Source organism: Amaricoccus tamworthensis (genome assembly GCF_049800875.1).
Lineage (GTDB): Bacteria > Pseudomonadota > Alphaproteobacteria > Rhodobacterales > Rhodobacteraceae > Amaricoccus > Amaricoccus tamworthensis.
The window spans coordinates 1-52,843 of sequence record NZ_JBNAFV010000003.1; the positions used below are offsets into that span (position 1 = coordinate 1).

The 52,843-nt window shown below is 67.2% G+C and carries 62 protein-coding genes and 1 pseudogene (1 of these 63 cut by a window edge); 17 read left to right on the forward strand and 46 right to left on the reverse strand.

Features of this window, described 5'->3' with window-relative positions; all coding sequences use genetic code 11:
- Positions 1 to 272: 272 nt before the first annotated feature.
- The 5 genes from ACP15P_RS07205 to ACP15P_RS07225 all read right to left on the reverse strand — a co-directional run bounded on the left by ACP15P_RS07205 (position 273) and on the right by ACP15P_RS07225 (position 4,365).
- On the reverse strand, positions 273 to 1,301 hold the full coding sequence (locus ACP15P_RS07205; protein ID WP_028720250.1) for an IS110 family RNA-guided transposase: 1,029 nt from the start codon (positions 1,299 to 1,301) through the stop codon (positions 273 to 275).
- Positions 1,302 to 1,473: 172 nt separating this feature from the next.
- Complete coding sequence (locus ACP15P_RS07210; protein ID WP_090735052.1) at positions 1,474 to 2,403, reverse strand: cation diffusion facilitator family transporter; 930 nt, start codon at positions 2,401 to 2,403, stop codon at positions 1,474 to 1,476.
- Positions 2,393 to 3,163: a transglutaminase-like domain-containing protein gene (locus ACP15P_RS07215; RefSeq protein WP_119001079.1), complete on the reverse strand. Its 771-nt coding sequence runs from the start codon at positions 3,161 to 3,163 to the stop codon at positions 2,393 to 2,395. The genes ACP15P_RS07210 and ACP15P_RS07215 overlap by 11 nt, the downstream gene beginning before the upstream one ends.
- Positions 3,164 to 3,251: 88 nt before the next feature.
- Positions 3,252 to 3,854, reverse strand: a complete 603-nt coding sequence (locus ACP15P_RS07220) for a cation efflux transmembrane domain-containing protein (protein WP_090735048.1) — start codon at positions 3,852 to 3,854, stop codon at positions 3,252 to 3,254.
- Between the two features lie 82 nt (positions 3,855 to 3,936).
- Positions 3,937 to 4,365, reverse strand: coding sequence for a MerR family transcriptional regulator (locus tag ACP15P_RS07225; protein WP_007426244.1), 429 nt, complete (start codon positions 4,363 to 4,365; stop codon positions 3,937 to 3,939).
- A gap of 173 nt (positions 4,366 to 4,538) precedes the next feature.
- Between ACP15P_RS07225 and ACP15P_RS07230 the strand changes: the two genes are divergently transcribed.
- The 10 genes from ACP15P_RS07230 to lnt are packed head-to-tail and all read left to right on the forward strand — an operon-like array spanning position 4,539 to position 12,018.
- Positions 4,539 to 5,141 (forward strand): SCO family protein, encoded by a 603-nt coding sequence (locus tag ACP15P_RS07230; RefSeq protein ID WP_255330492.1) that lies wholly within the window; start codon positions 4,539 to 4,541, stop codon positions 5,139 to 5,141.
- A gap of 5 nt (positions 5,142 to 5,146) precedes the next feature.
- Complete coding sequence (locus ACP15P_RS07235) at positions 5,147 to 5,569, forward strand: disulfide bond formation protein B (protein ID WP_119001078.1); 423 nt, start codon at positions 5,147 to 5,149, stop codon at positions 5,567 to 5,569.
- The gene (locus ACP15P_RS07240; RefSeq protein ID WP_119001077.1) at positions 5,566 to 6,225 is read left to right on the forward strand and encodes a DsbA family protein; all 660 of its coding nucleotides are present in this window, start codon (positions 5,566 to 5,568) and stop codon (positions 6,223 to 6,225) included. The genes ACP15P_RS07235 and ACP15P_RS07240 overlap by 4 nt, the downstream gene beginning before the upstream one ends.
- A 23-nt stretch (positions 6,226 to 6,248) precedes the next feature.
- Entirely contained in the window at positions 6,249 to 6,716 is a 468-nt protein-coding gene (locus tag ACP15P_RS07245; RefSeq protein WP_119001076.1) for a copper chaperone PCu(A)C, read from the forward strand.
- Entirely contained in the window at positions 6,716 to 7,342 is a 627-nt protein-coding gene (locus ACP15P_RS07250; protein ID WP_119001075.1) for an SCO family protein, read from the forward strand. The genes ACP15P_RS07245 and ACP15P_RS07250 overlap by 1 nt, the downstream gene beginning before the upstream one ends.
- Entirely contained in the window at positions 7,339 to 8,712 is a 1,374-nt protein-coding gene (locus ACP15P_RS07255) for a M23 family metallopeptidase (protein ID WP_119001074.1), read from the forward strand. Before ACP15P_RS07250 ends, ACP15P_RS07255 begins: the two co-directional genes overlap by 4 nt.
- A 3-nt stretch (positions 8,713 to 8,715) precedes the next feature.
- Positions 8,716 to 9,171, forward strand: coding sequence for a DUF411 domain-containing protein (locus ACP15P_RS07260; RefSeq protein ID WP_119001073.1), 456 nt, complete (start codon positions 8,716 to 8,718; stop codon positions 9,169 to 9,171).
- 12 nt (positions 9,172 to 9,183) lie between these two features.
- The gene (locus ACP15P_RS07265; RefSeq protein WP_101498978.1) at positions 9,184 to 9,966 is read left to right on the forward strand and encodes a ZIP family metal transporter; all 783 of its coding nucleotides are present in this window, start codon (positions 9,184 to 9,186) and stop codon (positions 9,964 to 9,966) included.
- A gap of 19 nt (positions 9,967 to 9,985) precedes the next feature.
- Complete coding sequence (gene lspA / locus ACP15P_RS07270) at positions 9,986 to 10,444, forward strand: signal peptidase II (protein ID WP_090735086.1); 459 nt, start codon at positions 9,986 to 9,988, stop codon at positions 10,442 to 10,444.
- On the forward strand, positions 10,411 to 12,018 hold the full coding sequence (lnt, locus tag ACP15P_RS07275) for an apolipoprotein N-acyltransferase (RefSeq protein ID WP_119001072.1): 1,608 nt from the start codon (positions 10,411 to 10,413) through the stop codon (positions 12,016 to 12,018). Before lspA ends, lnt begins: the two co-directional genes overlap by 34 nt.
- Here the strand turns inward: lnt and ACP15P_RS07280 are convergent.
- Complete coding sequence (locus ACP15P_RS07280) at positions 11,999 to 12,511, reverse strand: L,D-transpeptidase family protein (protein ID WP_040611036.1); 513 nt, start codon at positions 12,509 to 12,511, stop codon at positions 11,999 to 12,001. The two genes, lnt and ACP15P_RS07280, sit on opposite strands and share 20 nt — an antisense overlap.
- Before the next feature lie 62 nt (positions 12,512 to 12,573).
- Positions 12,574 to 14,928 carry a heavy metal translocating P-type ATPase gene (locus tag ACP15P_RS07285; RefSeq protein ID WP_119001071.1) on the reverse strand — a complete coding sequence of 785 codons (2,355 nt, stop codon included), beginning with the start codon at positions 14,926 to 14,928 and terminating at the stop codon, positions 12,574 to 12,576.
- A gap of 181 nt (positions 14,929 to 15,109) precedes the next feature.
- Between ACP15P_RS07285 and ACP15P_RS07290 the strand changes: the two genes are divergently transcribed.
- A complete protein-coding gene (locus ACP15P_RS07290) occupies positions 15,110 to 15,394 on the forward strand; it encodes a hypothetical protein (RefSeq protein ID WP_040610620.1) in 285 nt (94 codons plus the stop codon).
- A 36-nt stretch (positions 15,395 to 15,430) separates the two neighbouring features.
- On the opposite strand, the gene ACP15P_RS07295 is transcribed toward ACP15P_RS07290, so the two are convergent.
- The 12 genes from ACP15P_RS07295 to ACP15P_RS07350 all read right to left on the reverse strand — a co-directional run bounded on the left by ACP15P_RS07295 (position 15,431) and on the right by ACP15P_RS07350 (position 28,168).
- A complete protein-coding gene (locus ACP15P_RS07295; protein ID WP_090735029.1) occupies positions 15,431 to 16,111 on the reverse strand; it encodes a L,D-transpeptidase in 681 nt (226 codons plus the stop codon).
- A 157-nt stretch (positions 16,112 to 16,268) separates the two neighbouring features.
- Positions 16,269 to 17,345 carry a DUF2793 domain-containing protein gene (locus ACP15P_RS07300; protein ID WP_255330494.1) on the reverse strand — a complete coding sequence of 359 codons (1,077 nt, stop codon included), beginning with the start codon at positions 17,343 to 17,345 and terminating at the stop codon, positions 16,269 to 16,271.
- A gap of 10 nt (positions 17,346 to 17,355) precedes the next feature.
- Positions 17,356 to 21,321 carry a baseplate multidomain protein megatron gene (locus ACP15P_RS07305; protein ID WP_424927841.1) on the reverse strand — a complete coding sequence of 1,322 codons (3,966 nt, stop codon included), beginning with the start codon at positions 21,319 to 21,321 and terminating at the stop codon, positions 17,356 to 17,358.
- A gap of 9 nt (positions 21,322 to 21,330) precedes the next feature.
- On the reverse strand, positions 21,331 to 21,765 hold the full coding sequence (locus ACP15P_RS07310) for an NlpC/P60 family protein (RefSeq protein WP_090735024.1): 435 nt from the start codon (positions 21,763 to 21,765) through the stop codon (positions 21,331 to 21,333).
- Positions 21,762 to 22,646, reverse strand: coding sequence for a DUF2163 domain-containing protein (locus tag ACP15P_RS07315; protein ID WP_424927842.1), 885 nt, complete (start codon positions 22,644 to 22,646; stop codon positions 21,762 to 21,764). The genes ACP15P_RS07310 and ACP15P_RS07315 overlap by 4 nt, the downstream gene beginning before the upstream one ends.
- A complete protein-coding gene (locus ACP15P_RS07320; protein ID WP_160786248.1) occupies positions 22,643 to 23,269 on the reverse strand; it encodes a DUF2460 domain-containing protein in 627 nt (208 codons plus the stop codon). Before ACP15P_RS07320 ends, ACP15P_RS07315 begins: the two co-directional genes overlap by 4 nt.
- Complete coding sequence (locus tag ACP15P_RS07325; protein ID WP_424927843.1) at positions 23,269 to 25,686, reverse strand: phage tail tape measure C-terminal domain-containing protein; 2,418 nt, start codon at positions 25,684 to 25,686, stop codon at positions 23,269 to 23,271. Before ACP15P_RS07325 ends, ACP15P_RS07320 begins: the two co-directional genes overlap by 1 nt.
- Entirely contained in the window at positions 25,667 to 25,807 is a 141-nt protein-coding gene (locus ACP15P_RS07330; RefSeq protein WP_023851451.1) for a DUF7697 family protein, read from the reverse strand. The genes ACP15P_RS07325 and ACP15P_RS07330 overlap by 20 nt, the downstream gene beginning before the upstream one ends.
- Positions 25,808 to 25,905: 98 nt before the next feature.
- Entirely contained in the window at positions 25,906 to 26,361 is a 456-nt protein-coding gene (locus ACP15P_RS07335) for a hypothetical protein (RefSeq protein WP_424927844.1), read from the reverse strand.
- Positions 26,362 to 26,363: 2 nt separating this feature from the next.
- A complete protein-coding gene (locus ACP15P_RS07340; protein WP_160786245.1) occupies positions 26,364 to 27,305 on the reverse strand; it encodes a phage tail tube protein in 942 nt (313 codons plus the stop codon).
- 24 nt (positions 27,306 to 27,329) lie between these two features.
- Complete coding sequence (locus ACP15P_RS07345) at positions 27,330 to 27,746, reverse strand: acyl-CoA transferase (protein ID WP_160786244.1); 417 nt, start codon at positions 27,744 to 27,746, stop codon at positions 27,330 to 27,332.
- Complete coding sequence (locus ACP15P_RS07350) at positions 27,743 to 28,168, reverse strand: MerR family transcriptional regulator (RefSeq protein WP_160786243.1); 426 nt, start codon at positions 28,166 to 28,168, stop codon at positions 27,743 to 27,745. Before ACP15P_RS07350 ends, ACP15P_RS07345 begins: the two co-directional genes overlap by 4 nt.
- On the opposite strand from ACP15P_RS07350, the gene ACP15P_RS07355 reads away from it, so the two are divergent.
- The 4 genes from ACP15P_RS07355 to merA are packed head-to-tail and all read left to right on the forward strand — an operon-like array spanning position 28,167 to position 30,625.
- Entirely contained in the window at positions 28,167 to 28,634 is a 468-nt protein-coding gene (locus ACP15P_RS07355; protein WP_424927845.1) for a mercuric transporter MerT family protein, read from the forward strand. The genes ACP15P_RS07350 and ACP15P_RS07355 overlap by 2 nt on opposite strands.
- Positions 28,635 to 28,652: 18 nt before the next feature.
- Positions 28,653 to 28,958, forward strand: a complete 306-nt coding sequence (locus ACP15P_RS07360) for a heavy-metal-associated domain-containing protein (protein ID WP_424927846.1) — start codon at positions 28,653 to 28,655, stop codon at positions 28,956 to 28,958.
- A gap of 4 nt (positions 28,959 to 28,962) precedes the next feature.
- Complete coding sequence (merF, locus tag ACP15P_RS07365) at positions 28,963 to 29,196, forward strand: mercury resistance system transport protein MerF (protein WP_160786240.1); 234 nt, start codon at positions 28,963 to 28,965, stop codon at positions 29,194 to 29,196.
- The gene (gene merA, locus ACP15P_RS07370; RefSeq protein ID WP_424927847.1) at positions 29,189 to 30,625 is read left to right on the forward strand and encodes a mercury(II) reductase; all 1,437 of its coding nucleotides are present in this window, start codon (positions 29,189 to 29,191) and stop codon (positions 30,623 to 30,625) included. Before merF ends, merA begins: the two co-directional genes overlap by 8 nt.
- Positions 30,626 to 30,675: 50 nt before the next feature.
- Here the strand turns inward: merA and ACP15P_RS07375 are convergent, their stop codons facing one another.
- From ACP15P_RS07375 to ACP15P_RS07410, 8 genes are all read right to left on the reverse strand, one after another.
- Entirely contained in the window at positions 30,676 to 31,305 is a 630-nt protein-coding gene (locus ACP15P_RS07375; protein ID WP_424928126.1) for a DUF6441 family protein, read from the reverse strand.
- Between the two features lie 5 nt (positions 31,306 to 31,310).
- Complete coding sequence (locus ACP15P_RS07380) at positions 31,311 to 31,622, reverse strand: head-tail joining protein (RefSeq protein ID WP_424927848.1); 312 nt, start codon at positions 31,620 to 31,622, stop codon at positions 31,311 to 31,313.
- A complete protein-coding gene (locus tag ACP15P_RS07385) occupies positions 31,622 to 31,957 on the reverse strand; it encodes a DUF2190 family protein (protein ID WP_424927849.1) in 336 nt (111 codons plus the stop codon). Before ACP15P_RS07385 ends, ACP15P_RS07380 begins: the two co-directional genes overlap by 1 nt.
- A gap of 74 nt (positions 31,958 to 32,031) precedes the next feature.
- On the reverse strand, positions 32,032 to 34,089 hold the full coding sequence (locus ACP15P_RS07390; RefSeq protein ID WP_424927850.1) for a prohead protease/major capsid protein fusion protein: 2,058 nt from the start codon (positions 34,087 to 34,089) through the stop codon (positions 32,032 to 32,034).
- Positions 34,090 to 34,093: 4 nt separating this feature from the next.
- Complete coding sequence (locus tag ACP15P_RS07395; RefSeq protein WP_424927851.1) at positions 34,094 to 35,650, reverse strand: phage portal protein; 1,557 nt, start codon at positions 35,648 to 35,650, stop codon at positions 34,094 to 34,096.
- On the reverse strand, positions 35,650 to 35,871 hold the full coding sequence (locus ACP15P_RS07400; protein ID WP_374293204.1) for a phage head-tail joining protein: 222 nt from the start codon (positions 35,869 to 35,871) through the stop codon (positions 35,650 to 35,652). Before ACP15P_RS07400 ends, ACP15P_RS07395 begins: the two co-directional genes overlap by 1 nt.
- On the reverse strand, positions 35,862 to 37,865 hold the full coding sequence (locus ACP15P_RS07405) for a phage terminase large subunit family protein (RefSeq protein ID WP_160786234.1): 2,004 nt from the start codon (positions 37,863 to 37,865) through the stop codon (positions 35,862 to 35,864). The genes ACP15P_RS07400 and ACP15P_RS07405 overlap by 10 nt, the downstream gene beginning before the upstream one ends.
- The gene (locus tag ACP15P_RS07410; protein WP_424927852.1) at positions 37,813 to 38,409 is read right to left on the reverse strand and encodes a hypothetical protein; all 597 of its coding nucleotides are present in this window, start codon (positions 38,407 to 38,409) and stop codon (positions 37,813 to 37,815) included. Before ACP15P_RS07410 ends, ACP15P_RS07405 begins: the two co-directional genes overlap by 53 nt.
- 112 nt (positions 38,410 to 38,521) lie before the next feature.
- Between ACP15P_RS07410 and ACP15P_RS07415 the strand changes: the two genes are divergently transcribed.
- Both ACP15P_RS07415 and ACP15P_RS07420 read left to right on the forward strand, forming a co-directional pair.
- Positions 38,522 to 38,794 carry a hypothetical protein gene (locus ACP15P_RS07415; RefSeq protein ID WP_160786232.1) on the forward strand — a complete coding sequence of 91 codons (273 nt, stop codon included), beginning with the start codon at positions 38,522 to 38,524 and terminating at the stop codon, positions 38,792 to 38,794.
- A gap of 95 nt (positions 38,795 to 38,889) precedes the next feature.
- Positions 38,890 to 39,462, forward strand: coding sequence for a DUF3489 domain-containing protein (locus tag ACP15P_RS07420; RefSeq protein WP_160786231.1), 573 nt, complete (start codon positions 38,890 to 38,892; stop codon positions 39,460 to 39,462).
- A gap of 48 nt (positions 39,463 to 39,510) precedes the next feature.
- Here ACP15P_RS07420 and ACP15P_RS07425 read toward each other — a convergent pair whose 3' ends face one another.
- The 19 genes and pseudogenes from ACP15P_RS07425 to ACP15P_RS07515 all read right to left on the reverse strand — a co-directional run.
- Positions 39,511 to 39,708, reverse strand: coding sequence for a hypothetical protein (locus ACP15P_RS07425; protein ID WP_160786230.1), 198 nt, complete (start codon positions 39,706 to 39,708; stop codon positions 39,511 to 39,513).
- Positions 39,709 to 39,752: 44 nt separating this feature from the next.
- Positions 39,753 to 39,968: a DUF7220 family protein gene (locus ACP15P_RS07430; RefSeq protein WP_160786229.1), complete on the reverse strand. Its 216-nt coding sequence runs from the start codon at positions 39,966 to 39,968 to the stop codon at positions 39,753 to 39,755.
- Complete coding sequence (locus ACP15P_RS07435) at positions 39,965 to 40,447, reverse strand: hypothetical protein (protein ID WP_424928130.1); 483 nt, start codon at positions 40,445 to 40,447, stop codon at positions 39,965 to 39,967. Before ACP15P_RS07435 ends, ACP15P_RS07430 begins: the two co-directional genes overlap by 4 nt.
- Before the next feature lie 202 nt (positions 40,448 to 40,649).
- Positions 40,650 to 41,237 (reverse strand): annotated as a pseudogene (locus tag ACP15P_RS07440) (DNA cytosine methyltransferase); the annotation flags it as partial.
- Entirely contained in the window at positions 41,161 to 42,537 is a 1,377-nt protein-coding gene (locus tag ACP15P_RS07445; RefSeq protein WP_160786227.1) for a site-specific DNA-methyltransferase, read from the reverse strand. The pseudogene ACP15P_RS07440 and the gene ACP15P_RS07445, both read right to left, overlap by 77 nt.
- 416 nt (positions 42,538 to 42,953) lie before the next feature.
- Positions 42,954 to 43,334: a DUF6362 family protein gene (locus tag ACP15P_RS07450; protein ID WP_160786226.1), complete on the reverse strand. Its 381-nt coding sequence runs from the start codon at positions 43,332 to 43,334 to the stop codon at positions 42,954 to 42,956.
- Entirely contained in the window at positions 43,327 to 43,527 is a 201-nt protein-coding gene (locus ACP15P_RS07455) for a hypothetical protein (protein WP_028720215.1), read from the reverse strand. Before ACP15P_RS07455 ends, ACP15P_RS07450 begins: the two co-directional genes overlap by 8 nt.
- Positions 43,524 to 44,063, reverse strand: a complete 540-nt coding sequence (locus ACP15P_RS07460; RefSeq protein ID WP_229341962.1) for a hypothetical protein — start codon at positions 44,061 to 44,063, stop codon at positions 43,524 to 43,526. Before ACP15P_RS07460 ends, ACP15P_RS07455 begins: the two co-directional genes overlap by 4 nt.
- Before the next feature lie 340 nt (positions 44,064 to 44,403).
- Positions 44,404 to 46,722: an AAA family ATPase gene (locus ACP15P_RS07465; protein ID WP_424927853.1), complete on the reverse strand. Its 2,319-nt coding sequence runs from the start codon at positions 46,720 to 46,722 to the stop codon at positions 44,404 to 44,406.
- Complete coding sequence (locus ACP15P_RS07470) at positions 46,719 to 47,486, reverse strand: PD-(D/E)XK nuclease family protein (RefSeq protein ID WP_160786224.1); 768 nt, start codon at positions 47,484 to 47,486, stop codon at positions 46,719 to 46,721. The genes ACP15P_RS07465 and ACP15P_RS07470 overlap by 4 nt, the downstream gene beginning before the upstream one ends.
- Entirely contained in the window at positions 47,473 to 47,874 is a 402-nt protein-coding gene (locus ACP15P_RS07475) for a hypothetical protein (protein WP_139206505.1), read from the reverse strand. The genes ACP15P_RS07470 and ACP15P_RS07475 overlap by 14 nt, the downstream gene beginning before the upstream one ends.
- Entirely contained in the window at positions 47,871 to 48,077 is a 207-nt protein-coding gene (locus ACP15P_RS07480; protein ID WP_045683641.1) for a DUF6511 domain-containing protein, read from the reverse strand. Before ACP15P_RS07480 ends, ACP15P_RS07475 begins: the two co-directional genes overlap by 4 nt.
- Positions 48,070 to 48,288, reverse strand: a complete 219-nt coding sequence (locus ACP15P_RS07485) for a hypothetical protein (RefSeq protein ID WP_424927854.1) — start codon at positions 48,286 to 48,288, stop codon at positions 48,070 to 48,072. The genes ACP15P_RS07480 and ACP15P_RS07485 overlap by 8 nt, the downstream gene beginning before the upstream one ends.
- On the reverse strand, positions 48,285 to 49,973 hold the full coding sequence (locus tag ACP15P_RS07490) for a DEAD/DEAH box helicase (protein WP_160786223.1): 1,689 nt from the start codon (positions 49,971 to 49,973) through the stop codon (positions 48,285 to 48,287). The genes ACP15P_RS07485 and ACP15P_RS07490 overlap by 4 nt, the downstream gene beginning before the upstream one ends.
- Positions 49,974 to 49,987: 14 nt before the next feature.
- Positions 49,988 to 50,611, reverse strand: a complete 624-nt coding sequence (locus ACP15P_RS07495) for a hypothetical protein (RefSeq protein ID WP_160786222.1) — start codon at positions 50,609 to 50,611, stop codon at positions 49,988 to 49,990.
- Between the two features lie 101 nt (positions 50,612 to 50,712).
- A complete protein-coding gene (locus ACP15P_RS07500; RefSeq protein ID WP_160786221.1) occupies positions 50,713 to 51,588 on the reverse strand; it encodes an ATP-binding protein in 876 nt (291 codons plus the stop codon).
- A complete protein-coding gene (locus ACP15P_RS07505; RefSeq protein WP_160786220.1) occupies positions 51,588 to 51,884 on the reverse strand; it encodes a hypothetical protein in 297 nt (98 codons plus the stop codon). Before ACP15P_RS07505 ends, ACP15P_RS07500 begins: the two co-directional genes overlap by 1 nt.
- 38 nt (positions 51,885 to 51,922) lie before the next feature.
- Positions 51,923 to 52,117, reverse strand: a complete 195-nt coding sequence (locus ACP15P_RS07510) for a hypothetical protein (protein WP_018303655.1) — start codon at positions 52,115 to 52,117, stop codon at positions 51,923 to 51,925.
- A gap of 84 nt (positions 52,118 to 52,201) precedes the next feature.
- Positions 52,202 to 52,843 carry the 3' portion of an RNA polymerase sigma factor gene (locus ACP15P_RS07515; RefSeq protein WP_160786219.1) on the reverse strand. The gene runs 81 nt beyond the window's last position, so 642 of the gene's 723 nt are visible here — the last part of the coding sequence; the start codon falls outside the window, past its right edge; it ends in the stop codon at positions 52,202 to 52,204.

Genomic DNA, 52,843 nt, shown 5'->3' on the forward strand with positions numbered 1-52,843 from the left:
AACCTTCTCTTGTGGATGCCGCCCTCATTTGCAAGGAATTTCTGAACATTAGACATGTGATCGAGTGCGGACTCTTGTCAGGCCTGTTAGTGCGGCCCGATAGATGCCGCTGGCCGGGATGGTGATGCGCGGACCGGGGCCAAATCTCCAACAGCGAGCTCGAAGCTCTGAGAAGGTTCCTGGTTTGCCCAACCCGGATCATGTCGATCATTTGCCCATTCGGATCATGCCTTCCTCACAACTCTGCGTTCCGTTCCTGCCGACGCGCCCGATCAGGCGGTGGCCATCACCGGATCGCGATAGTCCTCGCCGCGCGTCAGCATCGCCCAAATGCCGCGCGCCATCTTGTTGGCCAGCGCGAAGGCTGCGACCATCGGTGGCTTGCGTTCCAGCATGCGCTCAAGCCAGGGATTTTGCGGTGCGCCACGGCGCAGCGCCCAGCGGACCACCGCCATCGCGCCGGTGACAAGCAGTCGCCGGATGTCCCGCTGCCCCATCTTCGATGTTTTCCCCAGCCTCTGTTTTCCGCCAGAAGAATGTTGCCGCGGCACCAACCCGAGCCAAGCTGCAAAATCGCGGCCACGCCGGAACTGGTCCATCGGCGGCGCGAAGGTTTCGACTGCGAGCGCAGTGATCGGTCCGACACCCGGCATGGTCTGTAACTGCCGGGGCATGGCGGCCGCCCTGGACGCGGCGGCGAGCTTTGCCGAGACTGCGGTAAGGCGGGACGTCAACAGTTCGATCTGCTCCAGAACCATGCGGCAGATGTCTCGCGCCAGGTCAGGCAGGCCCGAACCAGGATCCTCGACCACCTTCGCCAGCCGCGGGATATATCCGACCCCTTCCGGCGCCACATGCCCGAATTCATAGAGGTGCGCGCGAAGGGCGTTGATCGCTTCGGTCCGCTGCTTCACGATCTGCTCGCGGGCGCGAAACGCCACCGCCCGGGCCTGTTGGGCTTCGGTCTTGGGTTCGACGAACCGCATGGTCGGACGCATCGCTGCCTCAACGATTGCTTCCGCGTCGGCGGCGTCGTTTTTCTGGCGCTTGATGAACGGTTTGACGTAATGCGGCGCAATGAGCCGGACGCTGTGCCCGTAGGCGGACAATTCCCGCGCCCAATGGTGCGCGCTGGGACACGCCTCCATCGCCACGTCGCATGCGGGATGGTCCGTCATGAATCGCGCAAACTGCAGTCGCGACAGCTTCTTGCGGAAAACAACCACCCCATCCGCTGCCGCCCCGTGCAGCTGGAACACGTTCTTTGCCAGATCGACCCCGATAATGCTAACTTCTTCCATGGATGCCCTCTCCTTCAGCTTGTGCTTCGACACCACGAGTATGGCACATCGCGATGCCGTCAGGGTGAGAGCGGCATCCACCCCATCTCCACCAAGCTGACACTGCCCGCCCTGCGCTTAAGTGTATGAAGGTGCGAGATAATATCGTTCTTCCGTCAATTCGTGCTCCTGATCATTCATGGCCATTACTACCGTGACCGTAGAGGTTGGCGTTGGTGTGGGCGTTCCTTTCATTCTCGAATTCGAGGCTGGAATGAGCGATGCCGAAGCGCTCGCTCAGTCGTGCTTTGATCTCGCCCTTGATGGCCTCAATTCTTGTCCATCCATCTTCGGCGACGACCACGTGGCAGTCGAGCGCCGCCTCGTGTTCCTGCATCTGCCATAGATGCACGTGGTGGACATCCGTAACGCCGTCCACGTCCCGCATCGCGGCAATCACGGCCGAGTTGTCGATATCCGGCGGGCTGCCCAGCATCAGTGTCCGGATCGGGCCGCCGATCTCGGTCAGTGCGAGATACAGTATATACAGCGCGATACCGATGGTGATTGCGGGATCGACCCAGCGCAGGTCGTAGAGAATGATCAGCGTGCCGCCGACGATCACGGCGACCGAGGCGAGCGCATCCGAGAGGTTGTGCAGGAAGAGCGCGCGGATGTTCACGCTGCCCTTCTGCATGGACCAGGTGAGCGCCGCAGTCAGAGCGTCGACCACGAGCGCCACGCCGCCGAGGATCACGACGGTCCAACCCTGAACCTCGGGCGGATCGATCATGCGCATACCGCCCTCGTAGATCAGGTAAACGCCGACGAGGATGAGTGTCGTGTAGTTGATCAGTGCAGCGACAATCTCGATCCGGCCGTATCCGAAGGTCATGCGTTCGTCGGCGGGCCGCCGCGCGATCTTGCGCGCCGCGAAAGCGATCACCAGCGACGCCATGTCCGAGAAGTTGTGCAGCGCATCCGCGATCAGCGCGAGACTGCCCGAAACGACGCCGCCCGCGATCTGTGCGACGGTCAGAAGGGCGTTCGCCCAGATCGCGATGGACACGCGCCGGTCACCGGATGCGGGATCGATGTGGGCATGGCCGTGATCATGCGGCACGGTGCGTCTCCTCATGAAGATGGTTCGGGCGAGCGAGGCCGGGGATTTGCGGCACCTTGCCCCGCCTAATTGCGCGCACGCGTCTGTTCATCCAGTGGCGGATGACGTGGCGATAGAGCCAGTCGCGCAAGGCGCCGAAGTCCTGGCGATGCCCCCGGTAGAACTCGTCTGGTATAGCGTATGTTGCGAGATCGCGGGCGATGCCGGTCTTCTGGATATATGTGTCGTCGCCGGTCCACTCGACCGGTGGGCCGCTCAAGCAGTCGGTGCTGGCCCCGTAGCCGCAAAGGCTTTCCATCTCGATGAACGCCCGTTGCAGCGATTTCAGAAAGGGCGTGTCCAGGATGAACCCTTCGAGATTGATCCATCCATTCTCGGTCTCGACCTCTACCCAGGAGTGGAGGATTTCCGCGGGGGCCAGCGGATAAACCCACTCGGGCACGACACCGCGCTGGAGCGCCTTGTGGATGGTGAAGCCATGCAGGCGACACCGAATGCCAAGGCAACGTAGCAACGCCATGAGCAGCGTGCCCTTGGTGTTGCACTGGCCGTAGCCGTCCGACAGCACTTCTGAGGGCGGGATGTCGTCGGCACGATTGTAGCCGAAAGCGATCTCGTTTCGGACGAAATCATAGGCGGCACCGATCCGGTCATGCTCGCCAAAAGCCTGCCAGCCGCGGCCCGCGACCAGATCCGCAATAGGAGCGGCTTCGAAATCCAGCAGCCGCGTGGCTGTCAGCAAGGGGTCAATGGCGGGCAAGATGCATCTCCTCGAGTCTGGCGAGGATCTACATAAATGCTCCAGCGACTGTAGCTTCAAGTCCTTTTTCTCAGAAGGCGATCAATCGCTACCGGTCGTCGGCATGAACGGCTTTGTGGTGTTCGCCGTGTGCATCGCGCAGGATGTCGATACCGCCCCACGCCGCGATCCCGGCCACGACCACACCCACGACCAGGTCCGGCCAGTTCGTTCCCAGCCAGGCGACGAGACCGCCAGCCACGACGATCCCGAGGTTCGCGGCGAAGTCGTTCCAGCTGAAGGTGTTCGCCGCGCGGATGTTGACGTCCGGTTCGCGGAGTCGGGCGAGCAACCAGACGCAGACCGCGTTGATCGCCGCGGCGATCAGGGCCATGGCGATCATGATCGTCCCGAGCGGATCTGACCCGCCGATGTAGCGGCGCCATGCATCGTAGAGGATGCCTGCAGCGAACAGGATCAGCAGCCCACCGGAGATGTTCGCCGCTCCGCGTTTCCATTTGCCGGACCGGGACAGCGCAAACAGGCTGATAGCGTAGACGAAGCTGTCGGAAAGGTTGTCGAGGCCGTTGGCGATCAAGGCGCTGGAATCGCCGAACGCACCGGTTGCAAAAAAAGCCACGGCCAGACCGATATTGAGCGCCAGAACGATCCAGAGCGTGCGTCTCTCTTTTGAATCTTGTTCTGCGGCCATTTCTCGTTTTCGGCTCGTGGTTTACGATCGAAGAACTCCTGCGGCTGGTCTAAGTTCCTGCCGCGACATTGGCATGGTCCAATCAGGCCCCAATCTCGTCGTGCTCGGTCAGACATTCAGAATGGTCCCGCAATACCTCCAGCACCCGGCAATCCGCTGTCCGCCCGCCGCTGCACTCGTGGACCATGCGTTTCAGTTCCGTGCGCAGCGCCTTCAGGCGGGCCATGCGCTGCTCCACCCGTTTGAGCTGGCGACGCGCGATGGCATCAGCTTCATCACAGGGCCGATTGGGATGGTCGCTGAGGTCGAGCAGCTCGCGGATCGCATCGAGCGAGAAGCCGAGTTGCCGCGAGTGGCGGATGAAGGACAGGCGATCGAGTTGTGAACCGTCGTAGCGCCTCTGTCCGCCCTCGGTCCGGCCAGGTTCGGGCATGAGCCCGATCTGCTCGTAGTACCGGATGGTCTGCACCTTCGTGCCGGTCTTCTTTGACAGAGTGCCGATCGTGAGCATTCTCACCTCCAGAAAAAGTATACAGTCCTTGTAGGTTTTGCGGTGTGAGCGGGCAAGTGCGGGATTCACAGGCGCGTGATGTCGCATCAAGGCGCCATCTTCATGCTTGAACCTTCAGTGGCTAGAGGATGTAGACGCGCAGACACACAAGGATCAATGGCAGGCGAACAGGATTGTCTCTTACATCGGCACAGAAGTTTCTTTGGGTTTTGGCAGGCGTGGCAGCGCTTGCCTTCGTATGGCTTTTACTCTGGTCCGACTATCGTGCCGACAGCGCCCGAACTGACGCCGAGCCGCCTTTCTTCGCTGAGTTCGAACTGACGGACCACCAGGGTATGGTTCGAACCGAGAAGGACTTTGCGGGGCGCTGGATGCTTGTTTTTTTCGGCTTTACCAACTGCCCCGACGTCTGCCCGACGACCCTATCTGAGGTCGCGGCGGTGATGGACGGTCTGGGCGACGATGCCGCCAAGGTCCAGCCGATTTTCATCACCATCGACCCCGAACGGGACACGCCCGCCGCACTCGCCGAATACGTCCCGCTGTTCGATGCGGGCATCATCGGTCTGACCGGCACGCCGGAACAGATCGCCGCCACCTCCGAGACGTTTCCGATCTTCTTTGAACGCGTCGAAGAGGCTGCGGCGCCGGATGGTTACACGATGGGCCACACGTCGCATTTGTTCCTCTTCGATCCCGACGCGGGCTTCGCCGACTCGTGGCCCTACGGCACCTCCGCCGAAGAGATCTTCGCCGATCTGGAAGAGAGGATCTGACCGAAATGAACCGCATATCCGGAGAAATAGCCCTCGGGCTGGCGTGGATCATCGCGCTCGTCGCCTCGCTTGCCGTGCTTTTCATCGGCGAGGTGCTGGGGCAGACGCCCTGTGTGCTGTGCTGGTTCCAGCGCGCCTTCATGTTCCCCTTGGCCATCGTCCTCGGGTTCGGCCTTTGGTGGCGGGACGGCCGCGTGGGGCGCTACGGCATCGCATTGGCGCTTGGCGGCGGCGCAATCGCCCTCTGGCACATAGGGCTGTACGTCGGTCTTGTTCCCGAACGCATCCAGCCCTGCACGGCCACCGGCCCCTCTTGCACCGATGACAACCAACTGGTCTTCGGCGTCCCGATCCCGCTGATGGCGCTCGCCGCCTTCGCGCTGATCGGGGCGCTGTCGGCCCTTTCATTGAAGGACACACGAACATGAACCGACGCGGCCTGATCCTGTCCGTTCTCGCCCTCGGCGTCGCCGGTTTCGGCGGAGCCACCTGGTTTGCAACCCGCCCCGGCCCGGTGGCCGAAGCGGAGCCTGTTGCGCCGGAACTCGCGGACGCGATGATCCGCCCCTACTCGCCCATCCTCGGGCCTGCGGAAGCGCCCGTCACGATCGTCGAATTCTTCGATCCGGCCTGCGAGGCCTGTCGCGCCTTTCATCCCATCGTGAAGGACATCATGGCCGAGCATGGGGATGCTGTCCGCGTCGTGATCCGCTACACGCCCTTCCACGGCGCGGCATCCGAGGAAGCCATCCGCGTGCTCGAGGCGGCGCACATGCAGGACGTTTACGTGCCGGTGCTCGAGGCCGTTCTGCGGGAACAGCCGAGATGGGCGTCACACGGTGCCCCGGCGCCTGGCCTGATCCTTCAGATCGCCACCACGGCCGGACTCGATGCCGAGGCCGCGCGCACGCAAATGCTGGCACCCGATGTCGTGGCGATCCTGAATCAGGATCGTGCCGATGTAGAGACCGTGGGAGTTCGCCAGACGCCCACATTCTTCGTGAACGGCAAGCCGCTCGATCCATTCGGGGAGGCAGAACTGCGGCGATTGGTGGCTGCCGAAGTCGCTGCCGCGCAAAGCTGAATGGAAAGGGCAGGATCAAAACGATGAAAAAGTATATTTTGACCAGCACACTGGCGGCGCTTTTGACCCTTGGAGGGCTCTCAGTGCCCGCGCTGGCCGCACCCGAGGATGTTGTCGTCGAGAACGCGTGGTCCCGCGCCTCCATCGGGGTGAACCGTCCCGGGGCCGCTTACATGACGATCCGCAACACTGGCGACGAGCCGGTGACGCTGATCGGCCTTACAACACCGCTCGCGATGATGCCCGAAATTCACGAGACGAAGACCAATGCCGAGGGTGTGAGTTCCATGAGCCCGGCGGGGGAAATCGCGATCGCCCCGGGCGAGAGCGTCGCGCTCGAACCGGGGGGCCTGCACGCAATGCTAATGCGGCTGCAAGAACCGATGACAGAAGGGGAAACCTTTCCGCTGACCCTGCTTTTCGACGACGGAGGCGAAGTGACGGTCGAGGTGACGATCCTCGGCATCGCCGCGCGGGGGCCGGAGGACTGATGCGGCGACGGGCGATCCTGGGGTACGGCGCGGCTGGTGTCGGGGTGGTCGCCCTGATGCTCTTTGCCGGTTGGTGGCAGGTCGATGGCCCCGGTGGACCTGAGCCTATCGGGCAGCGGCCTGTGGCTCTGACCGCGATGGATTTCCGTCTGACGGATCATGAGGGCAACGCGGTCGGGCCGGAAACCCTGATCCGGCGACCGACGATGGCGTTCTTCGGCTTCACCTACTGTCCCGATGTCTGCCCGACCACGCTCTCGGACATTTCGGGATGGCTCGACGATCTGGGAGACGAGGCCGACGAGATGAACGTGGTTTTCATCACGGTCGATCCCGAGCGCGACACTGTCGAAACGATGGCCGAATATGTCGGCTACTTCCATCCGGCGATTCGCGGCTGGACGGGGCCGGAGGAGCAGATAGCGCGCGTCGCGGACGGCTTCCACGCCACCTACGAAAGGGTGCCGACGGAGAGCGGCGATTACACGATGAACCACAGCGCGAGCGTCTTCCTGTTCGCAGCCTCTGGGCGGTTCGTCACCATGATCGACTATCACGAACCCAGAGAATTCGCGGTGCCGAAAATTCGCCGCGCGCTGGAAGAAGAAATGGAGGGGGCGACATGAGGCTCAGAACTTTGGCGGCTTGTGTCGCAATTGCGGGGACAGTTCCCGGGGCAGCTATCGCGATCTCCGATCTTTTGTCGAAAGAACCCGTGCCGCCGGAACTTGCCCAGGCAGGTAGCTGGATGCCCCAAGGTCCTGAAGCCCCCCAGAACGTTGACATCCCCGTGATGCTGCCCGCGGCGGCATGGGCAGACGATGCATCCGACCTCAGCCCGCTGCCCCTTCTGCAGGTCGCGTTTGCCGACAGGCCGGTAAGGGCGATCGAGCCACCGCTGTCGACGTGGTCGCGCGACATTTTACCAGGCGAGACGCTCGATTTCTTGCTGTCCGAAGCTGGACTTGCGGCTTCTGACAGAGCCGAAGTTGCCCTCGCGCTTGGCGCGGAATACGATCTGCGACGGCTGCGGCCGGGGCACTCGGTCACTGTCGCTTCGACCATGGACGGCAGCCCCCGCACCGTCTCACTTGCCGTCGAGGACGGGGTTCGGATCGAGGTGATTTTCGGCGAGCAGTTGTCCACACAGGTCGTGACTCCGGATCCGGAAATCGTAACCCTTGCCGGCAAAGCCGTGATCGACAGCTCGATCTTCGCGGCACTCGACGAAGCCGGCATACCCGCCCGTTTTTCCGTGGACCTTGCGCAGATGCTGGGTGGGACCGTGGATTTCCGCCGCGAGATGGCCGGCGGCGAAGCACTAAGGCTTCTCTGGCGTGAGGCGCGGGTCGGCGAGGACAGGATCGGACAGCCCGAACTCGCCTTCGCCGCACTGGAGATCGGCGGTTCGCTTTACGAGATCGTATGGCCGGACGACGGCAGCGGTCAGGCGACGATCTACGTCGATGGCGAGGTGCTGCGCGTCTTCGCACAGCCGGTCGAGGGTGCGCGCCTGAGCTCGGTGTTCGGACGCCGCACGCATCCGGTCTTTGGCAACGTCCGGATGCACACCGGCGTCGATTTCGCAGCGGCACGTGGGACACCGGTTCAAGCGACGGCACCGGGGCGGGTCAATTTCATCGGCTGGCGCGGCGGATATGGTCGCGTGGTCGAAATCTTGCACGGCTCCGACACCATGACGCGCTACGCGCATCTGAGCGCCGTGCCGGAAGACTTGGCACAAGGCCAACGCGTTGCGGCGGGAGACGTGATCGGCCGCGTCGGCGCGACTGGCACGGCGACAGGTCCGAACCTGCACTATGAGGTGCTCGTGGATGGGCGCCCGACTGACCCCCTCTCTGACGACCGGCTCGCCGAAGCAGCCGAGCGCGAAGCGGATGATACCGCCGCGCTCTCGCGTCTGGCCGAGGCGCGGGCGCTTCTGAATGAAAACCTCGGCAGCGAGATTGCCGAAACGATAACCGAAAGGCTCTGATCCATGAAACGCATGACCCAAGCTCTGGCCATCACGCTCGCCCTTTTCCCGGCGGCACAGGCCCTCGCAGAGGCAACGGCGATCGACGTCCGCAAGACGAACGGATGCGGCTGCTGCCTCTCGTGGATGAACCATCTCGAAGAAAACGGTTTTGCGCCGACGGGCCAGGACATGTTCGGTGGATCGCTGGTTCGCTTCAAGTTCGACAACGGCGTGCCGCAGCGCATGGTCTCCTGCCACACCGCGGTCATTGATGGCTACGTGATCGAGGGCCATGTCCCGGCCGCTGACATCCGCCGCCTTCTCGAGGAGCGCCCGGACACCGTAGGCCTCGCCGTTCCGGGGATGCCCTATGGCTCGCCCGGTATGGGGCCTGAAGATGACCGCGAAGCCTATGATGTCTTCCTCATCCGCGAGGACGGGTCGACGGAAGTCTTTTCAAGCTACGCCGAAGGATAATCTGGCCCGCCCATGGAAAATCTGTCCCCGATAATGCTCGGCTTTCTCGGAAGTCTCGCCGCCGGTTCGCTCACGGCAGTCGGAGCAGCTCCCGTGCTGTTCGGGCGCATCCCGTCCCGGGCCACGCGCGATCTGTCGCTCGGCTTCGCTGCCGGTGTCATGCTGTCAGCCTCGTTCTTTTCGCTGATCATCCCGGCATTAGATGCCGCAGAGCCGATGTTCGAGAACGGCGCGATGCCTGCGGCCATCGTATGCGTCTCGATCCTTCTGGGCATGGGGGCTGTCGCCCTGATGAACGAAAAGCTGCCGCACGAGCATTTCAAGACGGGACGCGAAGGGCCCGAAGCGGCGTCATTGCGGCGGGTCTGGCTGTTCATCATCGCGATCACGATCCACAACTTTCCCGAGGGTCTCGCGGTCGGGGTCGGGTTCGGTTCCGGTGGCATGGAAGGTGGCCTCCCACTCGCCATCGGCATCGGCTTGCAGAACGCGCCCGAAGGATTGGCCGTCGCGGTGTCGCTGCTGGGCGAGGGATATCCGAAGCTGCGCGCCTGGGGCATTGCGGCGCTGACTGGCATGGTCGAGCCGATTGGCGGTCTGCTCGGGGCCGGCATCATCACACTGTCGGAACCGCTGCTTCCATGGGGACTGGCCTTTGCCGCGGGCGCAATGCTCTACGTCATCAGCCACGAGATTATCCCCGAAACCCATCGCAGCGGCTATCAGAACAGGGCGACGCTCGGCTTGGCTGTCGGGCTCGTTCTGATGCTGTTTCTCGATGTCTGGTTGGGGTGAGGCAATGTCACTACCCAAAGTGATCGGCGTCTTTGCCGCGCTTGCTGCGTTCGCAATCGATCAGATCACCAAAGCCATTGTCGTTGCGAATGCCGCCACTTTTAGCGCCGGGATTTCCGTGTTTCCGGGATTCAACCTCGTCTTTTCTCGTAATGACGGCGTGACTTTCGGGATGCTGGGCGGCGCGCCGTGGTGGAGCCTCACCGCTCTCGCTCTTGCCATCTGTGTTTGGCTTGCTGTCATGCTGTTTCGCGTCGAAAATGCGGCCGAAACACTTGCCTACGGCGCGATCATTGGCGGAGCGCTGGGCAATGTCATCGATCGTGTGCGCTATCGGGCTGTAACAGACTTTCTCGATTTCTACATTGGCACAACACATTGGCCTGCCTTCAACATGGCCGATGTATTTGTCGTCAGTGGCGTAGGGCTCTTGCTCGCCGCGCCATGGATCAGCGCGCGGCGTCCGATCAAGTCGTGAAGACGGAAATTCTGAACCGCATCGCTCTGCGCCCCTGTTTGCTTTCGCGGATGACGCTTGGTTTCGCCGCCGGGGCGCTGACGGTTCTGACTTTCCCGCCTCTTTCGATTCTCCTGCTTGTTCCCGTTGCCTATTCCGCGTTGTTTGTCGGGCTTCGCGATCTCTCCTTCGGGCGCGCTTTCCTCGTCGGCTGGGCGTTTGGTCTCGGCCAGTTCGGTTTCGGGATTTCGTGGATTGCAGAGAGTTTCTACGTCGAGGCCGAGCGGTTCGGGGCGATGGCGATCCCGGCCGTCGCGGGATTGTCCGCAGGTCTCGCGATTTTCCCGGCCATTGCCGCCGCGCTTTTCGCCGAAATCGCGCGGCGTGGAGCCATGGGCAGTCTCTTGGCCTGCCTCCTGTTCGCGACCTCCTGGACCGTGGCCGAGTGGTTGCGCGGTCACGTTCTGACAGGTTTTCCATGGAACCTCGCCGGCTACGCTTTGGTCGATTACGCCGCTCCTCGCCAACCCGCCGCCTGGGTCGGAAGCTATGGGCTAAGCTTTCTCACCGTGTTCGTCGCGGCACTTCCCGGCGCGGCTGTCATGGCGTCCGGGCGGCAACGATTGACCGTTTCGCTCATGGCGCTGGCGGGCATCGCGACGATGTGGGCTGTCGGCACGCTTCGCCTCCAGTCGGATGCACAACAGCCACCCGGTGTCGACCTGCGCATCGTCCAAGGCAACATTCCACAAGAGGAGAAATGGGCGCCCGAGAACCGCGAGGCGACCTTCGCGCGCTATCTTGAGCTTTCAACCCAGCCCGGCGATTTCGACGTTCTTCTTTGGCCGGAAACCGCCTTTCCGGGTTTCCTCGATGAGGATACGGAGGCACGGGATCGCATTGCCGCTGCGCTACCAGACGGCAGGGTGCTGCTCACCGGTGTGCCGGACCGTGTACCGAGCGAAGATGGCACCCGATATTTCAACACGGTCCAGGCTTTTGGCGCGACCGGCAGAATCCTGACCGGATACGCGAAACATCATCTCGTACCCTTCGGCGAATATGTGCCATTCCGCGGCTGGTCGCCCATCGAGCGGCTCACGGCGGGTCTGGGCGATTTTACGCCCGGACCGGGCCCGCGAACGCTTGCGCTTCCGGGTGTGCCGCTGGTCGCCCTAGCGATCTGCTATGAGATCATCTTCCCAAGCCATGTGGTCGACGACCTGTTCAAGCCAGACTGGATCTTCAACGCAACCAACGACGCCTGGTTTGGCACCAGCATCGGACCTGAGCAGCATCTGGCTTCCGCACGTATGCGCGCCGTAGAGGAAGGCCTTCCTGTCATTCGAGCCGCGAATACGGGCATCTCTGCGGTCATCGACACGAGCGGAGAGATCGTTGCGCGGCTCGATACCGGCGAAACGGGCATCATCGACGCTAGCCTGCCCTCCGCGCGACCGCCGACACTCTACGCGAGCTTCGGGGACTGGATGCTGCTGGCGCTCATCTTGGCTTCGTGGAGCTGGGCAACGGCGACCAATGCGACGGCGCGCTACCGCCGCATGAGAAACACCGTCATGCAAAGATGTGGATAGGTGTTCCGTCCTTCACCATTGCATAGATGTCCTCGATCTGCCGATCTGTGACCGCGATGCAGCCAGCTGTCCAGTCGCGGACGTCCGTTGGGTCGATGCCGGGTCGTGGACCACCATGGATGAAGATGTCGCCCCCGGGGGATCGGCCCTGCGCCTCGGCAAAAGCGATGTCGGCCTCATTCGGATAAGAGATGCCAACCGAAAGATGATAAGTGCTTTCAGGGTTGCGCTTATCGACTATGTAGGTGCCCTCCGGGGTCCGGCCGTCTCCCTCGAATTGCTTGTGACCCTCAGGAGCGAAACCCAGCCCGACCGGATAGGTTTGCAATACGCGATCGGCTCCGTCGAGAACAAGCAAGCGCTGCCCCTTATAAAGCCGAACACGGGTCACCTCGGGTCCGCCATAGCTGCGGAACTTGCTGGCACAGCCGGACAAAAACGCTGCGAACCCGCCCAACAGGACGGCGCGGCGGGGAAATCGGATGGTTTTCACTGCTCATGCCTCTTTGGTGAGGTCGGATATGGATATTACGGTACCTTGCAAATGCTGCGTGATCAATGTGCATGGGCAAGCGCGGCCTTTGTCATCTGTGGACCAACCTGTTCACCGCCGGACGGAGGCGCCTTGGCCTCTTGGCTGTTCAGCAGGCGCAGGGCGTTGGCCACCACCAGCAATGACACTCCTACGTCGGCTGCAATAGCGCCCCACATCGATGCCACTCCAAACGCGGTAGCGACAACGAAAACGCCCTTGGTCGCCAAGGAAATACCGATGTTCTGATGGATAATCGACATTGTCCGGCGCGAATGACCGATCAGCCAAGGCACCTTGCCAAGGTCGTCGGTCATCAGGGCAATATCCGCAGTCTCGATTGCCGCGTCCGAACCAACAGCACCCATCGCGATGGCGTAATGCGCCCGCGCCATGGCGGGGGCGTCGTTCACCCCGTCGCCGATCATGGCCACCATGTCATGCGTTTCGACCAGTTCTTCGATGGCTGTCACTTTGTCTTCGGGCAGAAGCTCGGCGCGGACCTCGTCGATGCCGACCTCGGCTGCAACGGCGCGCGCCGTCCGCTCGTTATCGCCCGTCAGCATGACGATGGTCTTCACGCCTTGCGCGTGGAGCTGTGCCACGATGCCCTTGGCGTCGGGGCGGATACGGTCGCGCAATTCCAGGATGCCGGTCACGCCGGTGTCGTCGCCCACGGCAACAAGGGTGCTGCCAGCCCCTTCGATGCGGTCGCGCAAATCCTTCGGAATGGCGTCACCGAAACCCTTCTCCTCGGCAAACCGGTCCGACCCTAGCCAGATCGACCGGCCGTCAGTGCGTCCTTCAAGTCCCCTACCAGGAACGGTTCGGGTATCTTCTGCGGCGGACACCTTGATGCCGTCGGCTTCTGCCCGCGCGAGAATGGCGCGCGCCAAGGGATGCGAGGAACGTGCCTCGAGCCCCGCGGCGAGGGTCATCAGATCCTGCGCCGATGCTCTACCCAGCGGATGCACCGCCGCCACCTCGGGCTCGCCCATGGTGATCGTGCCGGTCTTGTCCATGGCCAGTGCAGTGGTCTTGCCCGGTGCCTCAACATATGCACCGCCCTTGATCAGCACTCCGGCCCGCGCTGAAGCGGTGAGTGCGGCGACGATGGAGACCGGTGTCGAGATGACCAGAGCACACGGGCAGGCGATCACTAGCAGCACGAGTGCATTGTAGAACCAATAATCCCAGGCCCCACCGAAAATGAGCGGCGGCAGCAGGGCAATTGCAATGGCGAGAGCCATGACGATAGGCGTGTAGATGCGGGCGAACTTCGCCACCCATTGCTCCACCGGCGCGCGGCGGGCATGGGCGTCGCCGACCATGCGGATGATCTTGGCCAAGACGGTGTCCGAGGCGGCCTTCGTGGCGCGCACCGTCAATGTGCCTTCGCCGTTGATCGTGCCGGCATAGACTTCGTCGCCTCGTTCCTTTGGGACCAGCGCACTCTCTCCGGTGATTGGCGCCTGATCGACCGCGCCCGCGCCGTCCGTCACCTCACCATCGAGGGGGATACGGTCGCCACCGCGTACTATGAAGCTTGAGCCTACGGCGACTTGAGCCGCCGGAACGTCGGCCTCGCTTCCGTCTTCGCGGATCACGCGCGCCGTCGGTGGTGCAAGATCCAAGAGCGCCGAGACCGCATTCCTCGCACGCCCGACGCTCCAGCTTTCGAGGTAGAGCGAGAGCGAGAAGAAGAACGCAACCGTCGCCGCCTCGAAGAATTCGCCAAGCCCTATGGCACCGGCCACCGCGACCACCATCAGCAGGTTCATGTCGGGCGACAGCCTCCGTGCGGACGACCATGCCTTGGGTGCCACGAGCCAGACACCGAACAGGATCGCAACCGCGAATAGCCCTGCCTCGACCAGTGGCATCGGCGCTTCGCCGTGCCCTGCGAAGAGGCCGAGTGCCCCCCCCATGCCGGTCTCGATGATGTGCCACAGAAATCCCGCGGCCCAGAAGCCGCCACTGAGCGCCGTAAACAGCCGCTGTCGTGCAAGATGGGCCGCCTGGTCGACCGACGCGTTTTCGGCATCCCAGGGCTTGGCGGTCATGCCGGTGCTTGCGACCAGTTCTGCAATTTCGCCGTCCGATACACTCTTGGCGCTGTCGAGAATAGTCATCCGTCCATTGATCACGTCGAACGCGAGATGCTCGGCCCCGCCGATCTTCGGGCCAACCACCTTGTTCAGGATCGCGACCTCCTCGGCGCAATCGAGGCCGGACACCTGAAAACTGCGCCCGCCCGTCGGCGCGGGCGTCGTCGGCTCGATGTCGCCGCACGTTCCCGCGCTCCCGCAACAGTTGCCGCCGTTTGCCTGGTCGTCTTCGGCATGATCGTGATCGTGGTGATGGGTGTCGGACGGCATGAATGGACCTCTGGATTCGGGTGCATCACCATGACATAGCCCCTACAGTAGCTAGAGCTTCAAGAGCAAAATACGGTGGTATTTCAGTTTGTATTTTTGCTAGAAAGTGCGGTGATCCGTGCGGTTTTAGCACTACCCATGAAAACCGTCGCGAGGAGTGGCATAAGCGGAAGGAACAACAATGCTGAGTATTACTCGGACACGGATGAAGATGGCTGTCGTCGCACTCTTTCTGACCGCAAGCTGCGGCTCGCAGGAGGTCGGCCAGTTGCCTGCCACTGAACCCGAGTCCGGCGTTCCCGAGATCGTTCTCGAATTGGCGGCGGACGGTCAGGATCTCTCAACCGTCCGCCTGCTGCCTGACGACGGGTGTTACTGGTACGAGCATCGCGGTCAGGTCGAGACAACGCTCCTGCCACTTCGGGCAAGAAACGGAGCGGCTATCTGTCGGCAGGCGCAGGCCTGACGAATGCGAACGGCAGCATCCGTCGCTCGGCGCGCATCACCACAGGTCGCCAACCTCTGGTGCCGCAAGGCTGCCTTCCGCCGAATAGAGATACGCCGTCGAGCCGATCTCGACACGTGGATAGAGACTGTTGATGTGCGCCATCACCATCCTGACGCAACCCGAGCTGGCTCGGCTGCCGATACTTTGCGGAAACGGGGTACCGTGAATCCGCAAATATGTGTCGCGATCCCCGACGTAGAGGTACATGGCCCGCGATCCGAGCGCGTTCTCGGGCCCGGGTTCCACACCACCCTCGAACTGCGCATAAATCTCCGGTTCCCGCTCGATCATGTTCTGGGTCGGGGTCCAGTGCGGCCACTCGACCTTGCGCTGTATCGTATAGATACCCGGTTCGTAGAGGTCGCCACGCCCGATCGCCACGCCATAACGCATAGCGGTTCCACCCTCCTCGATATGGTAGAGATATCGCGCGACCGCATCGACATGGATATCTCCCGGTACGAGACCGTCCTTCGCGACGACTCGTTGCGGCAGGAACCGCGGGTGCAGACCCCAAGGATTGGAGGTTTCGGGGACATAATTTGGAGGCGTCACCTGTGCATCCCAGGCAGCCTTCTGCGCCTCGGTGGGCCAGGTATCGGCGAGGAGTGGGCCGGAGACCGACGCTGAAAACAGCGCTGTGGTTGATCGAACGAAGTGTCGTCTTGTCAGCATTTGGCAGCCTTTGTTCTGGGCATTTGCGCAGGCTCGCGAGGCACGAGCAGCGCTTTCGTGTCTCGATATGCAACCTCCACCAACTAGAGCTTCAAGGCATTTCTTTCCGCTAGCGCCGCACAGGTCAAAGGGGCGTGTGCAATCCCGTTGTTGCCGCTCAGCCGATCTTCGCGCCCCAGAACGAGGTGTGGTCAGCCGCGAAGTAGCCGTCCGCGACCCGGAAATACCCCTGCAACTCGACGGTGTCGCCCGCAGTGAGCGGGACCATGGTCTGCAGCCAGATCGCGGTGGCTAGCGAGACATGGGTGGCGGAGATTTCGCCGAGGGAGCCGCGGATTTCCGTCGTGCCGTTCAGCACGAGCCGCCCGCGCATGCGGGCCGTGGCGCTGGCGTTGATCTTGTAAAGCAGCGTCGCGCCGAAGAGGTAGGTGCCATCCGAAGGCGCCACGAAATGGTTGTTCGCGGCGTCGAACGCCCCCTGATCGTTATAGTCGGTGTTGTTCAGGCCGATCTTCGTCCAGGTTCCTACGCCGACATAGTTGTCGTAGTTGGTGTACGCCTTGAACCGCGGCAGCCGGGGCTGATCGACGATGCCGTTCGCGTTGTCGACGCTCAGCCCGTCGAAGAAGGTGCTGCCGTCGGCGGAGACGGCGAGCCGGAAACTGTCCGAGCCGAACAGCCCCACCAGCGCCTTGGTCACGAAGCCGGTCTGCAGCGTCAGGCCGAGATCGTCGCCCGCAGCCTCCTTGTTCATGGTGTAGAACAGATCGCCGGTGCCGCCCTCGGCCAAGGTCTTCGCGGTCCAGAGCGCCGCGTTCAGCTTGGCCGAGAACGGATTCGACGCATCGGCCGTCGTGCCGAGTCCCAGCAGCGCAAGGTTCTGCAGCGCGGCCGGCGTGGTTCCTACCCAACCTGACCCGTCATAGACCAGCAGCAGCCCCTCGTCCTCGACCCACGCCCGCCAGCCGGTCCGTGGGGGCAGGCGGAGCCAGGCGCCATCGGTCCAGAGTGCGACGTTTAGGTCCCAGCTGGCCCAGTCGCCTGTCGCGCCCGAGCCGACGATGTAGCGGTCGCCGTCGGCGGGGCTCGCAGGGGGTGCTGCCAGGTCCCGATCGATAACAGAGAGCTGAACGAGCCCGTCGAGGATCCGCAGCGCCTCGTTGTGGGTGACGTGCTTCTGGGCCTGCGCCGCCAGGATATGGGGCAGCAGGAGATGGGTGGTGGCGTCGGACATGGGTTGGCTTTCAGAACGTGAGCGTGACAGTTTTCGGCGCGCCCCGCCCGACGAGGGCGGAGAGCTGGTAGATGCGGATGTTGACGGTGTCGCCGGGGGCGAGCGGCGCGCCCCAGTCGGCGCTCTGCTGGGCGGCGGTGTAGACGGCGCTGGTGGTGGCCGCGCTCAGCACCCGCTTCACGGCCGCGCCGTCGAGGATCTCGACCTCGTAGGTTTCCAGTTCCTCCGCCAGCGGCACCTCCAGCCCGCCCCAGCTGTCGGCGGAAAGAGCGCGGGACCGGCGCGTCCAGCGGATGGTCAGATCGCCGGGCGTGCGTGGGCGACGCCACGGCTGCTCGACATGGGCGACAGAGAAGGGCCGCAGTCCCGCGCCCGCGGGGGTAAAGGTCTGCGCCACATAGGTCTCGTCGCTGACCGGGCGGCTGGCCGGGCCGATGCGCCAGTTCCACGGGATGCCAAGATCGGCCTCGGCGATCGGCAGCGACGCGAGGCTGTCGTCCAGCACCACCACCCGCGCGCCGGCGGGCGCCGGGTTGCCCATGGCACCTTCCGTGCCGCGCTGTCCGCGCAGAAGCCGGGTGAGCCGATATCGACCGGGCGCGAGCAGCTCGGCCGCGCCGGCCTGCACGATCTCCCAGACCCCAGGCGCGCTCTCGATGGCAAGCGCGTTGGCGCCCCCGAACAGGGTCAGGTCGGTGACGCTTTCCAACGTGCCGGTGAGCAGATCGACCACAAGCGCATTTCCGAAATCGAAGCGCGAGGTGGGGCCCGCGTAGAAGTCGGAGACCAGCTGGCCAATCCGGGCGCGACTGCCGAACGTCGTCAGCAGCTCGAAGCCATCGGTCGAAGGACTGCGGAACACCGCAATCTCGCCGGGCCAGGGAACCGCATGCGCGACGACCATCGGCCGATGCGCGGGCTGGTCCTCGGTCAGCTGCGGCAGGTCCATCAGCACCGCGTCCGGCGCGCCGAACACCACGGCGCGCGTCAGCGACGCCGCGCGGGGATCGCCGGGCGGCAGGTCGTAGGTCGCGCGATCCTGGCGGACCGCCTCGATGCCGCGAGCCTCCGCGTCGGCGATGGAGACGAGCCGCAGGTCGACCAGCCGCCCGTCATGGGCGAGCCGGATCGGGTCCGCCGGATCGAGCGCGAGCCGCGAGGGCGGCAGACGGAATGCCGCCGTCTCGCGCCCCACCCACGCCTCCATCAGCGCGCGGCGGCAGCGCCGCTCGGCTTCCTCGGGCGGCACCGCCATCGGGAAGCTCTCCGAGGCGATCCGTGTCGTGTCGACGGTGATGCGCCGCGCCTCGACGAGGGCCGCGTCGTAATCCTCGTCGGCGCGGGCGACCTGCCACTTCAGCGCCTGCGGCAGTTCCGTCTCCTGGCCCCGCGTCAGTTCCAGCACGTCGCCCTCGCGGGCGGCCACAAGATCGTCGGGATCGAACGTGGCGACCGACGCCCGGCCACGCATGATGAAACGGATCACGCCCTCGGTCTCCACGGCGTCGAAGCCGAAGTGGCGCGACAGCGTGGTGATCGACGCGCGCGGGCTTTCGAGCGCGGTGATGGCGTAGCCCTCCACCGCTCCCCAGAGGCCGGTGACGTCGATCCGGGACTCGGGCAGCCCGGCGCGCAGGCAGAGGTGCCGCACCAGCGCCGCCAGCGACACAGCGCCGAGCCGCCCCGTCAGCCAGTGGCCGAGCCGCCAGTTCGCGCCGTCCGTCCAGACGTCGGTCAGCGCCGGGAAGAACGGATAGGGCCGCGCGTCCCAGGTCCAGGCGGCGCATTCGGGGACGTGCACCATCCGGCCGCCGTAGTCCGATGACACCGGGTTGTTCGCGGCCTCGCCCCACCAGAGATACGTGGCCTCGAGATAGGCGCGCTGAATGGCGTCATCGCGCCAGCCCCGCGAGAAATGCGGCGTGAAGCTCTCGGATGACTTCGGGTCGAAGAAGACGTTGGGCTGGTTGGTGCCCCGGTCGATGGCCGGGCAGCCGAGTTCGGTGAAGCGGATGGGTTTGGATTGCGGCACCCATGCTGTCGGCGTGCCGCTCTCCACCCCACCGGGGCGATTGTAATGCGGGTTCGACCACCAGCTGCGCAGATCCTTGTAGCGGAAGACCCATGGCTTGCCGGCGGCGCCATCGGCAATCGGCGTCCGGACCTGTGCCGACCGATCCGTCGCCGATGCATAGAACCAGTCGAAGCCTTCGCGGCCCGCGATGTTCGCCTGCAGATAGGCCCGGTCATAGATCGCGGGCCAGCCCTCCTGCGCGTCCGCATGATCGAACCCGTCGCGCCAGTCCGACAGCGGCATGTAATTGTCGATCCCGACGAAATCGATCTCCGGGTCGGCCCAGAGCGGATCGAGGTGGAAGTACACGTCGCCCGAGCCGTCGCCCGGCTGGTGCCCGAAATACTCGCTCCAGTCGGCGGCATAGCCGATATTCGTGCCGGACCCGAGGATCGAGCGCACATCCGCGAGCAGATCCCGGTAGGCCTGCACCGCCGGATAGGTGGCCGCGCCCGAGCGGATCGTCGTCAGCCCCGGCATCTCGGTCCCGATCAGGAACGCATCGACCCCGCCCGCCGCCGCGCAGAGATGGGCGTAGTGCAGCACCATGCGCCGCAGGCCCCAGTCGCTGGATGGCCCGGTCCAGCTGACGCTCTCGCCCGCCACGCTGAAGCTCGCAGGTGTCGCCGCGCCGAACAGCGCCGCGACCTGGCTTGCCGCCGTGGCCGTCTTGTCCACCGATCCGGCGTAGCCAGCGGCCGGGGAACAGGTGATCCGCCCCCGCCAGGGGAATGCGGGCTGGCCGGTCTCGGCGGCGCTGTCGGAATACGGGTTCGGCAGCGTGTTGCCGGGCGGCACGTCCATCAGGATGAAGGGATAGAAGGTCACGCGCAGTCCGCGCGCCTTCATCTCCTGGATCGCCTGAACCACCGCGAAGTCGGACGGCGTGCCGCCATAGACCGGGCGATCCTGATCGTCGCGGCTGACCAGGAAGGCATTGGCGCGGCTCACGCCGTTCACCGACCAGCTGGCGGGCGTCGTCGACTTGGCCGAGACCTCGACGCCCGGCCGCACCTTGCAGGAGCCCGCGCGCAGATCGTCGCCGAACCAGGCCACGACGAGGCTGACGCTTTCGACCGCAGGCGCCATCGCCTGCAGCCGGTCCAGCGCCTCCACCATGTCGGTGGAGTCGGCCAGCGCGTTCAGGTTCTCGGGTACCGTCGCGCCGCCATCGGTCTTGCGGATCGCCTGCGTCGCATAGGTAAACTCGCCCGAGGCCGGGATCATGGTGACGGCGCGGGTCAGCCCCTCGGCGGTGTCGGGGTCGGCCAGCGGGCGGAACACCTCGAAGGAGAGCTGTGGCAGGCGGTTGCCGTAGGTGGAAAGCGCCAGTTCCTCGAAGACCACATAGGCCGTGCCGCGATAGGCGGGCGTGCTGGCCGCGCCCATCTTCGCGGCGATGAACGGGTCCACCGTCTGCGCCTCGTCGCCCGGATACCAGCGCCAGGTGACGCCGGAGAGGTCCATCGGCTTGCCGTCGGCCCAGATGCGGCCGATCCCGGTGATCGGGCCTTCGCAGAGCGCCACGGCGAAGCTGGCATAGTAGAGATACTCGGTGGTCTTGACCTTGCCGCCCCCACCGCCCTTGCCGCCGCCCTGCGTGGTCGTCTTCGTCTCCTCGCGGAAATCGGTCGCCCAGATGATGTTGCCGCCCATGCGCATCCGGCCGTAGAGCCGCGGGATCACCGCGCCCTCGGTGGCCGAGGTGATGCGCAGCGTATCGAGCCGCGCGCCCTCGATGCGCTGGGTGGGCGCCAGCGACGAGATGATCCAGCTGTCGACGACCGAGCCGATGGCGGAGCCGATGAAGCCGCCGATGGTCGCGGCGCTGACGCCGAGGATCGCCCCGCCGATCGAACCGCCAATGGCGGCGCCAGCGGCACCGAGGACAAGCGTTGCCATGGTCGGGTCTCAGCGTTGCGGGAACAGGAAAGCGAAGGCGATGCGCCGCCGCCAGCATGGAGTGAGCGGTTCCTCGATCACGCCGAGCCGCTCGTATGCATGGAGGAAAATGTCTGGGCCGGTCAGGATCCCGACATGCTTGGCGATGGCGCGGGGCTTCATGCGGAAGAGGATCAGCGCGCCGGGGCCTGCCTCGGCGGGCGACACCTCGATCATCATCCGGCGTGCGCTCTCGGCCAGAACCTCGCGCGGCCCGGTCTCGCCCCAGTCCCGGCTGTAGGGCGGGATCGGGAACGGCTCGGGGCCGACGACCTCGCGCCAGACGCCCCGCGCCAGCCCGAGGCAATCGCAGCCGACACCGCGCAGGCTGGCCTGATCATGATACGGCGTTCCGAGCCAGGACCGCGCAATGGTGATGACGTGCTGGGGATCAGCGGCGTTCACAGCACCGACCCCTCGTGCCCGCCGTCCTTCGTGGCGTAGCGCAGCACGGCATCCTGGCCCGGGATGTGCGGGAAACCCCGGAAGTTGACGGTGTTGGCGAACTTGGCGCCGCAGGTCTCCATGCGCTTGTCGCAGCCCGCGCGGATGGTGAAGGCGTCGCCCTCGGCGATGGACCGCACCGGCGCCTCGAGCAGGGTCAGGATCGCGACGCCGTCCGTCACGTCATGGCCCAGCACTTCCGCGCGACGCCCCGCATTCGCGTCGCTCGTCCATTCGATGGTGCCGAAGGTGAACCAGCCGGAAGCGAACCCGCCGAGCCCCGAGGCGGTGAAGGCCCGGTCCCGCAGGAGATCGATGACGGCGCCCGTGCCCTTGAAGGCCGGGTGCTCCAGATCGACCCCGCAGCGCGCGTCGCCGAGCGCGGCATCGCAGGTCGCCTGGAAGGTCCGCCCGACCGTCTGGCCGAGTACGTGGGCGAGCGAGCGGACCTCGGCGACGAAGGCCAGCCTCCCGCGCCGGATCTGGCCGATGGCCCCGCGCCGCATCAGCACGCGCTGAGCCGTGTCCGCCCAGTTCACGCGCCAGACCTCGACTTGCGCCGCGTCCCAGCGGCCGTCGAGAATGTCGGTCTCGGTGATCCGGTCGGAGGTCAGCACGCCCTCGGCATCCTGCGCATCGACCGACAGGTCCGAGCCCGAGCGCACCTCGGACGCCGTGAGCCCGCTCTCGGGCTCGAAGGCAGTGCCATCGAAGCTCAGCGTCCGGTCGTGGTCGGTGAAGCCGACGGTGACGCCATCAGCCCGGGTGATCCGCCAGCACCACGCGAGCGTCGTCGTGCCCTCGTCGAGATGGGCCTGCAGGTCAGGGTCGAGGGTCTTCATCGGCGCAGTTCCAGCAGCGGAATGGAGGTGATCGAGCCGAGCCGCTCGAGGTCGAGCGTCACGTCGAGCGCGTCGGCGTCGAAGCGGACGGGTACGTCGAACTCGAACCCGGCGGTGATCGCGACGCCAGCGCCCGGCGCGGCGCTGAAGGTGACGACGCCGGTCGTGGTGTCGACCGACCAGCCGGAGGGCTGCTCGACGCCCGACAGCGCGATGCGCACGCTGCCCGCCACCGGCTTCGCGATGGCGCGCGTCCAGGATTGCGCGCCCGAGGCGTAGCGCTTCACCAGCTGGAAGGCGGTCGTCGCGCCATCGCCGGTGCCGATCGCCTGGTCGGTGGGCGACGGCGTTCCCGAAGGCAGGCAGGACTTGTGGTCGCCCCAGTCCTTGAAGCGGAAGCCGTGCAGCCGACCGTTGCGCGCCTCGAAGAAAGCCACGACAGCCGCCAGATCGTCCGCGCGGCGGATACCGTAGGCCACATCGTAGCGGCGGCGCGAATTGGCCCAGCTCGCGTTGCGTTCCTCGTCGCCCGAGGCGAGTTCGACGATCTGCGTGCGCCGCTCGGGCCCGCCGCGCGCGCCGCGGCTGATGTTGTCGGGAAACCGGACCTCGTGAAACGCCATCACATGCCCCTCCGCCCGAGCGACACGGCACGGGCGATGTCCGCGGCGACCTGCGTGCGGGACTGCCGGAAGCTCTCGGCGTCGCGGGCCATGATGGTGACGTTGACGCCGCCACCCGCGCCGTAGCTCTGCGCCTCACGCCGGGACAGCACGCGCTCGCCCCGCTGCAGGATCGCGGGCACCTCGTCATGACGAAGTCCGGCCATGCCGCCGCCATGCATCCGGGGCGCAGCGGCGAAGGCCATGGCAGGTACCATCCGTGATGGCCCGGCCGAGCCGACCATCCCGCCCGCGTGCAGGACATTGGCGAAAATGCCGCCCGCACCGGAGAACACGCCCGACAGCGCGTTCGCGATCGGCCCGAGGATGAACCGCCGCGCCGCGAGCTGGGCGAGATCGGCGAGCAGCGAGGTGACGAGATCTCGGAAGTTCAGCTTGCCGGTCCGCACGAACTCGCCCACCGCGTTCTCGGCCGATTGGAAGGCGCCGACGAGGCTCTGGCCGATGTCGCCGCCAATGTCGCGGGCCTTGCTGGCGTAATCCGACAGCGCCGCCGTGACCGCCTGCCAGCCGGTGACGGCCGCGTCGGTCGCGGGCTCCGCTGCAGCGGCGGCGGCTTCGGCCGCCACACCGGCGCCCGTCGCGGCGCGTCCGGCATCGCCAAGCGCTGTCTCCAGGCGCTCCGCCGCAGCGGTCGTCTCGGCCAAAGCGTCGGCGCCGTCCTGGTCGGTGCCGCGGACCGCGTCGCGCAGCGCCTGCCAGCTTTCGAGGGGCGCACGGGCACCCTCAGCTAGATCGCGCGCCGCACCACGATAGGTGTTGGCTGTTGCGAGGGCGGTATTGGCCGCTGCGGTGAGCCCGAGATCGGGAGCGGTGAGCGGGTTGCCCTCGAAGGCCCGGTCGAAGGCCGTCTGCGCCGCTGTCGTGGCAGCACTGGCTGCCCCCTCGAATCGGTTCTCGATCTCGCCGAGGTCGAGGTCGGGCACCAGCGAGATGCGGCGCTCGGACCCGAGGGCTTCCAGCCCCTGGTTGATGCCGCCGATGAAGCCGTTGATGCGCGAGACCACACCGTTCAGCATCGCCTCGACGCCGTCGACCAGGCTGTTGGCCGCCTGGAACGCCAGATCGCCGATGGCGGCGGGCAGCAGGCCCCAGATCGCCTTGATTGCCTCGTAGGCGCCCTCGAACGTGTTCACGGCGGTGTTGCCGAAGCCCACCACGCTCTCGATGGCGCTCTGCATGCCGGATGCGGCATCAGCCTTCAGGTCGAAGAACATCGCCGTGGCGGCCGCGCCCGCCGCAGCGGCGCCCATCTTGATGCGTTCCCAGACCTCGACCGCGACGTCTTTCAGCAGCGACATCGCCTCGCCGAAGCCGCCCGCGCCGGACACGAGCCGGGTGAACTGGTAGACGAGCTCGCCCGCGCCGACGATCAGCGCGCCGATGCCGGTGCGGATCAGCGCGCCGCGCAGGACGACCAGCGCCGTGGCCAGACCCCGGACCGAGAGCGCCGCAGCGGCCATGCCGGCGGCCCCGCGTCCGGCGAGGAAGGCTGCGAAGGTGGCGGCATAGGTGGTCAGGCGGCCGATGTTGTCGAAGAGCCCGCGGATCGCGACGCCAAGCGGCCCGGTGCGGCTGGCGACCGCCGCCATGGCGTTGGCGACAGCTTCCAGCGCGGGGGCCGCGGCGACCGCCAGCTGGTTCGACAGCCCGCGCCAGATCAGCCCGAGCCGCGAGATGGCGTCGTTCGTGCGCTCGATCTGGTCCGCATCCTGCTCGGAGACGACGACCCCGAAGGCGAGGACGTCCTCGGTCGCCTGGCGCAGCGTCGCGGTGTCGATCCGCGACATGGCGATCGAGCCTTCCTCGCCGAAGAGCTGACCCGCGACGGCCGCGCGCTCGGCGGCCGGCACAAAGCTCTCGATCGCGGCGTTGATCGCGCCTACACGCTGGTCCAGCGGCAGAGCGATCAGGTCGGTGGCGGACAGCCCCAGCCGGTCCAGCGCGTCGGCGGCGGGACCGGTTCCGGCGGCCGCCTGGCTGAGGCGGCGCGTCAGATCCTTCGTCGCCTGCTCGATGCCGGACATCGACACGCCCGCAAGTTCGCCCGCCCGCTCCAGCGTCTGGATCGAGGCGACCGTGGTCCCCAGCGACTGCGCGAGCTTCGCCTGCGCATCGACGGTCTGCAGGCCGGACCGGATCATTGCCACGCCAGCGGCTGCAGCGGCTGCCACGGCGGCGGCTGCAGCCACAGCTACACGACGAGAAAACGCCGCCAGCCGGGAGTTGGCCGCTTCCATCTCCCGGCTCAGCCGTCCGAAGCCACGCGATCCGGCTTCGCCCACGCCCTCCAGTTCGGCACGCACCTGCCGTCCGCCCACGGCCGCGAGGCGGACGCTAACCCGTTTTTCCGCCATGGGAATGATCCATCTGTTCGTTGAGTTTGGCGACCATCACCGCTTCGATGACGGGCAGCAGTTCGGCCATGGCGAGCGGCGGCACGCCGAGCGCGTCACCGAGCGCCAGCGCCGCCGACATGTCCCACCCGATCACCGCGCCGGGCAGGACACGCAGCTGGCCACCGAGACGGCCGACCAGGTCCCAGACCTGCCAACCCTCCGGAGTTTCCGGACGGTTCAGCCGCGCCGGGCAGTCCGGGCAGGCTTGCTCGCGGCCCTCGTAGGGTGCGCAGGCTTGGCAGTATCGCTCGCCCCCGCCGAAGGACCATTCGGCAAGAGCGCGGAGCCGTTTTTTTCCTGCTCCAGCAGCAGGCCCTTGGAGACGTAGGTCAGCTGGAAGGCCTCGAAGATCGGCCAGACATCGAGCAGCGCGTCGATGGCCTCCGGGCTCGGGTCGATGGCGTTGCCGTCGGCGTCGCCGATGCCCTCCCAGGCGAGCACCGCCCGACGCGCCAGCGCCTTGGCGAAGGCGACCGCGCGTTCCTCGTCCGAGGCCTCCTCGGGGACCGCCTCCACTACGGGGTCGCTGCGCGTCGCCACCATCAGCGCCGTCGTCAGCGGGCGGAGCTGCACGCGGACGCCAGGGGCGAGGTCATGCCAGCGTGGCGCGTTGGTCAGGTCGAGCGTCAGCATCCTCAATACACCTCTATGTCGTTGATCAGGGTTGCGGTGCACATCCGGCCGACCACGCTGTCGCGCGCCGCCTGCCAGTCGAACGTTGCCTGCACGCCCTGCGGACCCGAGATCTCGATGCGCGGGCGTGGCAGATAGACGGCGTGCACCGTGAAGGTGAAGCTCTCGCCCGAGGGCAGGACGTAGGCGAATTCCATCTCGCAGGCCTCGCCGTTGATGGCCTGCGTCACCAGCGTCTGGTCGGCGAACCGCACCTCGATCCGACCCGTGAGCGCCGCGATGCTTGGGTCCGCGCCGTCGATGCGCCCGTCCGAGCGGATGGTCTCGATGCGGTCGAGATTGTTGGCATAGGTGATCTCGGCCGAGACCACGTTGCCGAGCGCGGTGCCGTTGCGCGTGATCGCCCCGTTGAAATGGCCGAAGCGCTTCAGCTCCAGCGCGGCGGGCGTTCCGGCGCTGGTGGTCGTGCCCACCGTCTCGCCCTGCGCCACCAGCCGCGCGGTTGCCGTCAGCAACCCCGACCGCTGCATCTGCCAGGTGATCTGGTCGAGCACGCAGCCCGAGTACATCGCATAGCGCGGTACCTCGGGCATGCCGGTCTCGATCGACATACTGGGCAGCGTCCAGGACCCCGACTGGAATTCATGGCTGTACGGGGCCTCGGCGCCCGTGGTCGTCGGTGTCCCGAAGGCCGCCTTCAGCCAGAAGCCGAAGGCCTCGGCGTCGAGCGGCACCACGACATCGCCATCGGCCGTCACCGCGTCCTTGATCGGCGCCAGCGGATCGCGACCATAGCCGAGCAGCTCAGAGTTCAGCAGCGGTTGCTCCGCCCCCAGCGAGGTGCTGGCGAAAGGCATGCGGGTGAAGCCGCTCACGGGCGGCGTGCCATAGGTCGTCTCGAACGCAAGCGCCATCAGCGCCCGCGCCCCTTGGGCTCGTGCCATGGTGTTCTCCTCGGGTTGTCGGGATCAGCCGAGCGGGTCGGCCGTGGAATAGTGCAGCACCACCGGGATCACGGCGGCCTTCAGGCTGGCCGCGCCATCGACGGGCAGATCGACCGGGCGCGGAGCTTCCGCCTCGGTCCAGTCGCAGAGGCCGCCCAGCGTGCGGTCGGCGGCGAGCGCTGCGCCGATGCTGGCGGTCAACGTGTCGAAGGCGGCGTCACGGTCCGCGCCCTGCACGACCGCCTCGATCTCGGCTCGGTGCTGGTAGTGATAGCGAAGCGGCGACAGCGTGACCTCCGGCTCCCCCGGCTCGCCGTCGCGCATGATCAGCAGGCCTTCCGCCGGCACGCGCTCGGGCAGCACGTCGCCCCGCAGCGCGGTGGCGGGCAGCGCCGAGAGCCGCGCGTGCAGCGCGGCGAGGATGGTTTCGCGGGGTGTCATGGGTCGGTCGGGTTGGAAATCGCGTCGAGCACCGGACAGTCGGGGACTTCGGCGCCCGAACACCTGGATGCGGTTGCAGCAAGGACGGATTCGATACGCCGAAGATCCGCGATCCTCGCGCGGACATCGGCAAGGTGGCGCTCCGTCCGCTCCTTGACTTCCGCGCAGGTCGGCGCGGTGCCGTCGCCAAGTCCCAGAAGGCCGCGAATGTCCTCCATCGAGAACCCGAGTTCGCGGGCGCGCAGGATGAAGCGCAGGCGCGTGGCGTGCGCGGCGGAATAGATGCGGTAGCCGGCGTCGGTCCGGGGCGGGTCAGGCAACAGGCCGGTCTTCTCGTAATATCGGATCGTCTCGATGTTGCAGCCGGTCGTCCGGGCAAGATCTCCGCGTGTGAAGCCGCTCTCGCGCTCGTGATCGATCATGGGCAAGTTTCCTCTTGAGCCTGTAGTTGCTACAGACCCTACACCCATCGTCAATCACAGACGAGAGGTGCGCGACATGGCGCTGACAGACGACAGAACGGACAGCACGGGCGCGGATCGCCCCGCCCGAAAGGGCTGGCTCGCGGCGGGCGGTGTGCTGGGCGCCTTTCTCGCCTCGGCCTGCTGCATCGGGCCGCTGGTGCTTCTGACTCTCGGCATCTCGGGCGCCTGGATCGGCAACCTGACGGCTCTGGAGCCTTACAAGCCGATCTTCGCCGTGATCGCGCTCGGCTTCATCGCGGCGGGTTTCTGGCATTTGTATTTCCGCAAGCAGACCGTCTGCGAGCCCGGTTCCTACTGCGCAAGGCCAGCATCGGCGCGCATCACCAAGTCGGCGCTCTGGGCCTCCCTGATCCTCGTTCTCGCAGCCCTCACCATCGACTGGTGGGCCCCGCTTCTCTACTGACCCCGAAAGGACATCCACATGAAGAAGATCCTTGCACTCGCCTTGTTCGGCCTGACCGCCGTTGTGCCGATCACCGCCATCCCTGTTGCCGCGCAGACCGTCGCCGCCGAGCAGACCGTCACCTTCGCGGTGGACAACATGACCTGCGCGCTGTGTCCGGTCACCGTGAAGCGTGCGATGGAGGGCGTCGCGGGCGTGAGCGCCGTCGAGATCGACTTCGAGGCCCGCACCGCCACGGTGATCTTCGACACCGCCGCGACGAGCGCCGACGCCATCGCGACCGCGTCGGCCAATGCAGGCTACCCGGCGCGTGTCGCGGGCTGACGAGATGACCGAGCAGACCGACCGCAAGCTGATCGCGACAGGTGTCGTCGGCACCGTCATCGCAGCGCTCTGCTGCTTCACGCCGATCCTGGTCGTTCTTCTCGGCGCCGTGGGCCTGTCGGCCTGGCTTGGCTGGCTCGACTATGTGCTGCTGCCCGCGCTCGCCTTTTTCGTCGCACTGACCGTGTACGCGGTCTGGAGACGGCAGCGGCGCCAGACCACTCGAACGGATGGATGACTTGATGAAAGACGATTGCTGCGCGCCCAAGGGCGATTTCGACCTTGCCGTGATCGGCGCCGGATCGGCCGGGTTCTCGGCCGCGATCACCGCCGCCGAGGGAGGCAAGCGCGTCGCGCTGATCGGCCATGGCACCATCGGCGGGACCTGCGTGAACGTGGGCTGCGTGCCCTCCAAGACGATGATCCGGGCCGCGGAAGCCCTGCACGGTGCGCAGACAGCACATCGGTTCCCGGGCCTGAACGGCGAGGCGCAGGTCGCCGACTGGTCGGCGCTGGTTGCGGCCAAGGACGATCTTGTCGCGACACTGCGCCAGAAGAAGTACGCCGACCTGCTGCCGGGCTACGAGGGCGTCAGCTATCTCGACGAGGGTCCGGCGCGGATCGTCCCCGGCGGGGTCGAGGTCGGCGGTCGCAAGATCACGGCTCCCAAGGTGATCGTCGCGACCGGCGGCCGACCCGCCGTGCCCGACATCCCTGGGGTCCAGGACGCACCAACGCTCGACAGCACGTCGCTGCTGGAGCTGGACCGGTTGCCCGAAAGCCTGATCTTCCTCGGCGGCGGCTATATCGGCGTGGAGCTGGCGCAGATGATGGCGCGGATGGGCACCCGCGTCACCATCGTCTGCCGCTCGCGCCTGCTGCCGCGTACCGAGCCGGAGGTGTCCCGGGCGCTGACGGAGACGCTGCGCGCCGAGGGCGTCGCCGTTGTCGATGGCGCGACCTACGACGCCGCACGGCGCGACGGGGCCCGTGCGGTCCTGACGGTGACGGTGGACGGCGCAGACCGCGATCTGACGGCCGACCGCCTCGTCCTGACGACGGGACGCGCAGCCAACACCGAGGGGCTGGGCCTCGCGGAGATGGGCGTCGAGACCGACGCGCGCGGCGCGATCCGGGTGGGCGACGACATGCAGACCACGAAGGCCGGCATTTTCGCGGCAGGCGACGTCACCGACCGCGACCAGTTCGTCTACATGGCCGCCTATGGCGCCAAGCTCGCGTCCCGCAACGCCGTTCTGGGCGGGGCGGAGCGCTACGACAATACCGCCATGCCGTGGGTGGTGTTCACCGATCCGCAGGTTGCAGGCGTGGGCCTGACCGAGGCGCAGGCCCGCGCGGCGGGTCATGACGTCAAGACCAGTGTGCTGACCCTCGACAACGTGCCCCGCGCGCTCGCCGCCCGCGACACGCGCGGCCTGATCAAGCTGGTCGCGGACCGGGCGACCGACCGCCTGCTGGGCGGCGTGATCATGGCGCCGGAGGGCGCCGACAGTGTCCAGACGCTCGCCATGGCGCTCAAGTTCGGCATGACGACAAAGGCGCTCGGCGAGACGATCTTCCCCTATCTGACCACGGTAGAGGGGCTGAAGCTCGCCGCGCAGACCTTCGACAAGGATGTCGCGAAGCTGTCGTGCTGCGCGGGGTGATCCGATCCGTCGATCTCGTGGCTGCCGAGCAAGATTGCGCATCGATGCGATCACAACCTACCCTCCACCCAGTTCGCCACGATCAACCCGGGCACGCTGTCCAACGCCCGGTCGGCATCGCGCGCCAGATCCAGCCGCTTGGGCAGCTTGACCTGCGGGACCAGCAGGAAGATCGGCGCGGTGACCTTGCCGCGCCCCGTCTTGGAGCGCGACACGACCGCCTGACCCTTCGTGTTCAGCCGCCCCTCCGCGACCAGCAGGCTCGGTCCGGTGCGGCGGTAGACGAAGCGCAGGCGCAGCCCGCGGCGCCGCTCCCATTCTCCGGGTGTGATCCTGCCACCGCGCAGGGATTTGCCTGCGGCGGGCAGCGGGATCGCCAGCCAGAACCCGTCCTTAGAGCGGATCAGAGGGCCGGTGTCGTGCGCGCCAACGATGACCGGTGCCTTCGACCAGACCAGCGCTGCCGCGTCCAGGCTCTCGCCCGACCTCGGGAAGTTCTGGCTGCGGATCGAGTTGGAGAGCCGCGTGCCGAGTCCCGCACCGGTGATCTGCAGCCGCCAGGCCGACTTCAGCCCGGTCCCGGCCTCGCGCATGGCGGCCGTCACCGCGCGTTCGCCCGCCGCGACCTCGGCCGCCATCATCGCGACGATGTCGGGATCGATGGCGAGCTTCAGCTTCATGGACGTCATGCGGGCCCCAGATCGATGGTCCAGACCAGCCGCTCACGATCGCGGACGGGCTCTCCCTGGATGAGGAAGGCGTCGCCCTCGATCTCGATGCGGTCGCCTGGACGCGGGGATGGAACCTCGGTCACGCGCAGATCGATACGGGTGGTCTCGGACCACAGCCGGGCATCGCCGAAGTCCGATATGGCGTCAGCGCGCCGGGCGACGACGCGCACCAGCACGGGCGCGCCGCCTTCGGCGATGTAGACCGCGTCCCGGCCGATATTCGGATCGGCGAAGAGCGCGCCCACGGCGGCGGCGAAAGCGCTCATCAGAACGTCGCGTTCAGGCGCACCCGGCCGATGGTGTCGCCCGCGCCGCTCGCCACCGCCTCGACGGCCACGCCGATGAGGGTGTTGTCGGTGGCGACCGTGGTGCAGCGCTTGTTGGTGTCGTCCCAATAGACCTTGGCGCCCACAGTCCAAGCCTGCGAGCCGACCTTGGTGATGTCGAAGATGCCGACGAGCGCGGTCTCGACGGGCTCGCCGAGGGCGGCGGCGCCAGCAGCGATGCCGAAGATCGAGCCGACGAGCAGCCCATCGCCGGAGGCGACGGCATAGGGCGCGGTCAGGGTGATGGAGTTGCCGGGCTGGACGTAGTTTTTCATGACGGGGATCCTCGTGGAAAGACGAAGGGCGGCCCGTCAGGACCGCCCGCGTGTCAGGGTTCAGGAAGCGGGCCTTATGCGCCCGGGTTCTTGTAGAGGCCGCGCCAGTCGATCGCTTTGGCGCCGAAGTCGAGGCGGCACTTGATCTCGACGCCATCGACGTCGAAGCCGTTGCGCGTCTCGATGTAGGCGCCCTGCTGACCCTCGAGATAGGCGTATTCGATGGTGTCGATCTGGTTCGGGCTGGCCGCCAGATACCAGGCGGTCTCGCTGGCGGCGTCGAGCCGGGGTTCACTGATCGGCGCGAGCGTCCGGATCGACTGCGGCACCACGCTGGACGTGGCGGCGGGCACGAGGTTCTGGGCGACCAGCTGCTCGGCCTTCAGTTCCAGCGAGGCGGGCACGATCAGGAAGGCGGGCCGGACGTTCAGCACCGTCTTCTTGTCGAGGCCGGTCTGCCTGGCCATGGCGGCGCGGGCCGCGCCGACACTGCTGACATCGAGCGCCGCGCCGGTGCCCGCGAGGTTCTTGTGGGTGGTGTGGAACAGCGCGTTGCCGTCGGCCATCGCCGGGTTGGCGGTGATGATGCCCCAGACCACGTCCGACTCGAGCTGGGCGATGGAGTTGCCGTACATCGCCGGGATCCGGGTGAAGGCGTCGAGATCGTCGTTGATCAGCGTCTGGCGGGTGATCGCGACCACCCGGCCATAGGTCTTGACCTTGTAGCTCTCCTTGCTCTCGCCGAGCGTGCCGCGCTTGAACTCGCCGCTCTCGCCGACTTCCAGCAGTTGCGGCGCTTCGCCGAGCTGCACCCGGTGCATCGCCTTGAAGTCCGTCGCCAGCACCTGGCGGCAGAACAGCATGAAGGTGCGGGGATAGGCTTCGTAGGCTTGCCGCAGGGTCTTGTTGGTGACCGCCGACAGGATCTCGGGGAAGTCCGAGGTCGAATGCAGGGCCCGTGTCGCCACCTCGTCGCGCGACAGGCCGCGGGTGTTGACCCCGGCGTTGCCGAGGCTTTCGCGGGCCAGTTCCAGCAGCGTCATGCCGCGGTACTGGCGGGCGGCGTCCTCCAGCTGGAACAGCGTCGGGCTGTAACGGTGCAGGAGCGCGTTGGCCACCGCGTCGCGGCGGGTGATGCGCTCGTCCCGGCCGCCGAGGGGCACGGAGACATGCGGGAAGGTCCGGGTCTCGTCCGACTTGGCCGCGACCTGGTCGAGGATCAGGCGGCGGGACTCGTCGATGCTGACGCCGCGCTTGACCAGGTCCTCGGCGAAGCCGCGCTCGAGGTTCAGCCGCGCGGCCAGATCGTAGATGGTGGAGACGCGGTCGCGCTCGGCCTCGCGGGCGCGCGTTGCGACCGCCTCGGTGTCGGGCGCGGGAGTTGCCTGCGTCTTCGGCTGGCTGCGCGTCTCGCTGGCGGCGACCTTCGGGTCGGGCGCAGCCGGTTTCGGCTCGGTCATGGTGGTGTCCTCGGTTTCGACCGGCTCGGTCGGCTGGGTGGTGGCGGGTGCGGCGGCGTCGCTCGCCGGGGTCTGGCTCTGCTCCGTCATCGGGATCGGTCCTTTCGTGGTGGAAGGGGCGTCCCGGCGGTGGAGGACGCAGTCGTGAAGGGGATGCTGGGCGCGGAAGCCCGCGGCGGGGTCGGCGCCGACCGCGACGGCGGACACCTCGAAGGGCGTCCAGTCCACCGCCCGCCAGAGTTCGCGGGCGGCCTCGGGTTTCGAGACCTCGAAGCGGTGGACCTGGTAACCGATGGAGACCGCGCGGATGTGGCCTGCCTGGATGTCGCGCCAGATCGGCTCGACGTCGGCGCGCTCGGAGATGCGCACCAAGGCGATGCCGCGTCCGTTCTCGATCCGCGCCGAGCCCGGCACGACCGAACCGATCACTGCGTCGAGCGTGTCGAGTTCGTGCACCTTCAGGAACGGCGCGCCCGCGTTCAGCCGGTCGAGCCGGACATGGGCGGGATCGAGGCTCAGCTCCTCGTCGTAGGGCTCCCCGAAGAATGTCGCGCGCCGGACGCGGGCCCCGGCCGACCAGACCACCTCGACGGTGCGGGTGTCGGCATCGGCGGTGTTCGGCGCAAGCTCCGCCGACCGGCGCATGGCCGGCAGTTCGATCATCGTGTCCATGAGGTCAGTCCTGTTGGTCGGCCTGCGCCGGGTCATTGTCCGCGTTGGCGGCCGGGTCGTCGGTGTCCGGTTCGTCGGCGGCCGGATCGGTCGCTGTGTCGCCGGTCTGCGCGCTGCCGGTCTTGGTGGCCCGTCGCGGGTCGCTGTCGAGCACCAGCCCCAGCGCATCGAGCTTGGCGTTGGTCGCGGCGATCTCGGCCAGCACCGCGTCCGGGTTGCGTCCCTGTTTCGCGATCACCTCGGCTAGCGTCATGGTGCCCGAGCGGATCGACAGCAGGTTCGCCATCGCGTCCTTCTGCGGATCGACCGCCTCGAACTTCGGCGGCGACCATTCCACAGGCACGATCGGCGACGGGATCTGCCCCGCCGCCCATGCGGCTTCCGTGAACCACCGCCACACCGGGGCGCAGAACATCGGGATGAACAGCTGCCATTGGACGGCGTCGATCTGGCGGCGGAACTCCACGAGACCCGCCCGGATCGAGGAGTAGTTCACTTGGGACAGGTCCCCCGTCAGCAGCTCGTAGGGCACGCGGAAGCCTGCCGAGATCGTGTGCAGGCTCGCGCGCTTGTATTCGCCGTAGCCGCCCGTCGCCGAGGGCTGGTTGAAGCGGATGTCCTTGCCGCCGCGGGCATAGGCGATCAGCCCCGGCTCGAACTGTTCCACCCGGTTGCCGTCGGCATCGACCACGGAGGGCGCGATGCCCTGTTGCGCCTCGTCGTCGCCGAAGACGATGGCGGTGACGCAGGCCTCGGTCTTCTTGCGAACCAGTTCGGCCACCTCGTAATCGTCGAGATCACGCAACGACCGGATCACCGGCGCGCCCCAGGGGACGCCGCGCGCTTGCGTGCGCTGCTTCTCGTAGACATGGGCGATCTCGGTCGCGGGGACCGGGCGGCTCTGCAGGCCGTTTTGCAAGGCCCCATAGGCGTCGCCCGGGTGCTCGGCGTGCAGCCAGTAGGCCCGGCGCTTGCCGACCGGGTCGAACTCGATCCCCTGCACCAGCCGTCCCGCGCCGAGGACGCCGGATTTCGTGGCGTCGAGGAAGTCGGCCTCCAGCACCTGCAATTGCAGCGGCACAGGCAGACCATCCGAGGATCGCCGGAGCCGGCGACGCACCAGGACCTCGCCCGCCTCGACCATCTCGCGACAGATCAGCGTCTGCAGACCATAGAAATCGAGCTGGCCGTCGGCATCGCAGTCCGCTGTCCAGCGCTCGAACAGGGCATCGACCTTCCGATCGAGCTTGTCGTCGCCGCTCGCGGCGCGCGGCATGATGCCCGCGCCGATGATGTTGTTGACCAGCACCGCCACGGCCTTCGCCGCATGCGGGTTGTTGCGCACCAGATCGCGCATGCGGTCGCGCAAGAGCGCCCCAGCGACGCCGATCTCGGTGTCGGCCGAGGATCCCGGCGCACGCCAGCCTTCGGTGCGCCGCCCGCGCGCGGCGCCGTCGTAGCCCCGCGTCAGGGTCTCGAACGCCTGACGCGCCATCACGCGGCGCGCGGCCATGCGCGGCGCCACCGTGGCGATGGCATGATCGAACCAGGTCGCCGACATCAGCGGTCCCCGCGCGAGAAGCCCGCGAGCCCGGCCACCGGCAGCGGCCGCGTCGTCCCCGCGATGGCGCGCTCGATGGTCCTGATGCGGGCGAGGAGATCCTCGGCCGAGCCATAGTCGACGGATTTGCCATCGTAGCTGACCCGCGTCGTCCCGCTGGCATAGGCCCGGCGCAGCGCCGAAAGTTCGGTTTCCGTCCAGTCGGTCATGTTCAAAACCATCCTCCGCGCCGCCCGAGCCAGTCGGAGCGGCGCTTGCCCTGCGGGGCCTGTCCCGGCCGGTTGATCTGTCCGGCGGGATCGGTGTTGGTGGGGGCGGGCCCGAGCTGATCCTCGAGGTCGCGCCATTTCTCCTCGGGCCAGCGATCCGCGCCCGCGATCCAGGCGGCAGCGCGGGCATAGACCCTGCAATCCAGCGCTTCGTTCCGCTCGCGCAGCTTCTGCCATTCCAGCCGGGCGAAGCCGCGCTTGGTACGCACCGTCACCAGCTGTTCGGCGACGAACTGCTTCAGCCATTCGTTCTCGACCCAATGCGGCAGATGCACCGAGCCGGGCGGGAACGCCGCCCCGTCGGCCATCTCCTCCTCGGTCGGCCGCGCCAGCCGCAGGAAGCGGTAGGTCTCGGCCTTGAAGGTCGAGACCGCCACGGTCCAGAGCCGGGCCCCGCGCCGCAGGCGTTTCCCGCCCTCGGTCGCGTCGACGAAGGTCGGCCCCGACACCGGGCTGGAACGGTTGAACCCCTCGACGCCCTTCACCGGCGACACCTGCCCAAACCCCTGCGCCCGCGTCCAGGAATAGACCGCCGGGGCCTCGTAGCCCGTGTCGATCGCGAGCCGCGCGATCCGCAGATGGGCGCCGCGCTCGTGCAGCCAGGACCGGTCCAGCAGCGCGGTCAACTCCGACCACGCGTCGTGCCGGTCCGGTCCGCCCTCGATCACGACGTGATCGACGAGCCAGCTTTCCAGTCCGCGACCCCAAGCCCAGACATCGACCTCGATCCGGTCCTTCTGGACATCGGCTCCGGCGGTCAGGAACAGCCCGCCCGCAGGCACGGTGCCGGATGTCCAGCGCTCGCGACGGTCGTAGAGCCGCTGCCAGTCCGGGGCTTCCCCGGTTTCGACCCATGTCTCGCCGAGGATGGTGTTGCGGAATGCCTTGATCGCCTCGTCCGACCCCTGAGCCGCGTCCCATGCCCGCACGATCCGCTCCCAGCTCAGCCAGCCGATCGGCGAGTAGAGCGCCGAGAGGTGATACCCGACCGTGGTTGGATCGGCGGCCGTGGCGGTCGCCCGCCATTCGCCACCCTCCAGCATCGCCGTCTTGTGGTGCTCCGCGATGGGCGTGTCGCAGCCCTCGCAGTGATATTCCGCCGTCTCCGGGCGGCCCTTCTGCCAGCGCAGCCGGTCGAACTTCAGCCACTGCATCGCGCCGCAATGCGGGCACGGCACGAAGAACCGGCGCTGGTCGGACGCCTCATATTCCCGTTCGATGCGCGACAGCCCCCGGATGGTGGGCGTCGAGACCAGCAGCACCTTGCGCCGATGGGCGAAGGTCAGCGACCGCGCCTCCGCCAGCGTGACCGGATCGCCTTCCTCGTCGGCCGAGGCCGGATAGGCGTCAACCTCGTCGAGAAAGATGTATCGCGCCGGGGTGGACCGCAGCCCGACCGCCGAGTTTGCCCCCGTCATGATCAGGATGCCGCCCGCGAACTCCTTGGACAGCATGGTGTTGCCGGCGTCCCGCGACCGGGCCGGTTTGACCCGCTCCCGCAGCTCGGGGCTCTCGTCGATCAGCGGGTCGATCCGCTGGCGCGAGTTGCGCTTTGCGAGTTCCACCGTCGGCTGGACCGCCAGCATCGGGCCGGGCGCCTGGTGGATGGCGAACCCGATCCAGTTGTTGCCCGCCTCGGTCGCGCCGACCTGCGCCGCCTTCATGAACACGATCCGCTGGGTGGGATCGCCGGGCGACAGCCGGTCCATGATCTCGCGCATATAGGGCGTGCGCACCGTGCGATACCGCCCCGGCTCGGCCGAGGCGCGGCCCGACAGCATCCGGTGCCGGTCCGCCCATTCCGAGACGGTCAGGTCCGGATCAGGCCGCAGCCCGTTGCCCCAGGCGCGCAGGATCTCGCCCGCGCCGTCGAAGTCCGTCAGGCCATCATCATCATCGGAAGTCGGGCCGGACCTCGGCGAGTTCGTCGAGGTGGGCGCGTACATGTTTCTCCAGGACCTTCTGCATCGCGGCTGGCTCCACGGTGATCTGCTGGCCTGTCGCGTCGCTGCACGAGGCCGAGAGCTCGGCCGCCATCAGCGCCGCCGCACGCGCGGGCCAGTTCACCCATGCGTCCCGTTCCTCCCGCGCCAGCCGGAACACCAGCGCCAGCGCGCGGGCCCGCTCGATCAACTCCCCCTTCAGCTTCTGGAGCCTGATGCGCCGTTCCTGCGCCTTCAGCACCTCGTTCGCGGTCTTCGCCTGCAGGAAGGTCGTGCCGCCGCCGACCGCCGGCACCGCCAGACCCTGTTCGCGGAGCGTGTCGCCGACAGCTGCCACCGCCGCCTCGGGCACCGGCTTGAGCTTCGGCGCGGGCGGCTTGCGGGTCTTGGACGGGTCCGTCGTCTCGGCACGCCTGGCGTCGCTGGCGGCAGCATTGATGCTGCCGTCGGGATAGAGAACCAGGCGCTCGCCGGCCTTCGCCTTCTGGATCGCACCGCGCGACAGCCCGACATGCGCGGCGTACTGGCGCTCGCTCATGCCCTGCATCGACGGCTCCGATTATCATTCAGATTCATGTGCTTATCGAGTTGATAAGCGGCGCCACCGGAGCGAACGTCCATCCCACAAGGACGATGCAACTCACCACGGAGCCACCACGATGACCACCCGCCTGAACCCGATCACCACCCCGCGCCACGAACTCCGCGCCGAGAAGGTGCGCCGGAACAAGGAAGCCGCGCTCGCGGCCTTCATCGGCAAGAAGGCCGAGATCGACGAGATGCTCGCCCGCCTGCAGGCGCTCAGCGACGACCATTTCAACTGCGCCCCCGACGAGGCGGGCTGGGCCATGGTCGGCACCCTCGAACACTACGCCAGCCTCCTGAAGCGCATCACCGACAGCGCCTTCGGCGAGGGCGAGCACGCTCGCTGATCTCCGGCACTGCCGGAACTCCCGCCGCGCGCCCTGCGTGGCTCGGGGTCGTAGAAGGCGCCGCATGACGCGAGCCCGAATACGGAGCCGACCCCATGACCAAGCTTTCCGACACCCAAGCCATGATCCTGAGCGCCGCCGCCCAGCGGCCCGAGCGCATTGCCCTGCCGCTGCCCGAGAGCCTGCGCGGCGGCGCCGCCGCCAAGGTGGTCGGCGCGCTGCTCGCCAAGGGCTTCCTGCAGGAGGTCGACGCCGACATGCGCAAGGGCGAACCCGTCTGGCGCGAGAGCGGCGACGGCCATGGAGTCACACTGGTCGCCACCGCCGCAGGGTTCGCCGCCATCGGCATCGAGACCGAGGACGCGAACCCCGCGCCTGTGGGCGCGACTGACGCGCCGACAGAGGAGCCAGCGCCGGAGGCCGCCACCGGCACCGAGACCACGCCCAAGGCGCGCACGCCGCGCGAGGGCACCAAGCAGGCGACCCTGATCGCCATGCTGCGCGCGCCGGACGGCGCGACCATCGAGGAGATCATGGCCGCGACTGGCTGGCAGTCGCACACGGTGCGCGGCGCGATGGCCGGGGCCCTGAAGAAGAAGCTCGGGCTCGAAGTGACCTCGGAGAAGGTCGAGAACCGGGGGCGGGTCTATCGGCTTCCGGCAGCCTGATCGCACGCACAAGAACTCAGGCCGCCGCCCCGACTGGGCGGCGGTTTCTCATTGCCACGAGAGCAGATCGCGGGCGGCTGCTTGAAGGATATCTTGCGCCATGCGTGGCTCGCAGGTGTAGATGCCACCAGCTTCCGGTTCGCCGACATGCTCCGCGAACCAGTTCCGACCCTCGTCCGAAATCGGACGCAGGACGACGATGGTCCCGTGATCGTTGATCTCGATATGTTGCCAGCCTTCGGACATGCACCAATGCTACCAGCGGGATAGCCGATCCGCCAGCAGCCGCATCAGGCCCGCCGCAGCCGTTCGAACAGTCGCCGCAGGACGTAGGACCGCGCGATGCTCACCACCGTGAACACCGCGCCCATCTTCAGGTTCTGCGCCAGAGTCGTGTGCAGCCCGAAGACCGGGAAGATCAGGATCTGCGTCACGACCGCGACGCCGTAGCCGACGATCACGTTGGCGACGGACTCGACCAGCGACATGAGGCGGGTCTGCTTCATGTCGCCGCCTCATCCATCGGCCAGCAATTCAGCCGCGAGAGTTCGCAGCGCATGCGCTGCAACCAGCGGGACCACGCCGTTGCCACAGAGGCGAAGCCGGTCCACCCGGTGGGCCAGCCCATCAGCGCCTCGACGAACAGCGGGTTCAAGGTCCGGCGCGGCTCGCAGGTATCGCTCCCAGGCAGCGGCGTCACCAGGACCTGGCGGCCAAGCAGGCCGTTCACCGGGGTGTTCGCGAGGCTCGTCGCCCCGTCCTTGTGATCGCGCGCCGTCGGCGTCATCCACATCCCGGCTGCATGGGTCAGGTCTGCTGTCCGCCGGTTGCCCGCGCTCGGCTTGCATCCGTCGTTCGCCATCGGCGTCGGCCAGTCCCGCGCCATCCGGTCCAGACCCTTCTCGTCGCGCCTGTCGCCACCCCGGTTGCGGAAGCTGTCGATCTGCGGCGTCGGCCACATCGCGGCTATCGTCGCGAGGTTCATGCCGTGCTGGACCGCAGCCTGCGATGGCGTCGGTTTCGTTTGCCGGTTCTCGTTGGCGCTGGCCCTCGGCGTCGGCCAGAGCCGCAGCAGTTCCGTCCGGTTCCCTCCACTCGACCGGGTACCAGAGCAGGCGCGCGGGGTCGGCCAGCTCGTCCCCCTCGCGGATGGCGAGGATGAACAGCCGCTCCCGCTTGTGGGGCGCGCCGACTTCCGCCGCCGTAAAGAGGCCTGCCGCAAGGCGGTAGCCCATGCCGACCAGTCCTGCGGCGACTTCGGGGAAGCCGAGGCGGAGATGATGGGCGACGTTCTCGAGGAAGACGAAGGGCGGCCGGACCTCGCCGATGACGCGGGCGACATGCGGCCAGAGGTGCCGCGGATCGTCCGCGCCCCGGCGCTTGCCCGCGACCGAGAACGGCTGGCACGGATAGCCCGCAGTGACGATGTCCACCGCGCCGCGCCACGGGCGGCCGTCGAAGGTTCCAACGTCGTCCCAGACAGGCGCTCGATCCAGGGACGCGTCCTCCATCCGCGCCACGAGAGTGGCTGCGGCGTAGGTTTCCCGTTCGACATGGCCCACAGCACGATATCCGGGGATGGCGATGGCGAGCCCGAGGTCGAGACCGCCCGCGCCGGAGCAGATGGAGAGGCCGAAGAGGCATGCGTCTCCGGCTCCGAAAGCGCGTCCGGAGGAAGGTAAAGCCAGGTCATGCATGTCACGCGGCGGTCTTGCGCTTTCGCGCGGGTTCGGGGGCGGCGTCCGTAGCCGGGGGATCGGCGGGGGCTTCGGCATCGTCGCCCAGCCGCTCGGTCCTCACCTGCGCGAAGGTCCGACCGTCACCGTCGAGGATCGCGTCGCGGCCGGTCTCGGCCTGCCAGCGTTCGACGGCAACGTCGACATAGGCCGGGCTGATCTCCATCGCGAAGACCCGGCGGCCATTCGCTTGGCCCGCCATGATCTGCGAACCCGAGCCCGAAAAGGGCTCGTAGCAGAGGCCGCCCCGCGCCACATGCTGGCGCATCGGGATCCCGAACGCGTCCAGTGGTTTCGGGGTCGGGTGATCGGGGCGCTCGTCCTTGGCGAAAGACGGCATCTCCCAGGTCGATGGCAGCGTCTGCTCTGCCACCTTCGGCGGGCGGTTCGGGCGGCGCCAGCCCATGAAGCAGGGCTCGTGTTTCCAGAGGTAATGGGAGCGGGTCAGAACCCCGCGGTCCTTCACCCAGATGATCTGCTGATGGACGAAGGCACCCGCCTTCTCCCAGCAGGCCTCGAGCATCGCCTGGCGGCGGGAGGCGTGCCAGCAGTACCAGGCCGCGTCCTCGGTGATCGCCTCGGCGACGGCGGCGGCGATAAACCCGTCGTAGAGTTCCGCGCCCTGAGAGCTGTCGTCCCAGGTCGTGCCATAGGAGGCGGACCAATCCTTGTTGCGGGTCGGATGGTTCGAGCCGTCATAGTCGACGAGATACGGCGGATCGGTCGCGAACAGCACGGCGCGCTCGCCGTTCATCAGGCGGCGCACGTCGTCATGGTTCGTGCTGTCCCCGCAAAGCAACCGGTGGTCACCAAGGATCCAGAGGTCGCCCGTGCGCGAGGCCGGATTGCGCGGCGGTTCGGGGATGGTCACCGGCGGCACGGAGCCCCCGGCGCCACCTTCTTCACCGTCCCCCTCCGGCACGAAGGCCAGCAGCTTGTCCAACTCGCCATCCGAGAAGCCGACCAGCGACAGGTCGAAATCCTCGGCCAAGAGGTCGTTCAGTTCCGCCGAAAGCAGCGCCTCGTCCCAGGTGCCTAGTTCGGTCAGCTTGTTGTCCGCGATGCGGTACGCCCGCCGCTGCGCCTCGGTCAGATGCCCGAGTACGATCACCGGCGCTTCGGTCAGCCCCAACTGCGTAGCGGCCAGCACGCGCCCGTGCCCCGCGATCAGTTCCCCGTCCTCGCCCACGAGGCACGGCACGGTCCAGCCGAACTCGGCCATGCTGGCGGCGATCTTCGCGACCTGGTCCGCGCCATGCGCTTTCGCGTTCTTCGCGTAGGGCTGGAGGCGCGACAGCGGCCACGTCTCGATCGCATCCGGGGCGAAGCTCAGCGTCATGGTGGGCAAGGTTCCTCGGTCGGGTGGATGCCGGTGACTTCCGGACTCCGGATGCCGGGCTGGACTCCAAGCGGGGTCCAGCGGCCACCAGCGGTGTCAGGTCGGAAGACCAGCGTTCATTGGTGTTTGCGCGGGGCGCGCGGGGCGCCGGCTTCCGGGTGGCTTCCCAAAAATCCGGCCCTGTCGCTGGCGATCTTCCGCGCTTCGCCCGCCAGCATACGAAAACGCCCAGGAAGGAACCGGAAACTGCCGTGGGCTGGACCCCGGCCGGACCCTTGCTGGATGCCGGGGTCCAGAAGGCCCCTGTCAACGCAAAAGGGAGAGCGAGCCTTCCAGCGCACTCTCCCCATCTTGCCTTCGGAATAGCACGATCATGTTGCAGATGTCGAAGGAAAAAGTGTTGCAACACATTGGAGTCACTGCGCATTCAGGCGCGCAGCGATCTTGGTCAGCGCCAACTGCCAACGCCGCCATGCGGTCGTGCGGTCGCACCCCAGTTCGCCGCTGATCTGCTTCCACGGCACGCGGGCGGCACGAGACCAGACCAGCTTGCGCTCCGCCTCCTCGATCCAGAGCACCCAGTCGAAGGTCTGCTCGAGCCGGGTGATCGCGGCGGCCGAGGGCCAGACCCGCATCGGCTGCGGCTCCATCGCCGCGATCTCGCGGCTGGTGCGCACAATGTCGGGCCAGGTGTTGAAGTAGCCCAGCGCCTTCACCGGCGGCAGCTTGCGCAGGGTACGGAACGCCTCCTCGAAATGATCGGCGACGCAGTCGGCGGTCCATTCCCGATCAGCCATGACGCGCCTCCCTGTCGGAAGGGCGCGGGCCATAGAGCTTCTCGCCGAGCTGGCGGACCAGTTCACGCTCGGGCCAGGTGAGGCGGTCGTCATCGGCGGAGACCGCGAGGACGCCCTGTTCCTGCCAGCCCTCGCGCTTGACCTGTTCGGGATCCCGGCGTCGGCCGCCGTAGCCATGGGGATGCCATCTCATGCGACACCTCCCTTCGTCTCGATCGCCCAGAGCAGGATGGCGATGGCGTCGGCCTCGTTGTCGTCGGCCGGGCTGAAGCCGCGGGCGCGGACGGCGGCGACCATGGCGGCCTTGTCGGCATTGCCCTTGCCAGCGGCATGGCGCTTTATCGTGCCGACCGGGACGCCCTCGTAGGGCACGCCGCGCAGCTCGGCCCATGCGGTCAGCGTGGCCATGAGCCCGCCGTAGATGTGGCTGGCGTCGGTGCCTGCGTGGCGGCGGACTTCCTCGAACCAGATCGCGGCGACTGGACCGGACAGCCGGTCGATCTCGGTCAGCCAGTTGGTGAAGCGCAGGTAGCGCATGCCGCCGCCGTCGAAGCGGCCCGGCCGCAGCGAGACGGTCCCGCTGGTGATCAGACCGTCGTGGCCGCGGATCGCCCAGCCGGTCGAGGTGCCGAGGTCGAGCGCGAGGATGCAGCGGTTGCGGGGTGTGTCGAGCGGCAGCGATTCAAACCTTGCGCCGTCGCAATTCGGGATCAGAGTCGGCTGAGCCATGATGGGTCTCCTTTGCCGGTGGCCTGTGGTGGTGGAAGACGACGGCGGTCTGGTGCTTGGCGGTACGGGGCCGCCGTCGTCGGATCGGGAAGCACAACAGACCGTCACGGCGGCGCGCGCGGCTGGCCCGGACGTATGGGAGGAGTGGCCAACCCTGTTGGGTGGCCCTCCCATACGTAGTATGGGGGTTTGACACCTAACTGTTCCGGGGAGGACAAGTGGCTGAAATCATTGCGGAATAAGACTTCACGAAGTCTTCGGGCATGAGTCAGGGACCTAACTCTTATTTGCCCGTAACCCGTTGATTTCATTGAGTGCACAGTTGGCGCTGTCATATGAGTCAGGCCTCACTCATATGAGTGAGGTCGTCTTCGAGCCCCTCCGGGTAGACCCAGACGGCGGGGTTTTCGACCTGCAAGCAGAGCCCGGATTGGGGGCATTTGAAGTGGCTGGGCAGGACCGGACGGGCGGTTGTGGTGACCTCGCCGGTGTCCGGATCGACCTCCTCGACGGGCGCGCCGAACTGCATACCCTCGACGCAGAGGTAGCCGAACCGCGACCGGGTGACGGGGAAGCCGAACCCCGAGGGGTCGCGCAGGAACTTCACGAAGCCCTTGGTCGACAGCACGCTGAGGCGCTCGCGGATGGTATGCTTGCTGCCCAGACCGCCCCGGTTCTCGAAGGTCTCGGCGAACTGCATGGCGGTGTAGAGGCGCTCGCTTGCCGCCTCATCAAGCAACATGCCGAGGATGACATCATGCTTGCGCAGCCGCTCGGCATCGAGTTTGGCGCCGACCTCCTTGCGCACCAGGCGCTCGTTCAACGGGTTCAGTTCGACCCACTCGCCCTTCACCTTGTCGATGAGCTTGCCTGGCAGCGCGGGGCCGTTGCGCAGCTCGATCTCCAGCTTGCGGACGCTGCTGTCCTCGTCTGGCCGGTGCATGAGCAGCCCCGAGGTATAGAAGCCGCGCAGCGCGCTGGCGCCGGAGAGCGCGAGGAAGGGATCGTCCTTGACCTGGTGCTTGGTGGCCTTGCGCGTGTGGTGAGCGAGGATGACGCCCGCATCCGGATTGACCGCCTCGCGCAGGAGCTCCACCCGGTCCTTCAGGAAGAACATCATGGCGGTGTTGTCGTTCTCGCCGCCCCCCTCGGGGCCGCCGTCGAAGAGATTGCGGATCGGGTCGATGACGATGATGTCGGGCGGCGCGTCGGGGAATGCGGCCCTGATCGCCTCGGCCACGCGGGCGATGCCCTCCGCGTCGAGCAGCAGCTTCAGTTTCGGGGTGGCGATGAAGGTGTCGCGCGCGGCGGCGATCACGGCGGCGGGCAGCGCGATCTGCTGCATGCGTTCGCGCAGGTAGTGATACTGGATCTCGGCCTGCAGGTAGAAAACGCGCAGCGGCCGGGGTGGCGTGAAGCCGAGGAACGGCACGCCAGCCGCCATGTGCACGAGCCATGAGATCAGGAAGTCGCTCTTGCCGACCTTCGGCGCGCCCCCCATCACCAGGAGCCCGCCCGGGGTCAGCACCCGGGGGCCGATGATGTCCTCGGGCATCGGGCTCGTGTCGTCGAGGAGCGCGCCAAGGCTGAAGGTCGGCAGCGGGCTGGCCGGGGCACCGACATGGGCCGCGCGCAGGAGCGGCGGGCCGTTGCGCTTCACATGCAGCTCCCAGAGGCGTTCGGACTCGACCATCAGCCGATCGAGCGGCCAGGACGGGCGCAGCATGGCGGCGTTGTAGCCGCAGATCGCCTCCCAGCCCGCGAACGGGTCGAGGCGGCCCTCGTGCACCAGGCGCACGTAGTGGCCGATGGCGGCGCTGGCTCCCTGGAACCGGGACCAGTCGTCGACCGCGCCTTCGCGCACCGGCGTGGTGAGCACCGCGTCGATGCCGGGCTTGGCCGGCGCGGCAACGTCGCTGGCGAAGCCTACGCCTGGCAGCGGCGGCATCTCGGCGACCTTTTCGGCGAAATCGGCAAGATCCACCTCGACGTCACGACTTTCGCGGATCTGCACGAGGCGTTGATGGCCGTGCTTGTGATAGACGGTGCCTGGCACCCGGATCGGCTGGTGCGCCGAGCGGAAATGCGTGTCGCCGCCGACCTTCACCGCGATTTCGCCGCGCAGGCGGCAGAGGGTGGCCAGGTCGTCGCCCTCGGCGGGCTCGGTCAGTTTCCACCAGACATGGAGCTTCGCCGCACCCTCGGGCGTCCGCCCACCGCTCTCGATGATCAGCGTGGGCGTGCCGAGGTGGCGGGTGACATGGTCCAGCTTGGCCGGGATGTCGCCTGCGTCGAGATCGACGACGATGGCCTGCATCTGCAGCACATCGGCGGCGCGGGCCTGACCCTGTTCGGCCACCGTGCCGGGGATGACATAGACGGCCGCGCCCTCGCGGTTCGCCCACGCGGCGAAGGTCGCGAGCTTGCCGGGTGCGGTGTCGTCGGCGGGGATCCAGATGTTGTGCGGCTTGCCGTCCCGGCCCTGACCCTTGTCGACGAAGCCGCGGAGCGGGATCAGCCCCTCGCACCAGCTGAACACCGTGTCAAGGAAGATGGCGACCTGGTCGGAGTCGGGATCGCAGCCGAAGGGGTTCTCGGACGGTGGCCCGTCGTTGAAGTCCATCCACGGGTTGAAGTGCAGGATGCCGTCGTCGCTCATGCGGGAAGCCTCCAGCAGCGCTCGGACCACGGGCAGAAGCGGCATTCGAAGTAGTCGGGCGTGGTGGCGACGCGCGGAAGCAACTCGCCCGCATCGGTCGCCTGCAGGATCCGCACGCCCCGGTCGGACATGCGCTGCGCGAGATCGGCGTCGAAAGGCACCAGCTCATGGTGCATCTCGGCCGTGTCCTTGTTGATCGCGGTAAACACGGCAGGCGCGGCGCTGATGCCGGGCACGCTGGTTTCCATGTAGGCCTGATAGACCGCGATCTGGGCGGCGTAGACCGGCTTCGACTTCGTGACGCCGTCCTTCACGCAGGCGCGCCAGTTCTTGGCGTTCATCGTCTTGCATTCCCAGAGCGCGGGAACGGCGAGCCCGAAGCCCTCAGGGCCCGCGGCGACGATGCCATCGACATGGCCCCGGATGCGCCCGCCCGCGACCGAAAAGCCGAACTGGCCGCCATCGGGCCGGTTGCCCTTCCGGGTGTAGAGATCAAACCCCGCGCCGCGCAGCCAGGCGACGGCCAGATCCTCGAGCGCATGGCCGATGGCGAAGATGCGCAGCGACTGGCCGCTGAAGTCCTGGCCCTCGTCCTTCGGCGTCGCCGTGAACTCGAACTGCAAGGCGCGCTCGCAGGCATGGCCGAGGCGCGAGCCGCCGAGGTAGTCGCGGGGCGGCCGCATGGCCTGATCGGCGGTGAGCGCCTGATCGATGGCGGCGTTGACCCGGTCAGCGAAGCTGGGGCGGCGGTTATAGTCCAGCATGCTGTCCTCCCTCGTAGCTGCGGTGGGCGAGCCCGTGGCAGGTCGAGCAGAGCCATTCGACCGAGAGCGGCGCGTCATAGTCGTGGTGATGCGCTTCGAGGTCGGTCACGCAGCCACATCGCTGACACCAGACCGGCACGACGATCCGACAAGCCTTGACGGCACGCCTGACGATGCTGTGGGCCCGATATTTCTCGGCGTGGCGCAGGCGATAGCGACGCTGCGCCTCCCGATGCTTCTCGGGATTGCGGAAGTTCTGCGCATAGGCACGCTGGTATTCCCGGCGGCAATCCCGGCACCAGGTCTGCCGACCATCGGGACTGAGCCGGCGGCGTCCGAACTCGCAGACGTCCTTCTTGACGCCGCATTTCGTGCAGAGCTTGGTCAAAACGGCACCTCCGGTGTCTGCGCCCGGGCGATGTCGGACATGGCCTCGCGGAAGCCCTCGACGGCCTCCTCGATCAGTGCGCGCACCTGCGCCTCGGTCAGATCCGCAAGCGGAGTGGCCCAGCCGATCTCGTCCATCAGCAGCGCCACGCGCTTCATGGTGGCGGTGATCGCGGCGCGCTCTTCCTCGGTCAGGTCAACCATGGCGAAACGCTCCCTGGCCAAGTGCGTCCAGAAGGACTGGCAGGGCATCGAGCAGAACCAGACCGATGGCCGGGGCCGCCTCATTCGGTGCGGATCGAACCAGCCAAAGCCACGGGTGGGTTGCCGGCAGACAGCACAGAGCGTTCCACGCGGATGCCACAGCCGCCGCCGGTCCTCGGCCGTGATGGGGGTGATGGAGGACATGGGTCATGCCGCCCTCCGTTCGGGCGAGGCCGCCGTGTCGATCAGCTGGCGGATGGCGCGCTTGTTGAAGCCGAAGGTCATCAGCGCGGAGGCGCGGTAGCGCGTCAGGCCGAAGTCATGGCGGCACTCGGGCGGCAGGTATTGCAGCTGCTTCTCGGTCGGCGGCTGGCGCAGCCAGGACCGGGTCTTGAAGGCGCTCTCGTCGGTCTCATGAGTGTTCAGCCAGTCGTCGGCCTGCGCGAGGCAGACGGTGCGCTCACCGACACCCAACAGGTGGGGGCGCTCGCCCTTCGCCCCGCCGATGGCGTACCAGACCCCGCCCAGCCAGAAGATGCCGCCCCAGGCTGCGAAGCCCGTGGCCATCAGCGCGTCGTCCGTGCCGTAAAGGTCGACCCACGCGAAGCTGGACCGCTTCAGCAGGTCGATCTCCGTCATCATGAAGCCCGAGAGCGGCGCGGCGTCCCCGCCTTCGCCCGCATCCAGATCCTCGCGGGGGAACGCCTCACCGCAGAGCGGGCATTCTGTGGCAGCCAGCGGGATCTCCGCCTCGCAGGCAGGACAGGTCTTTGTCGGCGCCTCGCCGGTTTCGGTCTTGCCGTCGAGATCGACATCCTGTTCCAGCGTGCCGTGGATCAGGCTCGAGGTGCCGAAATCCAGCACGACGCAGTCGGTCTTGACGACGCCGGGGTGTTCCTCGGGATCGACGGTGCGCAGCCCGCGCCCGACCATCTGGATCATGGTGGACTTGTAGGAACTGGGCCGCAGCAGCACGACGCAGGAGGTGGGCGGATGGTCCCAGCCCTCGGTCAGCACCGCCACGTTGACCACGACGCGGATGTCCCCCGTGGCGTAGTCGGCGAGGATCGCCTTGCGGGTCTCGGCCGCCAGGTCGCCATGGATCAGCGCGGCGGAAACGCCAGCTGCCCTGAACGCCTCAGTGACGTGTTCGGCGTGCGCGACGGTGGAGCAGAACACCACGGTCTGCCGGTCGCCTGCCTTCTCCTTCCAGTGGCGGATCACCTCGTCGGTGACGGGGGCGCGGTCCATGATGCCCGCCACCTCCGCCATGTCGAAATCCGACATCGTCTTGCGGACCGAGCGGAGCTCGTCCTGCACACCCACGTCGATGACGAAGGTGCGCGGCGGCACCAGGTGGCCCGAGGCGATCAGTTCGCCCAGCCGGACCTGGTCGGCGACATTGTCGAAGACCTCGCGCAGGCCCTTCCTGTCGCCACGGTTCGGCGTCGCCGTGACCCCGAAGATCCGGGCGTCGGGATTGGCCTCGCGCACCCGGTCGATGATGCGGCGATAGCTGTCGGCGACCGCATGGTGCGCCTCATCCACGACCAGCAGGTCGAGGCGCGGCATGTCCGCGAGGTTCGAGGCCCGCGCCAGCGTCGGCACCATGGCGAAGGCGACCTGGCCACCCCAGGACTTCTCCGTGGCGTCGATGACCGATGTGGCGACGCCTGGCACCACGCGCTGGAACTTGGCGCGGTTCTGCGCGGTCAGTTCGTCGCGATGGGCCAGCACGCAGGCCTTGGCGCCGTCGCCGATCATCTCGCCGGTGACCGCCGAGAGCATGATGGTCTTGCCAGCACCCGTGGGCGCCACGCCCAGCGTGTTGCCGCGGGAGGCGAGCGCAGCCACGCTGCGCTCGACGAAGGTCTTCTGGCGGGGGCGCAGGCGCATGGCCGGTCTCCCCCTTACTGCGCCCAGCTCGGCCGACCGGCGGCGCTGGGGGCGGACGCGGGCTGGCTGGGCTGGGTGACCGTGGTGGGCTGCTGCGGGGCGTGGCCCTGCGCCGGGGCGGCGGCGAACTGCGGCGCGACCGTGCCCATCAGCGCGGCGTAGTCGCGATGGTCGGGCGTGACGGCAGCGCGGATCTCGTTCTTGTCCTCGCCGTTGGTGTCAGTGCCGATGTCGATGCGGGCGACGAACTCGACGCCGTCGAGATCGCCGAACCCGTTGATGCGACGGCGCGACTGCGCCTCCGGCGAGTTGTCCTTGTCGGACACGCCGCGCGCCGAGTTGAGGATGCCGCGGATCAGGCCGCGCCCCATGTTCGCCCAGTCAGGGCCCTTCGGGCTGTAGAGGCCGATCAGCGACCAGACCTTGCGCCGGGCATAGGGCCCCTCGAGCACCGTGTATTCGGCGTCGAGATAGACGGCCCCGGTGGCGGCGCGGCGCGCCCAGCCGCCGGTCCAGCCCTGCGAGGGGTCGTCGAAGCCGCCCGGGCGGAGCGTCAGGCGCACCTTGGCGAGCGTGCCCTTCGGGATGACGTTGGTGTTGGATTGGGCGGAGTTGAAGTCGTTCCAGGGTCCGGACATTGCGCGGCTCCTTTCAGTTGGAGGATGGGACGCGCAGCGGCGTCAGAGGAGAAAAGCCACCCCGGCGACCGGATCGGGACACGGGGCATGGCGAGATGCGCTCAGCCATGGTCAGGTGCCTGCGCGGGCGCGGGATCGGTGGGCGTCACCGGCGGCCAGGTCAGGCGTTCGGAGGCTGGCGCCGCGGGACGCTGGATCTTCTCCATCAGCCGGCCGAGATGCGGCGGCTCGACCCTGTCGAGGCGACCGGAGCGGTCCTTGGCCGGATAGCCCCAGGGGTTCAGCGTCTGGCAGACGAAGGCGCGCTGCGGCTGGCCGCCCGGGTCCGGGATGTCGGCCATGGTGATGACCTGGTCGACGATCCCGGGCAGTTCGAGCCCGGTCTTCGAGCCGTCGATCTGCGGCTGGAAGACCTTGCGATTGAAGTCGTCGAGCCGCTCGTCGAGGATGCCCACGAACCAGACATGCTTGCCGCGCGTGTGCTGCAGGTGGGTCAGCCAGCCGATCATCTCGCGGCCATGCAGACCGTAGGCGCCACGGATGTCGGGCTTGCCGGTCTTCTCGGAGAACGCCTCGGGCTGGCCGCGGCACCATTGGAAGCAGAGCCGCCCGGCCACGGTGATCGAGTCGATGAAGACGGTCTCGTACTTCCCGATCACCGCCGGATCGCCGTATCGGCCGCAGACCTCGTCGAAATGCGCCTGGCTGTAGGGCTGGTCCTCGCGCAGCGCCGGGTTCGGCCCGCCGATGAACACCGCGAAGTCGCGGCATTCCTTCCAGGTGCGGGGGCGGAGCGTGTCGATTTCCAGCCCCTCGACCGCCAGATCCCCGGCCTCGAGGTCGAGGAAGAGCGCGGTCGAGGCGTTCAGCGTCCAGAGCAGGCTGGTCTTGCCGATGCCGGACCGGCCGAAGATGACGCCCTTGATGCCCTTGCGTTGCGCGAGCCGTTCGTCGGCGCCGATGATGGGAAGGGCCATCACTGGCCCTCCTTCTTCATCACCGCCGTGGCGGCGCGGTCGGCGCCGATGCACCCCGCCTCGCGGGCGAGCTTGTAGAGGCGCTTCAGCGCGTCGGCGCGGCGGTAGGCGGCCGTGCTCTCACGCTCCGCTTCCACGATCGCGAAGGCGATCTCGTCCACGGTCGCCTCGACGACCGGCAGCGGCTCGCGCGGCTCGTCGCCGGCGCGCTGCGGGAGAGCGATGGTTTCGGGGAGGTCTTCGAGCGCGTAGCTCGCCGCGCGAAGACGGGTGATGTCGTCCGGCTGGTCCGGCATGGCGGTTCTCCGTGAGATGAGGTGATCGAGGAGGCGCATCACGCGGCCTCGCGGACGTCGGGCGCGGGCTCGGCGACGTAGATCGCCAGCAGCGGCGTCCCGTCGGCATGGGCGCCGGCGTCCTCGATCTGATAGTTGCGGTTGGGCTCGCAGACCTCGGTCAGTTCCCAGCGGCGATAGAGCCCCGGAAGACGCCTGAAATCCTCGAGCGACAGATCGGCAGTGCGGTTCATGCGTGTCTGCTTTCGGTTGGAGGGAAGGCGCTCGGGGCGCTCGAATGGGAAAAGCCACCGGCGGGACCGGATCGGGACATCGGTTCAGGGGATTTCCTGGAGGGCGCCGTGCAGCCGGCGCATGGCGCGCTGGTACCGCTTGCGGGCGGCCGCCTCGGTCAGCCCCAGTTCGACGGCGACCTCGGCCTGCGAGAAGCCCTCGATCGACACGCGGATCACCAGGAGGGCGTCGTCGCCGAGCAGCTTCCGCATGGCGCCGTTCAGCTTTGCGTACCCGGCCGCGCCGATCCCGCTTTCGCCGCTGTCCGCCACCTCGTCGGGGTCGGCGCCGCTGGCGAGATATTCGCGCGTCTGGTCGCGCTGGCGCATGCGGATCATGTCGCGCTCGACGTTGCGCAGCACCGTGGCCGCGATCCAGTTGACGCGACCGAGATCGAGGCCGCGGACAGCCTCGGTGGTGCGCGCCAGAACATCGGACGCGATCTCGTCGGCGGTGCCGAGCCTGCGCCAGAGCGACCGGCGGCGGATGGCGTCGAGGCCGGGCCAGAGCGCCAGCAACAGCAGCGTCAGGGCGCAGTTGAACGCGGGACCGTCGCCCTGCGCCGCCCTGACGAGCGCGGAGAGGATCCGGTTCTTCCGGTCCGGATCGCCGGGGGTGCGATGCAGACCGTCCAGCAGGGCCGCCGGATCACGGAACGCCGAAAGGGCGGCCTGTTCACGCCGGAC

What these genes read in the sequence shown, in the direction of transcription:
- ACP15P_RS07330 (WP_023851451.1), bottom strand. Translation starts at nt 25,807, where the DNA reads ATGTCGGCGGCGCTGGCGCTCGGTGACGCGCTCGGCGTGCCGCCGCTC.
- ACP15P_RS07385 (WP_424927849.1), bottom strand. Translation starts at nt 31,957, where the DNA reads ATGAAAAACTACGTCCAGCCCGGCAACTCCATCACCCTGACCGCGCCC.
- ACP15P_RS07390 (WP_424927850.1), bottom strand. Translation starts at nt 34,089, where the DNA reads ATGGACACGATGATCGAACTGCCGGCCATGCGCCGGTCGGCGGAGCTT.
- ACP15P_RS07375 (WP_424928126.1), bottom strand. Translation starts at nt 31,305, where the DNA reads ATGAAGCTGAAGCTCGCCATCGATCCCGACATCGTCGCGATGATGGCG.
- ACP15P_RS07410 (WP_424927852.1), bottom strand. Translation starts at nt 38,409, where the DNA reads ATGCAGGGCATGAGCGAGCGCCAGTACGCCGCGCATGTCGGGCTGTCG.
- ACP15P_RS07305 (WP_424927841.1), bottom strand. Translation starts at nt 21,321, where the DNA reads ATGGCAACGCTTGTCCTCGGTGCCGCTGGCGCCGCCATTGGCGGTTCG.
- ACP15P_RS07500 (WP_160786221.1), bottom strand. Translation starts at nt 51,588, where the DNA reads ATGGCCCTTCCCATCATCGGCGCCGACGAACGGCTCGCGCAACGCAAG.
- ACP15P_RS07360 (WP_424927846.1), top strand. Translation starts at nt 28,653, where the DNA reads ATGAAGAAGATCCTTGCACTCGCCTTGTTCGGCCTGACCGCCGTTGTG.
- ACP15P_RS07470 (WP_160786224.1), bottom strand. Translation starts at nt 47,486, where the DNA reads ATGCTGGACTATAACCGCCGCCCCAGCTTCGCTGACCGGGTCAACGCC.
- ACP15P_RS07285 (WP_119001071.1), bottom strand. Translation starts at nt 14,928, where the DNA reads ATGCCGTCCGACACCCATCACCACGATCACGATCATGCCGAAGACGAC.
- ACP15P_RS07445 (WP_160786227.1), bottom strand. Translation starts at nt 42,537, where the DNA reads ATGACGCTGAGCTTCGCCCCGGATGCGATCGAGACGTGGCCGCTGTCG.
- ACP15P_RS07265 (WP_101498978.1), top strand. Translation starts at nt 9,184, where the DNA reads ATGGAAAATCTGTCCCCGATAATGCTCGGCTTTCTCGGAAGTCTCGCC.
- ACP15P_RS07505 (WP_160786220.1), bottom strand. Translation starts at nt 51,884, where the DNA reads ATGCCGGACCAGCCGGACGACATCACCCGTCTTCGCGCGGCGAGCTAC.
- ACP15P_RS07465 (WP_424927853.1), bottom strand. Translation starts at nt 46,722, where the DNA reads ATGAGCGACGACGGCATCCTGCACTTCAACCCGTGGATGGACTTCAAC.
- ACP15P_RS07325 (WP_424927843.1), bottom strand. Translation starts at nt 25,686, where the DNA reads ATGGCGGAAAAACGGGTTAGCGTCCGCCTCGCGGCCGTGGGCGGACGG.
- ACP15P_RS07355 (WP_424927845.1), top strand. Translation starts at nt 28,167, where the DNA reads ATGGGCAAGTTTCCTCTTGAGCCTGTAGTTGCTACAGACCCTACACCC.
- ACP15P_RS07300 (WP_255330494.1), bottom strand. Translation starts at nt 17,345, where the DNA reads ATGTCCGACGCCACCACCCATCTCCTGCTGCCCCATATCCTGGCGGCG.
- ACP15P_RS07485 (WP_424927854.1), bottom strand. Translation starts at nt 48,288, where the DNA reads ATGACCCATGTCCTCCATCACCCCCATCACGGCCGAGGACCGGCGGCG.
- ACP15P_RS07315 (WP_424927842.1), bottom strand. Translation starts at nt 22,646, where the DNA reads ATGAAGACCCTCGACCCTGACCTGCAGGCCCATCTCGACGAGGGCACG.
- ACP15P_RS07225 (WP_007426244.1), bottom strand. Translation starts at nt 4,365, where the DNA reads ATGCTCACGATCGGCACTCTGTCAAAGAAGACCGGCACGAAGGTGCAG.
- ACP15P_RS07480 (WP_045683641.1), bottom strand. Translation starts at nt 48,077, where the DNA reads ATGGTTGACCTGACCGAGGAAGAGCGCGCCGCGATCACCGCCACCATG.
- ACP15P_RS07425 (WP_160786230.1), bottom strand. Translation starts at nt 39,708, where the DNA reads ATGTCCGAAGGCTGGCAACATATCGAGATCAACGATCACGGGACCATC.
- ACP15P_RS07240 (WP_119001077.1), top strand. Translation starts at nt 5,566, where the DNA reads ATGAACCGACGCGGCCTGATCCTGTCCGTTCTCGCCCTCGGCGTCGCC.
- ACP15P_RS07345 (WP_160786244.1), bottom strand. Translation starts at nt 27,746, where the DNA reads ATGACACCCCGCGAAACCATCCTCGCCGCGCTGCACGCGCGGCTCTCG.
- ACP15P_RS07420 (WP_160786231.1), top strand. Translation starts at nt 38,890, where the DNA reads ATGACCAAGCTTTCCGACACCCAAGCCATGATCCTGAGCGCCGCCGCC.
- ACP15P_RS07380 (WP_424927848.1), bottom strand. Translation starts at nt 31,622, where the DNA reads ATGAGCGCTTTCGCCGCCGCCGTGGGCGCGCTCTTCGCCGATCCGAAT.
- ACP15P_RS07495 (WP_160786222.1), bottom strand. Translation starts at nt 50,611, where the DNA reads ATGTCCGGACCCTGGAACGACTTCAACTCCGCCCAATCCAACACCAAC.
- ACP15P_RS07235 (WP_119001078.1), top strand. Translation starts at nt 5,147, where the DNA reads ATGAACCGCATATCCGGAGAAATAGCCCTCGGGCTGGCGTGGATCATC.
- ACP15P_RS07205 (WP_028720250.1), bottom strand. Translation starts at nt 1,301, where the DNA reads ATGGAAGAAGTTAGCATTATCGGGGTCGATCTGGCAAAGAACGTGTTC.
- lnt (WP_119001072.1), top strand. Translation starts at nt 10,411, where the DNA reads ATGGATCAGCGCGCGGCGTCCGATCAAGTCGTGAAGACGGAAATTCTG.
- ACP15P_RS07295 (WP_090735029.1), bottom strand. Translation starts at nt 16,111, where the DNA reads ATGCTGACAAGACGACACTTCGTTCGATCAACCACAGCGCTGTTTTCA.
- ACP15P_RS07290 (WP_040610620.1), top strand. Translation starts at nt 15,110, where the DNA reads ATGCTGAGTATTACTCGGACACGGATGAAGATGGCTGTCGTCGCACTC.
- ACP15P_RS07430 (WP_160786229.1), bottom strand. Translation starts at nt 39,968, where the DNA reads ATGAAGCAGACCCGCCTCATGTCGCTGGTCGAGTCCGTCGCCAACGTG.
- merF (WP_160786240.1), top strand. Translation starts at nt 28,963, where the DNA reads ATGACCGAGCAGACCGACCGCAAGCTGATCGCGACAGGTGTCGTCGGC.
- ACP15P_RS07260 (WP_119001073.1), top strand. Translation starts at nt 8,716, where the DNA reads ATGAAACGCATGACCCAAGCTCTGGCCATCACGCTCGCCCTTTTCCCG.
- ACP15P_RS07245 (WP_119001076.1), top strand. Translation starts at nt 6,249, where the DNA reads ATGAAAAAGTATATTTTGACCAGCACACTGGCGGCGCTTTTGACCCTT.
- ACP15P_RS07255 (WP_119001074.1), top strand. Translation starts at nt 7,339, where the DNA reads ATGAGGCTCAGAACTTTGGCGGCTTGTGTCGCAATTGCGGGGACAGTT.
- ACP15P_RS07340 (WP_160786245.1), bottom strand. Translation starts at nt 27,305, where the DNA reads ATGGCACGAGCCCAAGGGGCGCGGGCGCTGATGGCGCTTGCGTTCGAG.
- ACP15P_RS07450 (WP_160786226.1), bottom strand. Translation starts at nt 43,334, where the DNA reads ATGGCTGATCGGGAATGGACCGCCGACTGCGTCGCCGATCATTTCGAG.
- ACP15P_RS07435 (WP_424928130.1), bottom strand. Translation starts at nt 40,447, where the DNA reads ATGAACCTCGCGACGATAGCCGCGATGTGGCCGACGCCGCAGATCGAC.
- ACP15P_RS07250 (WP_119001075.1), top strand. Translation starts at nt 6,716, where the DNA reads ATGCGGCGACGGGCGATCCTGGGGTACGGCGCGGCTGGTGTCGGGGTG.
- ACP15P_RS07395 (WP_424927851.1), bottom strand. Translation starts at nt 35,650, where the DNA reads ATGTCGGCGACCTGGTTCGATCATGCCATCGCCACGGTGGCGCCGCGC.
- ACP15P_RS07415 (WP_160786232.1), top strand. Translation starts at nt 38,522, where the DNA reads ATGACCACCCGCCTGAACCCGATCACCACCCCGCGCCACGAACTCCGC.
- ACP15P_RS07405 (WP_160786234.1), bottom strand. Translation starts at nt 37,865, where the DNA reads ATGTACGCGCCCACCTCGACGAACTCGCCGAGGTCCGGCCCGACTTCC.
- ACP15P_RS07335 (WP_424927844.1), bottom strand. Translation starts at nt 26,361, where the DNA reads ATGCTGACGCTCGACCTGACCAACGCGCCACGCTGGCATGACCTCGCC.
- ACP15P_RS07455 (WP_028720215.1), bottom strand. Translation starts at nt 43,527, where the DNA reads ATGAGATGGCATCCCCATGGCTACGGCGGCCGACGCCGGGATCCCGAA.
- ACP15P_RS07490 (WP_160786223.1), bottom strand. Translation starts at nt 49,973, where the DNA reads ATGCGCCTGCGCCCCCGCCAGAAGACCTTCGTCGAGCGCAGCGTGGCT.
- ACP15P_RS07320 (WP_160786248.1), bottom strand. Translation starts at nt 23,269, where the DNA reads ATGGCGTTTCACGAGGTCCGGTTTCCCGACAACATCAGCCGCGGCGCG.
- ACP15P_RS07350 (WP_160786243.1), bottom strand. Translation starts at nt 28,168, where the DNA reads ATGATCGATCACGAGCGCGAGAGCGGCTTCACACGCGGAGATCTTGCC.
- ACP15P_RS07460 (WP_229341962.1), bottom strand. Translation starts at nt 44,063, where the DNA reads ATGGCTCAGCCGACTCTGATCCCGAATTGCGACGGCGCAAGGTTTGAA.
- merA (WP_424927847.1), top strand. Translation starts at nt 29,189, where the DNA reads ATGGATGACTTGATGAAAGACGATTGCTGCGCGCCCAAGGGCGATTTC.
- ACP15P_RS07220 (WP_090735048.1), bottom strand. Translation starts at nt 3,854, where the DNA reads ATGGCCGCAGAACAAGATTCAAAAGAGAGACGCACGCTCTGGATCGTT.
- ACP15P_RS07400 (WP_374293204.1), bottom strand. Translation starts at nt 35,871, where the DNA reads ATGGTTTTGAACATGACCGACTGGACGGAAACCGAACTTTCGGCGCTG.
- ACP15P_RS07510 (WP_018303655.1), bottom strand. Translation starts at nt 52,117, where the DNA reads ATGAACCGCACTGCCGATCTGTCGCTCGAGGATTTCAGGCGTCTTCCG.